Here is a 57,671-nt window from a genome sequence, read left to right on the forward strand (position 1 = left end):
GTTTGGCACAAGCCCCTTTATTCCCTCTTTTTGTTTATGAAATTTATCCCACAACAGGCCGGGCACATCAATGCCGGTTGTATCTCCCAGCGGGGTTTGCTGAGATATCGAAACTGGCGCAGAAAAACCAATGTATCGTTCTGGAACAACTATTGTTTTGCGCGATATTTCCAAAACAATACTGTCAGTAATCAGCGGCACATTTTCGTCAATCATTGTATAGCCAAGCAATAAATCAGGTTTCATAATCTGATTCAGCCGAACAGGATTGTTGCGGTATTCCTCTGGAGTTATTCCAAATGCGCTTTTGAATGTTTTTGTAAAATGCTCATGGCTATGAAAGCCACATTCAAGGGCAATATCCAGTATGCGCCTGCCCTTATCATCGAGCGTTTCACATGCCCTTGCAAGCCTGCGCATTTTAACGTACTCATTTACAGGACGCTTCACAAGGCGGGTAAACAGGCGTTGAAAATAGAACGGCGAAAGAGCGGCAACCCTTGAAAGTTCTTCAGGCGAATAGCTTTGCGCTAAATTGTCTTCAATGTAATCAAGTACTTTTTGGATTGATTCCCATGCGTGCATAATAAAACCTCCATTATATATTATTATTTACTATGCTTTCATTCTATATAATAAATAAGTTGCCCGCTTGTTTGCCAATGCTCTTTTTTGATTTGGTTCATGTAACAAAGTCATAAATTTCACCACTCAATCATACCACATAGCTATAAGTCTTATCGTGATGTTAGTCTTAGGATTCATATTTGAAAAAGGTATAGGAGAAGTTAAGCGGTCAATAGATGGTAGTGGCTATCTCTTTTCGTATGCTATTACTCTAATCAGACATAAAGTTACGCATTCCATATAAACTGCTTATTCATTCTAAGAAAGGAATGTTTATAATTTGAATTATGAAACTATATGATGTATAATTACATGAAATATTTTTATGTATCCAGTTAAGGGGGAATATTTATGTTTGAGTTTAAAGATTTTGATTATTTAACCGATGGAGAAATTGATTTAAAGATTGAAGAAAAAGCTCCATCTAATGAGGAAAAGGGTTATGTACCGGCATATAAATACAAAATTACATTACATAAATCAGACGATGGCATAGGTGCTATTGACATTCGGATCGGGGACAATGAAAACTTATATTACGGGGGGCATATTGGCTATATGATTAAAGAAGGTTATCGAGGAAACAGTTATGCTTCAAAGGCATGTAAAATCATCAAAAATGTAGCGATTGCCCATGGGATGAATAGGCTTATAATAACATGCAATCCAGACAACTTTCCATCACGAAAAACTTGCGAGAAAGCAGGCCTTAAACTTAAAGAAATAGTAAATTTACCACCATATAATGAAATGTACGAAAGTGGAGAGCGACAAAAGTGTATCTATGAATGGATCTTAGGATAACTATTATTTCAATTTATTGTATGTTTTGAATTAAGGGAACTTTTTAATAAGTTCCCTTAATAAATGGCAAATAATTATCACTAACAACAAATTTTAATATAGGAAAGAACCTTTTAAACCAGTCCCTTAAATGGCTTATTTTTATACCAGGGAGGCCGGAAGGAGCATTTAAAATCAACATTAAAAAAATAAGACCCCAGTATATACAATGAAATCTTGCATCTACCAGGGTAATAAATAATGGAGACAACAGGGCTCGAACCTGCGACCCTTTACACGTCAAGCAAATGCTCTCCCAGCTGAGCTATGTCTCCATAGGAGCATTGTAACTGAAAACCTGAAAAAAGGCAAGCGAAATTCTTCCATAAATTTAAAGATTTTACTGCAGCCAATCAAGGTGATCACACCTGCTTTGAAGCTCCATAAAAAACTTTGATATATGGAATCCATCCATGAGGGCATGATTGGCCAGGATTGTTACCGGTACCTTTAAGCTTCCCTCTGATTTGAAATACTTACCCCAGGTAATACGGGGATTGCTGTCAGCTGGAATCGGAACCGGTTGAATGATAGACGTATAGCTCACCCATGGAATGCTGGAAAAGTAGAAGAGCTGATCCTCGTCTTTCCCGTCCGAAAGAGACTGGGACTGTCTGGCCATTTCCTGCCGCTGCTTTCCATCCTTAAGATAAGCGCCAAAGGGCAGTCGGTCGTCTGCGGTGCAGTAACAATAGTTTTCGTCTTCTAAGGCAAGAGTATAGGAAGGGATACAATGGTCATATTCAATTATTCCATCTCCATGAATGCGGCGGCGGAATTCCGGGATAGAGTTGGCTGCCTGAGCGGACGCATAAAGGAAAGTCAAATAAAAGGGCAGTTCTTTTTCTTTAATAGCGCTCATGAAATATGTAATGTCCAAATTTACGGTCATACCTACGTATGGGTAAGCGAAATTGCGGAAAAGGTTAAATTGATCTTTTCGCTGATAATGTTCCATGTCAAGATGTTGATAACTCATAAAATACACCTCCTGATTTTATAAACCAATTGCGGCATAGAGCCTTAGGGAGAGGAGCAGGTAATATGCGCAATCATGATACAAAAAAATACCGGAAACCTTATAATAATAAGGAAAACCGGCATTCTTAAGTATATTGTCAATCGGAGTAACAGGATTTGAACCTGCGACCTCTCGGCCCCCACGAGATTCAAAAAGGCTGATAAAATAAGGGGTTTTGAAGACAATATTCAAAAGGTAATCAAAAAGGTAATCACTTATTATGAAAGGAGAGTTTCGCACATCGTAAAGATTATGTATTAAAATAAGAAGTGTGGGGTTGACATATTTTTTATTTTAGTACATAATCAAACTATTATATTATATTATATTAATAGTGAGGTAATCTTATGCCAAGAGGAGTTCGCAAGTCACCACTTGAAAAATTACAGGAAGAACTAAAAAGTACACAAGATTCGATAGAACAATATAAAGCTGCAATCAAAACACTTCAGGAAAGAGAAAAGCAAATACAAGAAGGAATTAAAGTTGAACAGCTTAAGGATTTGTCCACCGTACTTGAAGAGAATAATATAACGATTTCAGCATTAAAGGATTTAATTGCTAACAGTGATAAAACTAAATAATAATACAAATAGGCTAGTCGAAATGACTGGCTTATTTTTTTGTAATCACTATAAAAAAAGTAGCACAAGTGTTTACTTTCCTAGAACATATGTGCTATAATTGATTATAATCAAAAATGAAAGGGTGAGATGTCGAATGAAAAAACTGTCTGATAAACAAAAATTAGTATACGACTATATCAAGCAATATGTCAAGCAAAATGGATATCCACCTACAGTGAGAGAGGTGGCAGATGAGCTAGGTAAATCAGCTTCTACCGCACAATTTCATATGCAGAAACTGGAAGAACTGGGACATATTGTCCGAGATCCTGCTAAACCTAGAGCATACGAACTTAAAGAGTTAAATAATAAGACTGTTGACATACCCGTACTTGGTACTGTTGCCGCTGGATTACCGTTATATGCAGAACAAAATATAAGAGAATATTTTCCAATCCCTGCCGAAATAGCCAAGGGTAATGACTATTTCATGCTTAAAGTAAAGGGTGACAGCATGATTAAGGTTGCGATTTATAACGGTGATCTTATTTTAGTGAGTAGGCAGTCCTATGTAGATAATGGAGAAATAGCAGTAGTATTGGTAAATAATGAAGCAACAGTAAAACGCTTTTATAAAGAAGATGGGTATTATAGATTACAGCCAGAAAATGATTTGATGCCTCCGATTATCGTGTACAATGCCGAAATATTAGGCAAAGTAGTTGGAGCGTTTAGGACTATGTAAATAAAAAACAAAGGAAGATCGTCGTGGTATACTATATTAACAAGCAAGCTATAGAGATAAAATCGCAATTTGATGGGGTTTTACTGACCTCAACAAATGAATGCTGTTGCGCAATTGGAATTCTGGCAAAAATATACGGCCTTCCTATGCCAACAAAATTTGAAACTCTAGAAGAGATGAAAGAAGATTTACACAAACAAATTGACAGAAAGCCTATACCGTCTGAATATGCATCAAAAGTAATTAACATGCTCGACGGATATATTAAGCCAGACACTATCACAAATGAATTATATGACCTATTGCAATATGCTTATAATGAGCAGCACGGATTTGAACCAGCTTACAAACCGAAGTAAAAACAAGGAAGCACTAAAGGCTTCCTTTCATTTCCACTATCAAACGAACATACATTCGTATACAATATAATCGAGGTGATTAGATGTTAGGAAAGTGTCGACTTGCGCCAGACATTAATAGGTGTCCCCATTACATTAGAGAAAAAGAAGGCTGTGGAGCCGACCATACAAAATGCGGATTTTTCCGGAACCCGGAGACTAAAAAGGAAATAGGCAATCAAAAAGTGCCTAAATGGTTTGAGCAATACTATGATAGGTAGGAAGAGATATGGGCGTATTTGGAATTGGTACTAATGTAAAAAGAATTGATAGCGGAATAATAAGGGGCACCACATACCCCATTGCTTGCATGGCCTGGTATACTCCTGGCTGCCCTCCCAGGCCGTTGCTATTTAAATTTGAGGGCAAAGACGGGATTTTACAGACGATAACTGATCTTAAAATAAGCCATACTGATTTTAAATGTTATGACGGTGAGCAAGTCAATGAGTATAGGTGTGATGCGATAATCGGTGGTATTCTATTTGGATTTAAGCTTATTTTCTACATCGTTAGTTGTCGATGGGTTATGGTCGTTTGAATAAATATTATCGCATATTAGCACACTACCACTATTAAAAAGGCGGTATGTATAATGGATATGTTTGATGAAAAAGGTATCAAACCTATGCTAATATCAGAAAGAGTTGATCCGTATGACGATGTGGATTCTATCTTTGAGCTTAAATTTGACGGAATCAGATGTATTGCATATATAGATGATCAATCTACTGATTTAAGGAATAAACGGAATATGATGTTATTGCCAAGATTCCCGGAATTAGAACTATTACATGAGGGCTGCAAACAGAAATGCATACTTGACGGAGAGTTAATCGTATTAGTCAATGGGAAGCCAGATTTTTACGAAGTCCAAAGAAGGACGGTCTTAACTGATCCCTTTAAGATAGAACTAGCGTATAAAAAACACCCAGCCGGTTTTGTGGCTTATGATATACTTTACTATAAAGACAAACCCGTAACTGATTTGCCGCTGATGGAGCGCAAAAAGTTGTTGGACGAAGTAATATCAGAAAGCGATATTTTGTCAAAATCTCGATACATTGAAACTGATGGAATAGCAATGTACAAATTCGCGGAAGATTTCAACTTGGAGGGTGTCGTTGGAAAAAAGAAATCAAGCCTATATTGGTTTGGGAAAAAGTCAAAAGAATGGAAGAAAATTAAAGTACTCAAAGAAGAAGATTTTATATGCATAGGTTATATGTTCAATAAAAACAGCATGACTACCCTGATACTAGCGAAGTATGATGACAAGAATAAACTAATTATTACGAACCATGTTTCTCTCGGAGTAAGTATCGCTAAGCTTAAACAACATGGCATGAAAATTTCCGATTGCCCCATAGATAGTTTAACCGGATATGCCGATGCAACATGGATTGAGCCAATGGTATGTACTATTGAATATATGCCTTCTGAGAAAGAAGGAATACGCCAACCGACATTCAAAAGTGTGCGAGTCGACAAATTGCCTGAAAAATGTAGATTACACAATACACATTGATTTATAATAAAACTCAGATTTGCTTAAAATATGGGAGCTAAAATGCTTCTATATTTTTTAACAACGAAAAGAACATATGTACGATAAATAGCAATTTAACTAATAAAGCTGATAAAAGCGCTTTGGTTGACAAAAACCAGTTTATGTATGCGTATAATGCCGCTGACTGGAAAGTTTTATTAGGCTTGGAAAATGGCTGGTTATTTGTGCGGATCGTAAATATTAATACAGGTGTCAACGTCTATAATGGTAAAGTACAACTCACATCATTTTAAATGATCATTTAAGCCTGGTAACAAACAGCCAACCTTCGGCATACAGTGTCGTACCATTAAAGTGCCTTGTCTGCAATACAACATTTTTACTGCTTTCAGATATCTTAATTATGCACGAATGTGTAAATGCTTGAAATCCGGCTGCAAGTACTAATGATGCTGATCCGCGACCGTCCAACTCATCTCCAACTTTTAAATATCGGTCAACTCGTGATGTTGTGGTCAAAGTTAATCTAATACTGGAGTTGACAATGTAAGTCCCTGGTGGCAACCAAATATTGGTTACTGACGTTATAGAATCTGTTGGCACGTTTATTGTTCCAGTAGCCATATCATATTCATAACCTAAATTGCTATTTAGTGAATATCAATCAAATGAAATAAAAAATGAAAGGAGGTGTAGCAATGTGCTCATCCATTACATCCAGTGTTATTGATAGTATAATGATAGAACTATCCGAAAATAACATAATAACAGCCGATAAGCTTTCAGATACTAAAATGATTTTAGAAATATGCCTTTTAAAATATAATATTTCAGAAATTGAACAAAAAAATGAGATTTCCACTGACGTAGATAGGACACAATTTTATTTACAACAATTTTTATTAAACATGAAATTACGAGGCTGTACTGCTGGAAGTATTAAGAGTTACAATAATGAATTAAAAAATTTTTTGTTATACATAAATAAACAAATTAATGATATCACTTATCATGATATACAAAATTTTTTGGCTTATGGAAAAATACACAAAAAATGGGCAGATAGAACATACAATATAAAATTAATTATAATCCGCTCTTTCTTTGCGTTTTTGTATGAAGAAGACTATATAAAAACTAATCCTGGGAAAAAACTTCATGAAACCAAGGTTGAACATAAAATTGGAATAATAGTAACCCCATATCAAAGGGAAGAAATAAAATGTGCTTGCAAAAATGAAAGAGAACAGGCAATGTGCGAAATGCTATATAGCACCGGTGCTAGAATAAGCGAGTTGTGTGCCTTGAATATACATGATATAAATTTTCATAACATGTCTGCGATTGTATATGGTAAGGGCAGAAAAGAAAGAGAGATATATTTTAACGCACCAACCAAATTACATCTTGAAAAATATTTGGATTCAAGGTCAGATAATAATCCGGCTTTATTTGTGATATCTAAAAAACCATATACAAGACTGACTCCATCTTCAGTTAGAGCTATGCTAAAAAGAATAAAACAAAGAGATGACAATATTGCGAATATTAAATTAACACCACATGTATTCCGAAGAACGGTAGGTACTGATATGATAAATAAAGGCGCCCCTTTGGAAATTGTTGCAGAAAAATTAGGCCATATAAAACTAGATACCACAAGACAGTGCTACGCTTCAATTAGCAGAAATACCGTACATCAAGCAAACAATAAGTACATTGGATAACAGAGGGAAACAATTAAAAATATCGCCCCCTCTGCTTGTTGTATTTATGGTATTAGAATATTATTCTTTTCATTTTCAGTAATCCATTTCTTAGAAACTGCATTTTCGAGTAACGTTTCAGATAATTTACCAGATTTAAATAACCACAATAACATTTCAAACATATCATTTTCCCTCCAATTCATTTAGTATTAAAGTACCAAGACTTTCTTTCATAGCCGCATTTTCCTTTTCTAAAGCAATAATTCTCTCATTTAAATCGGGTAGTTTAAACTCTCCAATTGCGACATCTGTTTTAATTTCTGTTATTCCATCCTCATCTGTTGCTACAACATATTCTTCAATGCTGTTTAACCTCCCAGCATATATTAAATCAGATCTTATCCAATCCGTTTTTCCAGAAAGTCCAATTTGAGAAATTTCTCCATTTGCTTTTATAATGGTTTTAATTTCATTAAGAGATAATGTCCCCATCTGAAAAGCAATTTTCCCTCCATTGTCGGACAAATCAACTCCTCCTACAACTAAGTCAAATTCAGCATTTCCAAATTTAATTTTTTCAATTTTATTCATAAATTCATTCCTTTCTTTTTTAAAATAAAAATAAGTCCGTATATGGGACTAGTTTGCGAGCAAGCTTAGTTATCTAAATAGCAATTTAGCTAATAGACTTATTTATGTTAGTGGGTTTTCCACTGTACCTGCAGCCAATATTAGGGTTGCGGTTGGTCAGATATCTGTAACTGTACCAGCTAATGCGGAAAACTTCGTGATTAATGCTTCATCATTAACCGCAGGTGGATTGACTAACGGCGAAAATATAATTGGAATTAGCTGGTATTCCACGGATCTTACTAGCATCTTTCCAATCGGATTTAGGTTGTCTTCGTCTAACCAAGTTGCTGTATATTTAAATAAAACGTCGACTGCTGAATTTACTTTAAATCTAAGGTATGTAACCTATTACTTTAAATCTTCTTAGTGTATATTTTAAATGATCATTTTAACTTGCTATATAAAAAACAGTACCCTCAACGTACGCATTCTTAGCGACTCCATCGCCATTTATTAGCTCACAGTGTAATCCCCACTTACCACTCTGTGAATGATATGTTTCTGTAGTAATGGCTGTAGTAGCTGATTTCACAGACACTATATGATTTCCAGTATACGGTAAATCCAGTAAAACATTGCCACTCGCATCTGTAGTGCCTGAATAATTAATTTTTTTAAATAACGAGTTTAAATTGCTATTTAGATCGGTAATGGATTGTTTAAGATTGTACGCTAATGCTGCACTGGCCGCTTTAGTTGTAATGTTTTCAAACTGGTTTGATATCATCGCCTTCAATAAAGCATTTTCATCTAAATCCATGGTTGTTGCAATACTTTTAGAGATTTTTCCTAGTATGATCGACCATGCTTCGTTGGCTATCAAGTTTGCCAGCTTTGTAGCTTGCTGAAAATTAGTATCTACATTCATTTTTCCGTCTGAACCAACTTTTGTCCCATCGCCCGATGTAGTAATACCAAATTCAGTTTGAGTGGCCTTCTTTGCACTAATTGTTCCGATTTCATTAATTTTAATAGATATATTATCAGGTTTTACTACACCAGGACTATCCTCAGTAGCAACGCCACCACCCTGTGCTGACAATTGATAATAATTTGTATTTGTTGGTAATGTTCCAATTGGAGGTAGAGTATGTACAAGATAACTACTCCCATTATAAGATACGACTCTGCCAACCTTATATTGTTTTGTATCAACCCATTCTCCATCTGGTATTATTGCTATTGTTCCATAATTTTTTGTTGCCATTATATCACTTCCTCCCCATAAAGATCTCCATCATCTATCCAAAAATCCATACCTTTGGCTTCGGTTTCGCTCATTAATTCACCAGTTTCGAAATCAATATAAAATAACGGGATAATTAATTTTGATGCAGTGTCTACCTGTTCTTTTAAATTCTTTGTTTGGCGATAGTACCATTCAGCGTTATCTTCAGTATCTTCGGGTATGATTCCGCCTTTAGCAAATCGCTGTGCCATATTTGCGTAATTATTCGCATCGTTAGCTTTCTGGGTAACATGTATTAATGTGTTATCTGCCGTATCTATTAACTGATTTGCCGTAGAAACCGCTGTGTTTGCTTGTGTAAGTGTATTGTTTACTTCGACCGTTAGCTGCTGAATGTAAGTTTCTGTTGACTGTATTAAAGCATCAACATTGGATTGCATTTCAGAAAATTGACTTTGATAAGTCGACATGTCATTTTGTATCTGAATGATAAGTTGATTAATTTCTTCTTGGCTTGCGTCTAAATCCTCAATTAGATCTGGAATGGTGAGAGCTTGCGATATCAAGTTTGACAACACATCAAAATCTTCGCTTGCAATTAATCCATCATAGTTAATCAACGATTTCTGAATTAATAAGTTCTGCTGTCTAGTAGAAATAACAGCAGGACTTCCAGGTTCTTGGATAACAAATTCGTATTTCACTTTACCTACTTTTGAAAGCATCCTGCTTGTCATAATTAAAATAGGATATCCATTTTCCCATGGCTCATCAAGCCAGTCATCAACGTATGGGGTTGACTCACCATCGGCCCACATTCGTATTCTAATAGCTTCGTTTCCTTTCAATGAAACCATGTTGCCCTTATCTGTAATCATTATCCTGTATTTACGAGATAGATTATCGTACTGCTTAACCTTCTCATATACATAACTCATTTCTTGTGATACATCGGCTCTTATAGATTTATAAGAAATCAAGATGAAACCTCCCTTCTATTGTGCTTTTTCAATAAAAAAGCGCTATTTACGCTCTGATTGTTTTTCATTTTATTTTAATTAATTTATCTAAGGCCAAAAGATATCCTGGCTCCAACATAAACGATGGGTTATTATCAACAAACTTGTCATAATCAAGTAGATATGGATCAATTTCAACCTCTAATTCTCCAAGTTTTGAAATCGATTCATCATATCTCTCGTGATCTTCATCACTCTTATAATTTGGAAGCACTTTGCCGTCTTCTAAGATCTTGGCATATTTACCTTCAATATCTTTGTAAAGATATTCTTTCATAAGTTTGTTTTGTTCTGTCTCGTAGTAAGTGCAGTGTTCTTTAATAATTCTTACATTTCTAAATATCCAATAGCTCATTTCTTGTGGCACTTTAATTCCGGATAGGCCACCAATAGCCCTATCCATATTTACGACTTCGTATAAATGTAATTTCATATATTCTCCTTATTTTAGGCAACAAAAAAGAGTAGGAGATTAATCCTACTCTTTTATATAATCATCTTATTTTCAGCTTACTATTTATAATTTTGGCACTTGGACAGTATTTTTCACATATTACATTCAGTATTTCTTTGTCGCCATCATTCATTCTGGGGCCAGTCATAATTTCTATGTCGCTAAAGAATTCAGAACCTATCTTTAAGTCAATATGATTTATTAATGTATCTACTCCAGCAATCATATTTTGAAGTACAGTGTTGTTTTTTGTTCCAAGTTCTTTTACTCCTCCCGCAAAGTAGTTTAATCTATATCTCCACTCGTTTTGAAAACCCCATTCACTTCTTTTATAAGTCCCAACATTATTGGTTGCTATTTTCATATGATAACCGGATCGACTTAATATATTTGGATACAACTTGTCACTATCATCGGTATATTGAACAGGGATTAGAAAATTATCCGTCGGCAATGAAAGTACCATATATTTATTGTTTTCACATAGTTCCTTTGGTAAATAGTGGTGGGAGCCTCCGTCTTTAGTATTACTTTCCGGACTAAATGTCCAATGATATACCTCGAATGGCAAGGACCTAAGTTTGATGCGTACGCCGGTCATATTGTAAGTGTACATGTTCCAAAAAGGAATACTTTCGCGAGCATCTGCAGTCCAAGAACTAATAAAAACGTACTTTGCAAAACTTTTAAAATCAGAAATAATAGATTCATCCATATCATCCATTTTATCTAACGGGTTAAATCTTATTGATCTGTTCTTTAATATTAAACTTAACGAACTTAAATTGGTATAATGATATAAGTGTTCTGGAATGATTGACATATAAATTACTCCCCATATAATTTTCTTTTATCATACACCAAATTTTACCAAAAGAAAACACCCGTCGACCAATATTTCGACAGGCGTTTTAATATTGAATATATATTAACTTATTTAACTTCTACATTATCAGCGGTACTAGTAACATTCTCTATCACTACCTGTCCATCTTTAATCCAAGCTCCATCAGAGCCTACTTTATATCCGTCCGGAGTTGTGGTGTCATGAAGCATTACCATATCTTCACCCAGATAGTAATACTTCCCATCACGAGAATCATGAAGCCATGTATTTTTTAATAAAAACCCATCTTCTCCACAATAGTACCAGTCATATTTATAGTTTTGTACCCATCTGTTTTTTACAATGCCATTTCCTTGTTCATAATATAACCAACCTTCTTGTCCGTTGCTGTCTTTCATTTTAAAAAATGGAACATCTTGTATATCATTTGTCCATGGAATTGGCGGCGCACTTGTCGCAAATACGTTACTCACCATCATTAGTGTCATTGCCGCTGATATCAAAATAATCTTAACCTTTTTCATACTAGCCTCCAAAATAAAAATTTAAATAATATAAGTAAATATTATCATATTAAAAGAAGTTATGCAAATATTATGCTCAGATTATTTTAATCCCAGTCAACATTTCCTCCCATATTTCGTATTGAATATCTAATTGCATCTAATCTGTTATATATTTGTTTAAACATATCCAACGCCCCCATCTTTGCTGTCCATGGATCAGTAAAGTAATAATCGTGTCTACACGTAACTCTAGCAGTAACAATATCTCCGGTTCCGAGAATTTCAACTGCATTATTCATTAAATCGCTTCCAATGGTCATTCTAGCAAGCTCTCCAGATGGCCCACCAGTAACAATATCTGTAATATTAACATACCCATTTGATGATCGTAGCGTTCCAGATCCATCAGCACTTACATAATAGTCTCCGAAATATACGCCACCATAGTTTGCTCTAAATAATCCGTTTCCTATATTAAGCACTCCATTAGTAATATTTACAGAATTGGCGGTTAAGTTTCCAGCATTGTTTACACTAAAGTTGTTTCCTATGGTGAGGCTACCTCCAGTTATCTCTACGTTAGAAGCATGTAGTTTTCCCTGGTTATTAAGCCAATAAGGAGCAGAAGATGGAGTAGCATTTCCCGCCCAATGAGCAATTGCTCCAGGCGTGGCATCAGAACTCATACCAACACCACCAGAATATAGTTTATTGTTGGCTATAGTCCATCCACCAATTAATCCTTCATCAATTTCGGCACGACCCTTAAATACAAGTTTCTTTGTATTAGCATCTACGTATAACAGTTTATTGGCATTCTCTGATATACTGAATATCTGACTTGGATTGTCAGGATTAATCTGCACCTTAAAACCATTGGTTGCCGAAGCAGTAAATCCATTTTCATCAAGAGTGAGTGTGTTATTCTTATTTTTAATCTTAAGAGCTTCTCCAATAAACAAACCACCGTATACAACATCTGCCGATATACCGTAATATGAAGTGGTTACACCATTATTAGTCACGTATACTTTACCGATGGCAAGTTTAGGATTTCTAAGATTAGTCCCCTCTGGCTCCTCAAATAATAATATCTGACGATTAGTAATCCAAAGTTTCTCTGGAGCATATTTGTTTAAGTCGGGTAGCCATTTTTTTAATAAAATGCCGGTATTATCAAGAAGTACTTCTTGATTCTTTCCGTTGCTTTCGATCTGTTGATTACTTAAATCTAGAAATTCCTTTTGAGTGCTATAAAAAGCTTCTTCAGCTTTCTTCGAAGCCTGATTCCAACCAGAGGTATTATACTTTAAAGCTGTACTTGTTTTATCAGCCAACTTCTGCATCGCCACAAAATCAAACCAGCCATCAGTAATACTCGACTTTGAGCTGAAAGTCAGCTTAAACTTACTGAAATCTTCCCAGTCAATTTCCATCTTAAGAAGTCTGGCTTTTAAAAACTCGTCGTCTGAATACTTGATCGCAAGAATATCGCCTAATTGAAGCTGATCTGTCCACTCTTTATATTTGAACAACACAGGAAAATTCACAGAGTTTACTTCCATATCAAACTGTGGATAGCATACCCTATTCAGTTCTTCGGCACCATGATTATACAAATCCTGTTTCATTTCCAGAATTTCAGCTTCGGTCATGGTAGAAGTGGCAATATATGAATTATCACATAAATTGTCTTCTCTCACAAACGGTTGCAATTCGTGATAAAGTTCTTCGCCTAGTATTTCATTAATTTTGACAACATAAGACTGTGCTTCCGTTTGTTTTGCTTTAATCTGACCTTCTTTAGCTGTTATTTGCGATTGTCTGACTGTAATTTCAGTATTTACAGCATTCCACAAAGTATTATAATTGTTATATTGCGTCTGTGCTACTGGATCAGAGTTTCTTTTATCCGTCAATACAGACATTTGTTCCTTGTATGTATTTGACTTTGCTTTTAATCCTACAAGACCATATTGCGACCAGTTAGTGCTTGATTCATCAGTAGGTATTTTATTATTCAGACTGTCTAGTTCATCTTGTAAAGTCTTTAACTGAGAGAGGGCAGTAGAGATTAGTCCCTTACTGCTTTCCATTCGCTGATAATATTCTTCCAGTTTATTCTTCAATGTAACACTCATATCATTGTAGAAGTAGCTAAAATTTGTTATATAATTGTTTCCCCCAGGATTCACAGAGGCAATAGACAAAGCTGTTCCGCTTGCATCATTACCGCCTGTAACATACAAGGCTGTTTTAATATCATCTTCATTCCATGTGATATTAAGTTCTTTGACTAAATTTCTAAATGATAATGCGATAGAAACTTCTTTTCCAATGTTTTCGGCCTTATAAACACTAACACTTCGGTCATTACTATCAAAAACAAATATACATTCAAAGGTTTCGGAAACATCACCAGTAAGGAAGTCATATGATGTAACACTATCATTATCAAAACTACGTCGATTTTTTGAGATTGCCGGGTCGATATGTTTAAATTTCCAACCAGGGTTCTTATCCATGAAGATATGTGCAATACTATGCAATTTATCATTTGCATCATAAATGGCATATCGGTCTAAACCGCCTTGTTCATCATCTTCAGTTCCCATAGAACCAAATGAAGTAAGATATGTTTGTTTCAATTCATAAGACAAATCATAGCAAGTAATTTCTCTATATGGATTGCCCCCATCTGTTTTTTCACTAATATCAGTAATCCGATACCAACCAACATCCTCTAACCATATGTATTTGCCAACTGAAATATCATCGTATCCTTGATTCTCAATCTTCTCATGGTACTTATAAATAGAAAACTTGAACTGTGACACTCCGACAATATATAATACAGAACTTTTGCTTTTTGCATTAAGCTGACAAATTAGTTTCTTATTTGGATAGGATAAAAAAACTCGTGGGACTACGGGTCTATTATAAGCATCAAATTTTACCATTAGAACGCCACCAACTTCCTGTGTTCTCTATATTTAATAACTCCTTCACAAGAAAGATTAAAAGTAAGTACATTGCTGCCGTCATAAAATCTAAGCCACTTTAAATTAGAATCGTTCAATACATCATGTCCAATAATAGAAGAGGAGATTATGCCATCTGGTGTTAATATAATCTTTTCACCAGAACTTACATTGCTGATTTTCGTAACATAATCAGAGTTGGTTTCTTGACTATTACTTATTTCAAGATTCCCAGATTCTAACATAGTGATTTCTATATATGGGAATATATGAATCTCTTCGTCGTTGACTATATATAAGTCATCAATGGTTTTATCATTGGTGAGAGAGAAGTAGTATTCGTGTTCCTCCGAAAAGGCAACTGCTGAAGAAGTAGAAACCGTAAATTGCATACCTACTGTATCATTTACTGCCCATACTTGAGGATTATTAATATTACAATGAAGCCATATATCAGAATAGTATTCGTCTTGTATAAACAGCCAGTTATAAACACCTCTTTTGCATAACCATTTTGATATTGCACGTTGTTGTTCTTGACTCATAGGAGACCCATCAGAATTTATGATTTGAAATGTAAATTCCATTGGCTTATCATAATTCTGCGATATTATTTCCCATTCTAAGGATTGTGAAGATTTATCAGTTATTAATTCTGTAGACTGACCACTGTATAGTCCTTGGTATTTATTATTTTCAAAATATACAGCTATTACACCAAATTCATCACTGCTGTTTTCACCAAATGTAAATAGACTATGCAATTTAATACCTCCTTCCGATTTGTTTTATTATATTGAACCTTTCATGGCTAAAGCCACGAGTGTTCTCGCCATAGCTAATAAAAGAGCCATGTTATTGGCTTCATATATTCAATGTCATGAACCTATGTTCTGATACCACGTTATTCCAATAGGTGATATAATCATTTTATATTTAATATAAAAGGGGGTTAATTTAATGAGTCCAGAACAATGTAAGAGAATAGTATACGACTTGTCACTGGAATATATGAAACAACGAAAATTATTATCAGATGTTGATTCAAATATTCCAGTAATGGTTAATCGTTTCGCCGATGTGTGCGATTCATTTTGTGATGCAGTTATAAAAAATGATAAGTTAAATAGATTATTTTAATGGCGCATCTTCAATATCATTTATAATTTCATGAAATAATGCACGAGTTTGAGACAATGATACTTTTCTATCTTTAAGCATGAGAAGTATCATTTCCTTTATAGTATCTTTATTCTGTTCTGCATATAACACGCTTTCCCTAGCTGTTTCAAACATTTTATTTTCTCCTGTGACAAAGGAGCATCAGTTAAGATGCCCCTCATTTTAGCGCTGTTTAGACATTTCCATCATTTTCTGTGGTATTTCTTTATCAATCAAGACATCAAGTCTTGCGTTTATTTGTGTTAGTACTTTTTCATCTGCATTACCCTCTACCACCATTAGTGGTGAATTCATTTGAATAGTTACCGGTTCAGATCTTCCAACATTCTTAAGTGAGTCAAGGTTATACTTAGGAACATTAATATTAATGGCGCCAATACTTTTCTTGAATGACTCAAACAACTCTGGGTTATGAGCGAACTCCCATAGCCTTTTTGTGGACTCATTATCAAAAATAGTATCTCCACCTACTGAATTGAGAACAGATCCGTTTTTAGCAACAATCAATTCTGGCCCATTTTCATTAACGTATTTTAATCCTGGCCTAGAATTAGTAGTACCACTTTTATATCCAACAGTGATGCTTCTCTTTTTAACATCATCATATGATATAGTTTTTCCGTCCCATACACCACTGTTATCAACATAATAATACCCATTGCCATCTTTCGTTTTGATAGCCATGTCTGTAGCCATAGTACCATCAGATTTCAGATAGTAGTCTTTACCATCTTTAGACTTTCTCCATGCAGATTTAACCATCTGACCATTCTCAGGCTCAAAATATCTCCACTGACCTGAACTTTCATCCCAGCCAGTTTTCATATAACCATCTTCATTGAAGTTATACTGTTTACCTCCAATGGTGTAGATGCCGTCAGAAGCATAATCATCATTAGAAGCGCCATACCACCAGCCTTTAGAGTTCTTTTGCCACGTTCCAGAACCGGTAATATCATCAAATGAAGCTGTATTATTACCATTAGCAGAAAATCCTTGCATAGTACTTACCAATTCTGTGAGCCTTGACAAGTCAATATTTGCGATATCAATATTAATCTGTGAAATAGCATCTGATACAGCGTCTTTAAATGTGGACACGGCGCTATTAGCTGACTCCCACGGAGAAGTTAGTTCGCTAGTCATGGTAACGTTATAATCGGTTCCATACTTAGTCAGGGTATTGTAGACTGTTTTGTAGTTATCTTTTACCTGTCCGAGATATTCTTCAATTACTTTCTTTTGTGCATCAGTGCTTGACTTAAGCTCATCTAATTCTTTTTTCTTTGCGTCCTGATAGTCCTCTGCCTGCTTATCTAGGCTTTCAAGAGTTTTATCATAAGCATAGTCAGCTTGTGTCTTGGATAAATCTTTCTTAGCATCGGATAATTGCTGTTCCAACTGCAATCTCTGTGCAATATCCTTCCTGTCGGTAGATAGTGACAGTTCATCAATTTTTGCCTGTAAATTATTAATGTCAGTCTGTTTCTCGCTAATACTTTCAAGATAATCCTGATAGTCCTTTTCGGTCTGTAATGCTTTCTTCTTGGCAGCAATTAAATTATTCATATCATCTATCTGTGCCTGGATTGCATTATACCTAAACTGCAAGATAGCTTGTTCAGCTTCTTTCGTAGCTTTTACTGCCGATAATTGTGCATTGGTATATTCATTGAGTTTTTCGTTATATTCGGCCTGTGTGAGCGAACCGTTTTCATACATCTCATTAATAGCGTTAATGGCCTCTTCGTAATCGGCGGCTTGCTGTTTTGCATTAGCATACTGTTGTCCTAATAGTGCAATTTTAGTGAGACCCTTAGATGTGAGCATTCCTCCATCTAAAAGTCCATCGTCACCAATTAGATCAGACATGGTGCTAATTCCACTATTAATTCTATCAAGCCCACTAGAAATCCTCTCTAGTTCCTCAAATGGCAAATTGATTAGAGCTTTTCTAAAATCGTTCATTGAAGATACGGCATCATTCATAGAGGAATTTACAGTAATTAACTCTTCATTATATTTTCTCCACTCCTCAGAACCTACTTTAATAGTTCCTTTACTTACTGCTTTTGACAATTCAATGGATAGAGAATTATACTTACTCTGCAATTGCTTATAAATTGCTTCCTGTTGATTTATCAGCTGTTTATAATCCGCTTTAGTAATGGATTCTCCTAATTCCTTTTGTAGATTCAGAAGATTGTTACTATATGAAGCGTACTTATTCATGAGCGAAACAAGACTATCAAAATCATTGATAATATTATCAAGCTTGGTCTGAGCAAGTTCTTTCATAGCCTTTTTTGTTTCATCTATCTTCTTACGAACTTCTTCGGCCTTATCGTACCACTCCTGATAGCCTTTGACATTCTTCGCAATTACCTCATCTGTAATGGTTTCAATTTCAAGAGTACCATTTTTAATCTTATCTATGTAGGTGGGAGAGAGATCGTAAGTTTTCGCTTTATTCTGGTAAGTATCCATCTGCGATTGTAATGCAGTAAGTTTATTTGCCATCTCGTCAATGGCTGTATCTGTGAAAGTATTTTTAGGCTTCCAATTCGATGTGTCAGAAATTTTATCTTGGATATTTTGTACCTTTTCGTCTACTCGCTTAATGGTAGTTTCTACCCAGTCGAATACCTCTGAAAAATCTTTTTTATCCTTTTTAGAGCCAGACGATTTATTTGCTTTTACACCATTATACGATGCGTTAACGCTTGCTCCCTTGCCTTTATATTCGGAAGCAGCCTTTATTGCATCTTCAGCTTCTTTTTCTGCATTTCTTACAAGAGCTTCATAACCTTCTTTTCCGCCTATATTGCCGCCAACACTACCTCCGGCCTTTAAGGTATTTAATGCTTGCAGTGCTGTGTTAGCACTACCAATTACTCCAACAAGAGAGATGATATTCTCAATGTCTCCACTGGTATCTAACGCGTTACCATTGAAAAACTCTTTTTCTAATACCAGTCCAGCCAGTGCAACTTTAGCTATGTCACTTTGAGTTGCTTCATCAATAATTCCTGGTATCTCACTAGCCGTAGCATTGGCAAGATCATTACTTACTTCTGCCGTATAAGCCTTTTGTGCTGCAAGGTGTTCCTGTGCCGCTGAAAGTCGAGACATTACAACTTCTTCAGCGTTAGCGACACCCATATTCTGAAGCATAGCAATAGCAAGATTAGCATTTTCATTTGTAAGTCCGTTTAGCACACCAGTACTATTGATCCATGTAGTAACCAATTCGTCAAATGCACTTTGAGTAGCATTTAAATCCTTGGGGGATGACGAAACCTTTTCGATGAAGTTTGCGTATGATTCGCCTAAATCATCAAAGTTATCCTTGAATTTCTTGTCGTCAAGCAGAGCATAGTCAAATGGATTATCTTTGTCAGATATGCTCTTCATGATTTTATCAAGGGATTCAAAACCTTCTGATAGAGAGTTGATGTTAGTGATTACTTCTTGTTTGGAGAGAGGGGGGAATGCTATTTCGCCAAATTTGCCAACATCACCTTGTACAATTTTCAATCTTTCAAGAACTGCAATGACATCTTCTGCACTTAATCCATATTCATCGGCTGCTTCTCTTAGTTTCTCGAAGTTTTCATTATCCCCGGCATCGCTTATAGCAAGAATATCTTCTTTAGATATACCACTTAATGTTTTTGCAAAATTCATTAATCCATCTTTATTTGACTTTAATGAATCTTCAAAATCGTATAAGTCGGTATCAGCCTGATCAAATACATCTGTAACAACAGACGCATAATCTTTCCAATCTGTACTTGTAAGGTCAATTGAATTTTTAACTTTATTTAAATTATCTCTTGCCGAAAGAATTTTAGTCTCATCACCGGAAGCTAATGCGTCATTATACTTTTGTACTGCACCTTTGACTTCTTCAAAACTCCGCGAGAGTTTATCATTTATAGTTATTTCAGCTTCTAATGCCGAATTGTACTTAACACCAAATTCGTCAATTTTATCTTTTGCATTATTTAACGAGGTACTTGAAAATCCAAGCACCGATCCAATATCATAGTCGTCGTTACCAAAGTCTTCTTGTAATGAAGTCACTTGATTCATGAAGTCTGTTATGGAATCGTATGCTTCTGTAGGGTTTGCTTTGATTCTTACGGTAAAAGTTCCAGTTGATTCATTTGCATCAACATCAAGGCCCATCTGTTTAGCTAAATTAAGAATATTGCTGCCGGATTCAGAATACATGCCAACGTCCATTGCAACCATATATGTCTTCTTAGAAGTCATTTGGGTCTTGGCATCTTCAATTCCTTTTCTATTCTCATTTAAAAACTTCTGTGCCACGGCTTTGTTCATAGCCAGAATAGCTTCTGTCTGATCTTTATATGCATCGGTAACGAGATTTAGCTTGCCATATTCTTCTCCATATTTATCATTTAATTCTTTCTGTAAAGAGAGAAGGTCGCTTTTTATTTCGTGCTGACGCTCTTCTGTAGTGTTTGCATTAGTTAATTCTTTATGTAATTCCTTATATTTATCTGCATATTCTTCAATAGTAGTGGAAGTATCACTGAATACAGATGCGGCTTCAGATGTGGATTTCCTCATTTGATCTACTGAATGTTTGTACATATTCCATGCAGTCAGTCCAGCGGTAATAGCGGCACCCACTAATAATATTGGATTTGCCAACATTGTTGACCAAAGCCCCTTTAGCGCTGTGCCAAATCCTGTGGTGGTTGCTGTGGCAGTGGTTTGTGTGGCAGATAGGGTGGAGGTGGAGTTTTTTATCAGTACAACATCAGATACCTGTGCCTTCATTTCCTTGCTTAAGTTGGAAGATGCAATTTTTGCAACCTTTTGAGTTTCTGATAAATGATCAAATTCATCTGATAGTCTACTAAGTATTTCGGCACTATCTAAACTCTTTAATTTATTTATTTCATCATACAAACCATAAAGATTTCCGAGGTCTTTAAGTTGCATAATTATTGATATTAAAATATTTGTATGATAATATAATAAAAAAGAAGTAGAGATCCAAGGGGGTAAAATATGTTAATTAAGTGTCCAGAGTGTGGAAAAGACATTTCAGATAAATCTCAAAGCTGTATTCATTGTGGTTATCCTTTAAATGAATCTATAGTCCATCAAAATACCTGTATCATTAACGGAACAAGTTATGACTTAACCGAAGAATTAAATGATTTAACTAACGATCTATTAGTTGTTGCTATCAAGAAAATCAGACAAAAAAGTCTTATAAGTTTAGGTGACGCAAATAATCTATGTAAAATTATTCGCGAAACAAAACAAGTACCACCGACATTTAATAGCACAAGTGAGGTAGTCCAACAAAATGTTCCGCGCTGTCCATACTGTAGCTCCACTGACTTAAAGAAAATATCTGGTTTCTCAAAGGCAGGAAGCGTTGCGCTCTTTGGAATCTTTTCTGTTGGCAAAGTAAGCAAACAGTGGCATTGCAATAGTTGTAAAAGTGATTTTTGAGTATTAAAAAGAGTAGGAGATTATTCCTACTCTTTTATTTGAGTCAAAGAACTTATGTTCCGACTACCAATATATGGAAAATAATGGTAATATTATTTTAAGCAAACCTACGCATGACTTGAACGGAAAGGATTTGTTGTTGACAGAGTTTTTCTCTTTCGTGTCTGCCGTTGCCGATGTAATTGCACTATTTTACATTATCATAGACCACCACAATCATATAAAGCAGTAATATAATGAAACATCGTGAGCCTAACGAAAACTGGTATACCCGTAGGATTATCAGTCTTGTTCAGAATAATGTTCTTGTCTGGTATTGATGTGACGAACAGGTTTGCGGTTGCCATTATTATTTGTAGAAGTTGTTGGTGTGAATACTGCATAAGACAGTCGATTTCCAGTCCACACTAGTTTTAACTGATTTGCGATTATTGGGATAGTGAGTTTTATATCACTATCCCGTTTCAATTACTACGACATATCCACGCTCATCTCATAAGCCTGACAGATATTACCGCCATAATCATACTCTGACAATTTATTCTTAACTATATCAACTTCATCGTGCCTATAGTTTTTCTCGAATATTACCTCTGATTTAAATGGATCAAGATGAATCACTATTGCCTTTATGTATTTTCTCATCATGCTACCTCCAACTCTTGAATTTTGGATAGAAGAGTAGTGGCATCGAACTTGTCCAACACATTCTTTTTCTGCATCAGATTATATATGTAATTTAAGCCCTTTGGACTTACCATGGTTACGCTTGAAACATGTCCATTTTCTGACTTTGAAGTAATAACCTTGAACATTCCATTATTTATAAACTTACCATATGGAATGTTAAAATTACTCTGCTTAGTTAGTACCTTGCATCTACGTAGGAATTCAAACAGTTTATTACGTCCAATTTCTACCATTGCCGCTACATCAATGAATTGCAAGTACCCTTGTGCAGTCATTAAATCAACATAAGCCTTTGCCTGTGGCTCTAACTGTTCAATCTGTTCCTTGTACTTCTGATTCTGATTAAGTAAATCTTTTACCATCGACAGTTTAGTGTCTTCGTTGAATGATGGAAAATATCTGTCAATAAATTCTGACTCTCTTCCAGTCTCTACAGCCCCACCAGTAGTACGGATTTGTTTGAGATACTTCTTGATTGCTTTCTTCAACGGTTTGGCGATTTCCTTTTTTGAATACATACAAGCATCGTATAACCCATCTTCATTTAAAACAATGGATTTCTGATTCCCACCAGGGGTACACACTAACTGTGTATCCTTGTATTCTTCGTCAACCTTTCTTGCAACCGTATACCCATCACGTTCTCCAAGCCATTCAGCCACGTCACCTGCTACAAACCATGGCGATTCGATGCTACCGTACATCTTAATTTTCTTACTAAGAATCTCAGTCTCTTGGATAACTGTTAATACCTGCTCATTACTCATAATGAACCTCCTTCTGAAAAATATGTTGATTGATTCAAAAGAAGTGTGTTATAATACCTTACGTATAGTTGGTGTATAACACACCTCTCAATAACCGCCTTAGACCGTCCAAAGTTGAGGTGGTTATTTTTATTGATACATTGACTTTTGTACTATAATGATATATATTATTCATAGAGCAAAATTTGTATCATGAGTGTATTATAATCTATAGTTCTAAGCGTGTCAATACAAAATTTGCATTATAAGTAAAAAAAGGAGGTAAGTGCAAAATGAATAATGAGGTCATGGTAAACTCAATAAAGTTACTGTGTAAAAATAACAATATATCTGCTAGTCAGTTAGAAAAAGATGTAGGTCTGAGCCAAGGATTAATTAGTAAATGGCAGAAAACTATGCCATCTCTAGATAAAATCATTGACATCGCCAACTATTTTAATGTCTCAATTGATGATGTTGTTGGTAGAAATAAAAAACAGGAAGAGTTAATACAAACTTTATTACAACTTACAATTGATAAAGTTGTTAACTGGAAAGATGATGATATAGAAAGATCTCCATTGGATAATATTGAAGATTTATTTTCAATATGTTATGAAGAAAATGAAATCTACTATGCTAAATATGAAGATGGATATTTCTATCTCTTTACACAATACGAAACCGATTTTGGAATTATGGAAAACAAAGAACTACAATTATATATACAGCCAGATATAAATAGTAATCCTGTGTTACAAACGGATAGTTATGATGAGCTAAAGGATCTCTGGCTAATTGTAAGAGAAAGTACGCGTGGGTTGCCAGATGAATATAAAGCTGAGAAGCTAAAAAATAGTTTTTTGAGTAAATACAAAAATAAACTAAAAAAATAAATAAACGATTATTAAAAAAGAGCCGACTATCTAACATAGTTGGCTCTAAACTTTGTTATATTAATATAATAAAACCCATTCAATTAAAGAATAGGTTCTCAAATACTGATGAAAAAAGGTAAGTTATTTAGCCGGGTGGCACTCCGGTCATCTCTTTAAGACCCATAGGGCGTGATAGCTGCCTGTTCTATCCTTAAATAACCACCTATCTTAATATAGAAAAAGCATAATTATTTTGGATGGGCGGTGTATCCATCATCTCAGGTACTCTTGCGAGTGCGTCGGGAACCATTTCCGACCTCAAAATAATTATGCCTGCTACTATTGTATTAATGTTACACATATAATATACTACGAATTTTCATCATTGTCAATAGAAACGTTTCTAATTCTACCGCTATGCAAACGTCTTTCAATCTTTGATTCCTGTATATCATGGACAGTTGAAACGTATAAATAATTCCCCTCAATATCTAATTTTATCCCAATCATAATATTGTCTTTATAGCGTTTAATAATCTCTATTGATGTTTGGCTTTCATTTGGATTCACTCCAACATAATCCGGGTTTTCTATTATATCAGGAATAAAATCAATATATTTTAAAGACTTATAATGCTTACGCTTTACCATGTGAGCAGGTAAGCCCTTAGATCTGTATATATTCAATGATTCAAGTTGTATATTTAAAAGATCATTGTATTTAGAATTATATTCTCCCACTTTTAGTAATTCTTCTTTTTCATTTTCTCCCACACCCATTACCCCTGTCAATTATTATGGATTAATTATATAACATAATTTTCCATATTTCTACAAGAACGTAGGTTCTTACAAAGGGGTGTTTTACATCTTGAACGCATAAATATTTCCTTTTTTTAGTATATCTATTTGATACATACTTGTTAATATCCAACGTCTTTGAAACGCTGATATTATATATACTTTAGAACATGCATTAACAGCACACAAAATCAGGCTTTTGCATACTGTGAGGAATGGTGCTCGTTGAACATTCCCTATCCTTTATGACTTTATCCCGACATTGCTTTCGCAATTGCTACCATCGGATTATATGCCACGACATAGCGTAGATAGGGTTAGCTGCTTCGTTGGTGATTGTACTTCTGTCGGGAATTATTTTTTATCCCTAGAAATCTCACTCCGGTGTATAAACCGTTTGACTTATTTGCCTTATTTTTCGGCTTCTTCTAAAATAGAAGAGTAGTGAGCGTTACACTTTCAAGCAATTAATCCTCTTTTTATTTTAAAACTTTCGTCTCTAGGAATTGTATATACCGCCATTATGGTATTTTCTTCCCCTAGATAGCCCAACTAAATCCCTCGGAAAGATTTAAGTGTAACTCTTATTTCAGAGTCAAGCGAAGTTTTTTACGAATGATGCAATACCTGCACCAGACACAAGTGTTGGCAAAATGCCAAAGTTTCGAATTAATTCAGTAAATACATTGTTTAATGTTGTTCCAGATTCTATAAGTACTTTTAAGAAGTTGGAATTTACAACAGTATTAGATAATGTCTGGAATGAAGCATTTAGTTGCTGTAATTTCGCATCTAAACTCTCAGCCCATCGATCTTGCTCTTGTTGAGCAGATCCATCTGCATTCATTGCTGCACTTAAAGCTTTTTGAATTTGTCCAGATTGGAAAGCCGTAAGAATGGCAGCACCTTGATTTGCCCTCTGTTTCCCAAACATGAGTTCTAAGAGCGTAGATTTATCTAAATCGTTTACATCTTTCCATGCTTTTGAAACTTCCTCTAAAATTTGGTAAGTACTTTTTAGTTTACCATTCTGTTCATCAAGAATATTTACTTGGCCTTTGGTGAGGTTGTAAATTTGAGTCTGGTTTTTACTTACACTATTAATATCCTCATAGGCTTCACCAATTTCTTCAAGTTTACCTTTCATGGAAGCCAATCGAAGAGAAGCGACCTTGAGCATATTTCCTAGCTCCCCAACTTCTTGAGTGATCTCCCCGCCACCAGTAAGCATAGCCACCGTCTGTTCAAGGGTATTCCCCTGTAAAGCTAACGCAGAAGCTGAGTTTTTAACACCTTCTCCGATACCTTTTGAGGTTACAGCGAACTCATTACCTAATTTATTGTAAATGTCTATCAGTTTAATACTATCTGAGGTTTGAAGATTAAAACCCTTAAGCGCGGTGACCATGTCAGAGACAGCAGTGTCATCATCGACCTCTCCAACGTTGGAGTAAATAGACGAGATTTTGGCTAAGTTAGCGCTTTGGTCAATTGAATATCCTAATTTGGCCCAGTTTGCCGTTTGTTCAACTAAACTAGATACAGATCTTCCCAATGTTTGCGCATCTTTATTCGCATTAGTAAGAAAACTTCTATATTTTGATTCTGTTTCATCTGTAACCTTATAAAGGTTTGTCATAGCAGTATTAATTTCTATGACATTCTTTGGCATTTGCCTCAGAAGTTGTACAACGGTAGCAATACTTCCCGTAACCAACGCCCACTCTCCAAATTTCTGGCCGGCGGCAGCGAATGTGTCACCTATACTTTTACCAGTCACTCCTAAAGCGTCTGCTTCGGCTTTTACACCTCTGAACCGTTTTTGTAGATTACCGAAATCTGATTTATTATCGATTTCTTTCAGTTTGATAAGTAATTCATCAAGCGTACCACCAAATTCTTTTTCGGCGGCTGAGTTAACTCTACGCCACGCTTGTATCTGATTAGTAAAAGTAATTTTGTCAATTTCTTTTAAACCATCTCTAGCCTTAAATATTTGGTTGGCATATTTTTTAGCGGTTTTGTCATCAAGTTCCACGTCGAATTTAAGTTTATATTGTTCTTTTACCTGTGCAATTAATTTTGGTAATTGCTCATTCTTCAATTTCGATGAGTCAATCATAGTTTGAAGAATGAGAGAAATATTGTCGGCCATGTAACACCCCTTTCATATTTTTTGACATAAAAATAACTGCCACACAAAAGGAGAGGCAGTAGTAATAGTAATGTTTTTATATTTTTGATTTACAAGCAAAGTGGGATTTTATTAGATATTATATTTATCTTTTGCTTCCCTTAATTTCTTTTTATCTTGACGAAGATAAAATTTCTTAGTTACATCAAGCCCCGAATGGTTCAATAGTTCACTTATTTGTTCTATTGGGCAGCCCGCAAGTTTGAGGAGCTGACTACCTGAATGCCTAAAATCATGCGGATGCAATGTTGGTACATTTATCATTAATCCGATTTTCTTTGCCCACTCAGTCAGCGTAGTTGTGTTTATTGGCTGAAGTTTCCCTCCATAATTTGAGTAAAATATCCAACCTCCATCTATGATATCATTGGCTTCACGATATTCTTTTAACTCAGATAGGAGAGTGGCAACCTCTTCGTTAAAGTACAATGTTACAATTTTACCTTCTTTTTCAAGAACGTCATTACATGTTCTTTCCTCAAAATCTACTTGATCCCAACGAATACTAGATACAGCGGTGACTCTAGCCATAGTAGACAGAGAAAACAGTGCATACAATTGAAGTTCTCTGCAATTCAACTTCTCTGTATCCTTATATTCCTGTAATTTATCTCTCATTAAGGAAACTTGATCTTGTGTTAAGAAAGTTTGTACGGCTATATCGGTGTCCTTTTGTGGTCTATCAATAAAATCCATCGGATTTTCTGAGATAACTTTTTTCTTTCTAAGAAATTTATAGAAAGCTGAGATAGAAGACATACGCCTTTTCATTCTACGAGAATTATTTCCTTCGGTCTTACAATAATAAAAGAACTCTGTAAGATCATCTTCATCTAATTCAGTAATGCATTGGTTTCCTTGATTATCGTATATGTAAATAAACCAATGACTTAAATCATTATCGTATCCTTTCATGGTCTTTTCCGATAATTCTCGTAGCTCCATATCCATCTTATACTTTTTATATAATTTCTTTGTTTCGGTGTTGACATTTTTTAACTTTTCCTCATTAAAAAAATGTATACGTTTACTGCGCTCTGCCATACAAATCACTTCCTTTCATTTTTCATACAAAAAGCGCCCATACCTGTTACAGCATGAGCGCCTAAAATCTAAAACAAATCAGTATTTAATTAGAAAATACAGCTTTAAAAAATCTTGGGTAAACTTCCCATTTGGCCTCTGGATACTTTTCGATATTCTTATCTACAAGATCATGAACTTCTTGAATCGTGCCCTTATTCTCATCAACATGAATAATTTTGCCGCCAGTAACTCCAATCTCCTCACAAATCACATTATAATACATCTTCTCAGACATATTACTCCCCCTTTTCTTTTTCACAATATTCCGTATATTCTACTAAGTCATCTAATGTCACATTTAAAGCATATGCCAATTTACACAACGTTAATACGCTAGGAATGGCTTGCTCATTCTCAATCCTACTGATTGTCGACCTATCAACCCCCGATTTCTGCTCAAGTTCTCTTATTGATATACCTTTTTCTATTCTTACGTCACGTAATTTTATAAACATGCAAACACCTCTACAATTTAGTAGTATCCATAGTATTTGCACAAGCAATAAATTTATTAATGACATAATATCACATAATTTCCCAAAAGTCGGTTGTTAGAAAGCAACCATTAATTACATTATCTAATATGTGTTTTTCAAACATTAGTGTAAATTATCAATATTACAATATTTACATAGCCCAGTCACTTCATCTTCTGATCGAGCAATATCCTCTCCACATATATTGCAATAATGCCTTTCGACTCTATAACATGGGCAGGAGTCATATAAACAAGGAAGACCACAATCGTAGCACTCAGATTCGTATTTTACCAAAACATTATCTCCTTATTTAATTGTCAGGCCAGCAGTACTACTCAAATACTTCTTGAAATCTACAAATAAATCATAAATACCACCATGGTTCACAGAGTCTACAAAAGACTGCCAAAAGTCTCCGTCTGTTACAGCGATAGACTCCTGTCCATGTATACCGCTTCTCATCAAGTCCCAAACGTCTTCTACGGTATCACCGGGAATAGATGAAACTGTTCCTGTAATGGGATTTTTCCACTTTGCCGGGTCATATGATACTTTACTTGGATCGAGATAGATTTCCATAGATATGGTTTTACCTGACATTTTTATATTACTGACCATAATAGCATTAATAATTCTGTACTGTCTTTCGTACATTTCTGGCTCAAATTTATCATAAAATTCACTGTAAATAAATTGCTCCAAATATCTTGGAAGATCTTCCTGCAACTGTTTATATTTAGCAACAATCATTTTAATAATATAATTATCAATTTCACTTGGACTGATAGTTTTGCCCATATTATTTTACAGCCTTTAATTCAGCCATCTTTTCTGCATGAGCATTTTCACTTATGGTCTTGTAATAGTCAGAGGTTAACTCTGGATTATTAGCCACCTTTGAGATGTTGTCCATGAATTTCTTCATGTCATCTGGGTTGAAGTTTCCGGTGAATCCAGACATTGATTTAATTATCTCTTGCTGTTCAAGCGTTACCTGTTTCTGTAGCTCCATGAGGTCACTATACTGATTTAACAGCAGAATAGTAAGCGCCTTCTTTGCCTGGTTGTATTCTTTTCTTGCAATAAAATATTCTTTAATTTTCTTAAACATATTTATTCTCCCTTAATCTTTTTATATTTTTTACATGCACCATCAATAATTTCTTCTTGTACGCGCCCTTCTTTTGCCTGTTTCAAAATACTGCAATTTCGTTTATATCTGGTACAACCGATGCAATTAGATTCAAAATTTTCTAATTGTGAAATATCATTAAATATTCCTATGTAGTCAACAGGACAAATCGTAATTTCTATTCTAGGATTTTTACCATCGTAATAAATTCCTTGTACGCGTTCGCATAATTGAGTGTCATCTATCCATACACAACCAGTATCAGTGATTGCATCTGCCAGACACTTAAAAACATTGTTTGCATCCATATCTGTTCTTGGAAAGTAAAAAACACAGTCCATGTAGTAATGACTGTATTTATTATCTGAAATTATCCAATTTTGTTTTATAACTTGCTCTTTCACGTATTTTGCAAATTCCTTTTGATATTTTGATGCTTCTGGCTTTTTATAGCTTACAGCCATAGGTTTTCCATTTTTCAAAATCCCGCGCCAACCAAGATAATGGTTTACTGAAGGAGGAATGGGAGATATTAATTCTAATTTATTAATTTTGTCACCTCATATTATCCATTAAAATAGGACAGAAGAGTAATGATTACTCGACTGTCCATCAACTACTTACCATTTAAAATTTGGTAGGATTTGATACAGAATTGTTACAATGATCCCACCTATGAATACCCACCATGCTTTTTCTTTGATATTATCCATGAACCTTTTTGTTTCTTTCGCTGGACGATTTTCAATTTCTGTTACTTTGGTGGTAAGTGCATCTTGCCCGGATTTTACTTCACTTATATCTTCTCGTAACTGAGTGCGTAATTGCATCATTGAATTCGTTAGGTTCTCTACTGAATTGACTAATTTATAGATGACTTTTTGTTCACCTTTAAGATCTTTTATATCGTCTTCGCAAGTTTTTATGCGTCTATCTTGTTCTCCGATTTTTACACTTGCATTTTCAACCTTCACAGCAAGTTCAGGATACTTTTCATCCATATGCCACCCCCCTAGAAAACTTTGAAATGGCTAGTATTTGGATTGATTTCCTCCTTGCCTTCCCAAATTCCATCTTTATTTATAAAATAATATACATCATTCTTACTCTTCGATTTCACATATGCATTAGTTACCATTTCTCCGGAATTACAAAAGTAATACCACTTGCCTTCGTATTCAAACCACTGGTTTGCAAGCATGGCGCAATTGCTATCAAAGTAGTACCAGCTCTCATTATGCTTGTACCAGTCGCCTTGAACAGCGAATCCGTTATCCCCAAGGAAGAAACTCCAATAATCATTACCGTCAGTTTTAGAAGTCCATCTATACCAATTATTCTTTACACAGTTGCCAGTATCACCAAGATAGAATCTCCAATGTTCATCTTCAAGCAGCCACCCAGATTTCTTTATTGGTTCTGCTACAAGCGCAGACTTAAAGGCGCTCCAAGTATGTTTTGTGTGATTGTATACATAAGGATTTGGGCAAATCTTCCCAGTAACGTCGTGATGTCGGATCACATGATTTGCAGGAACATTGTGCTTAACCATCAGTTCCCTTGTCAGTGCAATGGTTGCCTGAACTGTAGCGTCCTCGAAGTACCAATCACGACTTATATCGGCCTGGCTGCCCTTATTGCGGACGCACATTTCTATTCCTATGCTATTAGTGTTACGACATTCTGAGTGCACGTATGATTTTGCTCCACAATGCCATGCAATATTTTTGTTCTCTACCGATTGCCAGATAGAACCATCAAAATCAACGTAATAATGAGCTGAAGCACTTCGATTACCACCTGCATAATATTTACAGTTGGCCAACGCCCCTCCTGTTGCTCCAACATAATGAATAACTATGTACTTAATTCTATCTGTTGTGCTGACAGTGTGATTATAAGGAGTAAGATACTTGTTAATAATCATATCGTATATCTCCAATCTTTTATTTCTTCTCAATCCATTGCTTGAATAACTGATGCATACCTACGCTAGATAGTCCTGATACAAGTCCACCTAATACGACCTGTGGAGTAATCAGCCAATTACTAATCCATGCAGATAAACCAATGCCTAAAACAGCACAAATTGTTGGAATGTACTTATTATCAACATCCTTAATCCAGTTCTTAATAACATACCCAAAGCATAAACAGATTCCTAAAACTACAGGCAACATATATTCATTTAAAAATTCCATAACACATACCCCTTTCATTTTGAAGCAAAGTTGAATTTTATAGTAATTCATGATTAAGCCATTTTTGATAGGCTCTTTTACTTTCATTTTTATTAAATACAAATACCAAATTATCTTTAGACCAGAAGATATCAATAAGCGGAACATTATTTTTAATATAAAGTCCTGCCTGTTTTGTATTTACAATTCTTACGGTATCCTCAACTTCGTATTCGCGATTAAACTGTTCACTGTATTCTCTAATTATATTCACCGCTTTCATATATTTATTGGCGTAAAAAATAGGGATAATCAAAATTCTGATGAATAATGGTTATCCCCAAATCTTATAATCACTATTCATCATTTTCATTGACGGTTTCACTTTCTTTAAGTTTGCTTTTTCTCTTACCTTTAGCAACAGTCTCTGATTTTAAAATTTCGTTAATTGTGTTTTTAATATTATCTTCATAAGTATCAAGTTCTTTTAAATCGCAACCATTTAATAAATCTCTAGTAGACTCTTTATCTACATACCCATTGGTATAATCTCTAAGTATAAGAAATATTTTGTAACAGTTGGTTGTATCAGTTATCTTTCTCCATGGAGTGAAAGATATTGTGTTTGAGCAAGTATGACATACATGATATTTTTTACCACATATACTGCACTTCGCATTAAGTTCTCCCATTAATACCTCTCAATAAAAGAGGCGGAACTCCGCCTCAGTTAATTAATCTTCGGAAATGATGATGTCAAATAGTCTGGCTTTTTCATCGCAGTATGGCTTCTGAAGCTTATAACTAGCAGCATGTTTTCCATCAGCAGTTAAATTGATTTCAACAGAAGAGGGATCAATCTGTGCTCTAGCAACAGAAATAACACCAGCATAAACAAGATTTGTATTGCATGGATCATGGAAGATTCCATGAATAAGCAAAGACTTAACGGCAGGTACTCCATCCGTATTCTTTGACACTTTTACAGCATTTTCAGTTTCTTTATCATAACGAACAAATGCTCTACCTGTGACTCCAGATGGAAGAGTGATTGTTTTTGTGGCTACGTCCAATGTGAATTTTCCATCACCAGCAGTTGCAGAAACTTCGTATGTCTTACCAAAAGTATTATTTTCGTTAATTACTTTTACATACTTTACTTCTGCTCCAGCAGTTCCAACTGGCGCATATTTTAAAACAACTGTTCCGTCAGATGCAATGGGAATAGTTTCTGACACTGGCATTATTATTTTGTTTGTAGCACTTGCAACTTCTTTTTGGGTTCCAAACTGTGAAGCAGCCAAATCAAGAGAAAATAGACTGTTTGTAAAATCAAATGTGCCAGTCTGTGCATTATAAAACGTTGTAATCTCTGACCCCATAGCATCCGTTACCGGAGTGCCATCAGCAGATGTTTTCAAACTCGGACTCTCAATCTGAGTATAACGTCCAGTCAGCTCATTTGTTGCTGGATCATATTCCTCAACTGCCCTAATCTTTTCAAGAACTAGTTCATTAGGATTAAACATGTATTATTACCTCCAATATTTTTATATTAATTAAAAAAAGAACCTGACTAATCAAGTTCTCCTAACCAATCAAGTTTCTTATTTGATATCTTTGTAAGATCCAATCCATATCCAGAGTAACCACTCTGTAGCAATAAATCTGCGTCTTTAATTCTCTGTATTCTTTTAACAGAATCTAAAAATGCGTTAATTTTCATATCCCAAACATTGTCATGATTACATTTGAAACCCTCTCGATTAATCATTGATGAAATAACATTTTTTAATTGAGAAGAATATTGCTTATTCTTACTCATTTCGTATGCCTCACGATCATCATCGATTAGAATTTGTTTTGTTGATTCGTTAGCTGGCAACTGTGAATTACGTTTTATCATATGAATTTTTCTAAGTGCATCTACAAACACCAAATATGTATATTCGTCAAATAAAATATCATCTGTTGAATTGTACATTACGATATCATCGTTGTCTCTCTTTTGAAATAACTGGAATTTTGAAAAATCCAAGTTACCAAATAATATCGATGTTCTTTCCACAGGGAATCCCTTACATAATAAGTTTGAGAATAAAGTGTAGTCATCAATCTTGGTATAGTCAACTCCGAGGTCGTAAAGTTGAAACTTCATGTCTGCACCAACGGAAGTCAAAGTATGAATCATAAACCAATATTCCTTTTCTCCGTAATCACAGATTTCACCTAGAGTCGGCTGCCTAATTGATATTTTGTCTGTTATATGAATATTTTTTCCGCGATAAATCTTTAATTCATCTATTATTTGATTCTCCAATTTATCACCTCGAATCGTAGCAGAGGGAATTGTTTATATCTTTTGTTTCAAACAACATTCTTCTATAAACAAAATCGGCATTGAAGACACCTTCTCTATTAGACGTAAGTTTTAGTTCCCCAATTAGGTTGAGCTTCGTCATGTCATCGTCAGTACCCAAACTTGTTCTTCCATTAAATTTTCCATCTAATAATTTTGATAGATAGTCATTCCGATTCTCAGCAACCCCAGGAAATTCTTTGGGATTTAATATCATATGTCTATTATGACTATAAATCCATAACTCAAGAGTTGGTTTAATCCATTTGTCCCTATAAGCTTCTGTGTGTACCTGTAATGTTACAAATGTTATTTCTTCTTTAATGGTTTCAGGATTTTGGTTCCAATTAAATATGTATTTATCTCCAACATTTTCCCCAGACCAATCGGGATCAGAATTATCGTAATTAGGACTACCAAAAGCCTTAACAATCTCTGGATCATTAACAATTTCACTCTTTACTTTTCTTTTAATGAGAGAGATTATTGAACTGTTAGCCATTATAAGTTACCTCCAATCTCTATAAGTTCTGAAGTAACCTCTTTACCGTTGATGACAACCGAAATCTTTACATAGTTGCCCAAAATTAAATCATCATATCCAAGCTTAACCTTACAACGCTTATCCGATAGTGTTTCTATATTTAAGAGCGAAGAGAATTCATCTGTAATTGAAACCTTCCATTCAAAATCTGGGTCCGTAACCGAATTGCCATCTGAATCTGTAAATGTTGCTGTAAATGTCTTTGCGGTTCCACCGGCGTTAATGACCTTGTCACCTTTCCACTTAATAACAATTTGCAAGAAAATTGGACTTTGATTGCCATTATCATTACCTGGATCAGTGGGAGATGATGGAGTAGTAGGTTCTTTGTAGTCACATATCCATACTTTATCGCCAGCGCCATTATCAACAAGTTTATCGTTAGTTGGGCTGGCTTGAACTTGAGTGAAAATTAGATTAATCAGCCCCTTATCTGTGAAATCATAGGATATGTCATCAATCCTTGTAATCTCATATGGCTTACACTTCCGAATATTTTTTGACATATGTATTCTCTTATTATCGTCCAACAACATGGTTTCATTGTCATATGGTAGATAAACCATAAACTGATTAGATTGAAGGGTAAGAGTTTTATTTTCCTTTTCTCCATTATTATAGGCCGATGCATTTAAGATGTGGGCATATCGAGATACTATTTCACCTGATTCGTTTTGCCAATGAAGTTTGTAGTTACATATACTGGCGGCTGATTTATCGTAGATACCATTATTATCAACCTTACCTTTTAACAGCCAGATTGCACCTGATTTATCCTTGACATAATGAAACAAGTTTAATGTTCCTATATTAGCCAAAACTTGTCGCTTAATTGAATTAGTGTCGGAATCTGCCATTTTGTTTTGAATGATGGCTCTTGACGCAAATTCAGTTGATATATCATTATTGTAAAATACAACATCTTCTCCAACTTCTGAAGATATCATTTCTGCAAATGAATCTGATTTGTAATCATTGAATACATTGTTTTCCAACCCGCTGGAGAGAGAGGGAGAACCTATTAAGTACCATTCTTTCATAGTACGCCGCCTTAAACAAAAGCGGTTGACTTTTGATTTTCAACCATTTCAGATGATTTGCTTCCAATATATTCAAGATGTGCCTTTTCAGCCGTTTTTGCTCCATTAGACCCGTCCCAACTTAAATCCTTTGTGACAATGCTAACCCTCTTATTTACGAGGGAAACTTGCCGTTCTTGATATAATTGATACATAAATTGTGCAAGTGTATCTATTATGTATTGATCTAGTTTTTCATCAAATTCCATCATTTTTTCATCGAAATGAAGTTCATCTAATTCAACAGAGTATCTTCCTATTGCCTTCTTTAACCATATTAACTCAAGAGAATCTGGCAACACGGTTTTTTCAGCAAAGGAAGATTCAAAAGAGTCTATTACATCTTTTGCTAATGTATTGGCCATAACTCCTCCAATCCTACAGTTTGTTTCCAGTATAACTAAGGCAAAACTGTATCTTTTGATAATCGTTAATGTTTAGCGTTTTAATCATTTCAATAAGAAATACTTTTTCAGCACGTGTGACAATTGTCTTTTTGATATTATCTTCAAAGGCTTTCATTGTTTTCAACTCAAAAATCTTCTTAATAATATCATTATCTACTATCTGCTGTTTTCTTCCTTCTGCATCAAAGTCTAACTGATTTCTTACATATTCATCTTCAATGATCCATGTTGCATGAGAACCGTATCCGTCAGTTCCGGTCAATAATTTATTACCACTCTGTCCCTGAGCAATAACTTCTTCTCTGGTTAGATAGACAATACCATTAGCGGGGACATTGATATCTCCGGTACTTGTTTTTCTAGCAGCACCGGTGAGCCACGGAGCTATGCTTCTAACTTTTATTTTTTCATCAAGTCTAATTTCTTTGGGTTCCATTATAATCTCCTTAACAATTAGTTTAAAATTTTCAATTATTTTTGATTGAACTCCACAGTTGAATGAGAGTATTGAGCCTATCTGATTTTGCAAATGTCCAATATCTCATACCGCTGTTTATATTAACTTTTGTAGAAATATATCTCTGGTCAAAACTTCTTAAAAAATATGCCATTTTCTTAGAATAACAATAGAATATATCACTCATATAATCACCAAGAGAGAGCATTACGCCCTCTCAAAATCCCTTTTGTTAATCTGCTAGATCATCAAGATTTGTATCATGGATCGTACCAACTTTGTACTCCTGTCCTGGAGCCACAATTGCACCAACTTCAAGATCAAATCGTGAGATTAGCTGTCCAGTTGTTACCTCGTTGCCACTGAAAGAAGTTAAGCCACCTCTTGTTACAGTATAAATAGGTGAAGCAGAACCAGCAGGTAATACAAAACCAAGTCCCGCAGGAAGCATAGTATTAAAGTTGTCACCTGTAGAGTTGATGCTTGTTAAATCATACGGATTTGGAATTTCTGACAAGATAGTACCGTTATACATTCCCATCAATCCGCTATCATGGATTTCTTTCATAATAGCTTCGGAAATTCCGTTTACTGTAGGAGTTGTACCAACATAACCAGCCCAAGGATTAAACTGTGTAAGTAATGCATAGTCACCTGAAACAGTAGTCTTTCCGAAACGTCTAATCTTAGTGATTACATCGTCAACTCCTGTTTTTGTAAGACCCGCCCCCTCAAAGAAGTACTTGATTCCAGTAGCAGCCTTGATAGCGTCGTAAACAGTCTGAATAACGTATTTTGTGGCTTTATTTCTGATCTGTACTCTTACCTGATTCTGTAACTCGTTTTCATCAGACATGTCACCGAGAGTAGCCTTACGATAATCTACAGCATAACCGCCAGAAATAACAGTAGTTGCAATTGGAACTCTTTTCTTACGAATAACAGGGAAACCAACGTCCTGTCCAGCAGCTTGTTCTTTTGCTGGCAAATTAGCGTACTCTGTAATTTCTACTTCACAAGACTCATTGTATCCAAGCGGCTTATAGTTACCGTAAATACCAAGCAATTTAATTTCCTGAAGCAAAACAGGTTCGATAGCAAGTCTACGAATTGTATTCAGCTCAGAAATTGCAGTCGAATCACCATTAGTTGCCTTTGAATTTAATTCTTTAATATATTTCGCCGCAGCATCGGCCTTTTTACCATAAGAAGATAACTCTTTACCATTTACCATTGCGGAGAAAATTTCTACAACAGCAGACTTGCCATTTACCTTTCCGCTTGCGTACTCAGAATCTCTTCTTTCATTGTTTAATTCGATTGTATACATTATCTTTATTCCTCCTTAAAAGTCGATTACTCACCATCTGCCGGTACAACTACAGATGCGATAATTCCAAGTTTATTCCCAATGATTTCATCAACAACAAGATATAATCCAGTCGGAGATGCGGTAACAACAAGTTTTCCAGTTACATCAGAAGCCAATTTATTGCCCTTTGCATATGTAGAAGGAAGAGGAGAGCCATAAACCTCAATTTTCTTTCCTGTTGCCGCAACTTTCTTTAAATCAATTACTCTAACATGAGTGTTTTTTGCAATAGGATAAACATCCAAGTCGGCATTGTCACCCACCTCTACTTGCATAACTGCTTTGGTTGCATTTGCGGCAACAGCGAAAGATTCGTTAGCAACAGAACCAAAGTCGCCATTTGCAATTGCTGCGGATGTCACTGCATCTTCAAAAAAGTATTCCTTCTCAATCTGAGAGATTTTATTAAATTTAATCATGATTTTCCTCCTTGTTTTTCATTAAAAAATGTTAACATCTTCGTCTTCGTCGCCATCGGAATATGTACACACTTCTGAGAAAATATCTTCCGTAGTAGTTTCCTTCTTTGAGTTGATTTCAGATGTTTTAGACTGTTCCTTCTGGGCTGCTACAATGCCTACGCAAATCTTTGCTTTAATTACATCAATGTTGCCCTTATTCGGATCTTCATTAAAAGAATTAATTTCTGATTCTGCAAATTTCTTTTCCTCGTCGGTGTAAACAGAAATAGCCTCATTTAATTCAGCAATTCTTTTTTCTGCTTTTAACGTAGCCAGTTCTTTTTCAAGAATATCTCTCTCTGCCCAATATGTTTCGTGCTCTTTATTTAACGTGTCAAGTGCCGCCTGAACCTGCTCTACTGTGGCATTCAGTTCAACAATAGTATTTTCTTTTGAAATAACCAGTTCATTAAGTTCACTAATCTTTATTTCATATTCAGCAGTTTTGTTGTTTGTCTCAGAAATAGTATCTCTGATAACATTTTTAACTTCGTTCATATCAAATTCCATTAATTCTTGTTCCTCCTTATTTTTCTTTTCAGCCACTTCCAAAACAATTGCATCATCATCAGCTGGTGATACAGATAAAATTGCAGTACCAGATAATAAAAACTCCTTTGGTGTTCTGAATTTGTCAGTTGGTTTATCTTCTTCGTAGACGATCTTATTTTGATTAGTTTCTAACCCCATAACCTCAACCGACGAATCTACTTTGTCAATGGCGTAATTCTGTCTAACCCATTTCACGAAATTAGGATATCTTGAATGGAAAAGAAATCCTTCTCCTGCCAAGACTTTAATTGTTCCTTCCCCGTCTGAAATTTCTTCAATAGAATACTTTTCAATTGATCCGACAACTTCGCTATTCTCAAAAACTGGTTCTTTTGACCCATCTTCATTAACCAAGTCATTGGTATAACCATGCCCAAGAGGAGCAGTTTTTGTATCATCGCAAAACTCACTACAAATTGGTATAGAACCAGAGTTATTGGCCGCATTTAGTACATATTCTTCATTCCAATGAATTCCATTTTTGTTTGTATCAGTGGCGTTCTCGTGAATTTTTAGAAGTGCAATTTTGATAGGTACTTTTCCGCCCCTAACGGCACGTTTTGAAAGTTCGAGGATATTATTTTGATACATAGTCAATCCTCCTTAAATTTTTGTATAATAAAAAGACGGTCAATGACCGCCTTAAAATTATTTGTTGTCGCTAGGACTTGGCATCGCATTACCATTATTCGATTTACTTATTAGTGTACTTTGATTGGTAGGGTTTTCAGATTCTGGTCTACCTGCCGTATTCGTCTTTTCGTTAGCCGTAAAAGATGTCATGTGTACCGGATATTTATGCTCAATATCTTCATCAAGTTCAGTATCCATAAGCTCAAAATATGCCTCTGAATTAATACCAGTACTTGCAATCCATGCGGTTAAAGACCCTTTCCCTTGCAAATACAAGTCTTTCATTTGTTGAGTGAATTCTTTTCTCGTGATGATACTACATGGTAGGTAATACAAACTGACAATATTACTTGAATCTTTTATAATATTCTGATTTATCACCTTCACAAATTCTTCTGTAATTGGCTCCATCCACATAAAGATTTCAGATAGTAGTAGCTGAAGATTATTCTGTTGAGAAGCAAAGTTTCCAGATCCGGTTCCAGATACCAAATTTGCCATGAATCCCAAATCCACGCCAATCTGGTCATTAATATACGAACTGTTCTTTTCGTCAAGCAACGATACATCTGCTTTGATTTGATCTATCTTAGTACCTGCAGATACCGTGAAGAAACTTGTTGAATTGCGATTGTTTTTTGTTAATACTGCTTGTTTTACCTTGTCGTGCTGATCTGTTTGCTGAGCCTTTGTTAACGCGCAAGAGCCTGGATCTTTACCTTGTGGTAATGTCTGATAAATAATTCTGTTATTAATTTCATCAAGCGTTCCACGGGCGGTATCCTGAAAATAAGATGAGTAAAGAATATTTTTTATTGCAGCGAGGCATAGTGGTCTACCCCATGCTTCTTCTAATTTACTTCGTATTTTAGATACAATGGTTTTTGAATTATCAAGAATAATCCAGTTGTTCATGGTGGATTCAGGTTTATTAAAGTTTGTCCAACCCTCGCGTATTTCCTGTGGATAAAGCCGCAATTTTCTTTCCAGTTCATTTCCATCAAGACCTTCAAAGTACCTCAAATTAAAAGCAAGTACATAAGATGAATTTTTTCTACCCACAATCTTTGTGTAATTAGTTGGTAATGGGATAACAGACATATTTATACCTAACTCATTTATTTCAAGTATATTTTCTACATCATAGTCGCTCATAGTCTTCTTATTATCATTTGTACTATTAGTAAAAGCACAATAATAAAAAGACACCCCATCAATCATTGATTTATACAGGGCATCTCTCATAATTTCCTTATGATGAAAACTTCTTAATGCTGACTCCATCAGTCTTTTATTGGTTTGTCTTTTTGATTTGCTTTTACCCCTTGGTATAACTACACTATCTAGTGTTGGGAGAGCTGTGCAATAGTCGATACACTGAGTAAGCAGTCCGTTAGATGAATAGAGTTGATTAGACAGTTTCCTTAACTGCTCGTTATGTATCATTGGACTTTTTATCATTGCGGATATTTCTTTTGGCTCATATATTTCAAAAATATCAAGACCAAATATATATTCGGATACTCCACGTGATGAAAAACTATTAAATTCGTGATTATTGTTGGTGACAGGAGAGGAGATTTCCCCATTGTCTATAGGCTGTGTTTTTCGTGGACGACCCCTACCACGCTTGATTTCTTCTGCCATTTTTCACCTCCATTCTCTAATTGATTAGTGTGGCGTATTCATAATCTGAATTATCAGATAATAAATCTTGCTCCAACAGCCCAATAAAGTAACTATTATAAGCTAAACTTACATATCTATCCTTTGTATTACTACCAGTTTCGTATAGTGAAATTACACCAGTCTGTTCATTTCTTGTGTATTCCAAGGATATCATTTCATTCAATAACGCCTGTGTTTCCAAAAATGGCCTTTCATAAAATAGCATGATATCTGGATCGGTTGCGAGAGAATATTCTTGGATATTATTTTGCAAAATATCCTGCGCAGAATCTAAATTAACTAATAAATCTATCATCTTAGAATCTAAAACCCCGCGTAATGCAATAGCAATATCATTATTCAGCTTTTGACTTGCGTTTATAGCAAATACATTTTCATCAGCTCCAGCAACATTTACTCTATTGGCAATAACTTCATCATTCATACATCTCCAAGCAGGATATTCACAATCTCTATCTTCGTCGTAAAGTACCTTTGCCAATCTATCATATGTTAATATTCCACCATTTCTAGTATCAAGAACAATATAGTCAGCTTCAAAATCGTAGAATAATTGCTTTATTCTTATAGCCTGTTTATCAACATCACTACCAGGATTTGCTTCAATATATGAGAGAATGCGTCTATACCCATTTTTTACTTCAATCTTCTTCCCATCTACATTACTAGATTCATACGTCACACTTTCAGGTAGAGCACGTATGCAAGTAAAACATGAATTATCATTTTTATTTGAACGTTCTATAAAAGCCATATCGCAAGCAAGCACTCTGACTTCGCCGATCTGTTTAGGAATAGCATAGGGATTTTTATGTTTATTTCTTACATCATCTAACTTTCTTGGATAGAATGCCTTTTTATTAACCTGATTTTGAGTCAGCAACCCGTATGTAAAATAAGCATTAGCATTTTCTCTTAACATTTCATTCTCGTATTCTTCTCTCCAAGTTATCGGATCTGTGGTTCTCTTTGCGTCTACGAGGTTAGACATGGTTTTTATCTCGTGTTTTAAGGCAATGGAATAATCGGTGGCTAAAATACACGATGTTCCATCTCCGTATTTACTTTTAACCGTATCTTTAAGCAATTTTCCCATCCAATGGCTAGTTGGTGCGGCTGAGCTTATGTATATATTTACTGCCTCTTCTGAAAACTCTTTATTTTCGCGATATTTTACACCATACTGTTCACATTCTTCGTTGGTACGATATTGCGCTGGACGGGTCATCTGGAATGGTTTAAGAACTTTATCTACAATATATTTTTTGATTCTTTTAAATTCTTCAAAGATTAGAATAGTGGATCTATATCCAAGAGCATCTTCACTTGCGACCACTACTACAATAGAACTACCATTATGAAAAGTAACTTCAATATCGTTTGCGTTTGTAGTAATTTTCTTAATCTCGCGTCGTAAATTCTCTGATTTGGGCATTAGTTCTTTTTGTATTTTTTCCTTTACGATCAAAGCAGCCTGTTTCTTTGTTCCACTGGCTACGACAACCTTGGTGTTTGGATAAAGAATACATTTGGCGCATGAAAAAATAGCAATCACAAATGATTTTGCGGAGGCTCGTCCAGCAATAATGACCACGCTAATATAGGCATTTAATATGTAGAGCCATATAATTTGATACCAATGAAGGGTAATGCCTAAATAGTGTTCAACAAATACGGGGATATTTCTGCGGTAAAAAGTGATCCAATCCAATATCCTTACATAATTTTCTTTATTGGATAGCCAAGAAGATTGAGAGAATTTTTTGTAGACAATTTTCTGATAGGCATCAAGCACATCATTCACCGTCCTTTATTTCTGTATCTTCATCATTTATCCAATAATCCGCATCTTTTTCCTTTGTACCAAATATCAAATTCTTTAAAGGTCTAAACATAAATCGCTCTATGTATTCTATAATTCCAAAGAAATCATGGTACTTCTTCTTATCTTGGTAATATTCAGCAGGAGAATACTTTTCGATATCCATTATCCATTTTCCAAAACTATCATTAGTTACATCCGCATCATCCGCTTTTAGACCAGCTGCTTCAAATAATGATTTGTATGAATTTGATAATGTTCCTATATCTTTTCCATTTTGAATATTTATTTGCATCTGATATTCCAACAGGCAAAGGTTTTTCATCATTTTTTGCTTTTTGACATCTGGTTTTCCCTCACATAACTTAAGCAATTCATCATAATATCCCTGTAGAGCTTGTAATGCCTGTGCTTCATAGCCAGCTCCCCAGAATTTGATCATTTTTGGAGTGATTTTGTAATCCGCAATGTCATCAATGTCTTCAGATGTATTTACAGTCCTATTTTGACGATTATCAAAATTGAATTTCAAAGAGTCTATAAAAGTTTTTCTTCCAGCGACATTAAGATTTTTCTTTGCTGCATAGTGTGAAATTCTACTTCGATCAGATGAAATTTCACGCGCCTGCTTTAAAACCTCTATGTCGTATACCCAGTCAACTTGACATGTAAAATGTTCAATAGCATGTTCTTCATTCCCACTATACAAAGCGGTTAATAGTGTTACATACTTATCTGTACATTCTTTACACCATGGCAAATATCCATCGTTCGCCTGGAATAGTGGGCTGTTTGATTTTTGAAAATTATTTTTCTGTGCAATATACCCCCGCCCACAGCATGAACATTTGTATTTATGTTTTTCTGAATCATATTGTTGTGGAGATCTTGGAATCTTAAATTCAACACTTGTATCAATTACTTTTGGTGAGTTCATTGACTCACGGACAATATCTTCTTTGGTTCTTCCTACAGTAGCCAAAGTCTCACCTCCATTCTTTGCAAATAAAAAGAGCCATCATTGGCTCAAAATTCAAATAAAATCGCTATTCAATAGCAAATAGAAGAGTAGATTGTAACATCTACACTTCCTAAATTACTGCTGTGCTTTTCTCTTAGCACACTCTTCTTTGAAAGATGTTCCAGGGAAGGTATTCCAACCACGAGCTGCACAATATGGGCAATCATCGGGATGAGACTTGCCAGTTGCCGGGCCATATTCAGCCATATGAGCCTTATATTCGGCCTCCTCTGCTGGACTTACAAATTCAATTACTTCTTTTTCATAATTTGGAATCATGTGTTTAATTTCCTTTCGTGTTTTTATTTATACATAAAATTATGTATATTTCTAATTAATCCAACTTCTCCAAAAGTCCTTCTATAGTTACCGTTTCACCAATAGATACACATGTATCTTGACGAGTTTCAAGAACTTCTTTCAGAATGGAGATTTCGTCATCAGTAAGGTTGATTGTCTTCGTTATAATATCAAACATTCATATCACCCCTTACTTTACGGCATCTTTTAATGCTTTGCCGGCTTTAAATTTAGGCACTTTTGATGCTTCGATGTGAAGTTTTTCGCCAGTCTTTGGATTTCGTCCTTCTCTGGCAGCTCTTTCGGTTACTTCAAATGTGCCAAATCCAACCAACTGAACCTTTTCACCCTTTACTAATTTCTCAGTTACAACCTCTGTAAGTGCTTTTAAAAATGCTTCTGTATCTTTTACCTGTAAACCTGTTTTGTTTACGATAGAAGTAATTAATTCTGGTTTATTCATATATAAAAATCTCCTTATATTTAAAATAATAAAAGAGGGCAGTAAACACCCTCGGTTTGACCGCACAGCAGTCATTCGCCATTTATTATGTTGGCAACACTTAATATGACTTTTCTGCTACTGCTAGAATGGCATTTGCAATTCTAATTGCTTCACAATCTCCTAAATCATGAAGAATAGACTCTGAAACTTTCAATGGAAAATATTTTATATATTCGCGATCATCTTCCGACACAATATTTCCGCTGGCAATCTCCTGAAATTTTGTTAAAGTATCGATTGTTTTAAAGTCGTTCATAAATACACCTCTTCTCAGTTAAAGCAATAAAAAAGAACCGCCACAAGCGATTCACCATCAAATGTATGTTTAGTTTAAAATGATATTGTAGGTTGCTTCACGACCATCTTCCTGATTAAACAACATTAATGTCTGACCAGCAGAAGAGTAGAGTCTTTTTTCATTTGCATAAGATTCAGAACCACACAGAGAACGTACTATCACACTTTCAATGCCTAATCGTTCAAATTCCTCTAGATGATGCTTGTCCCCCATGACGGTTAAATCAATCGTTTCTCCAAATTTCTTTGTGAATATAGTATTCATAGTGACACCAAAATCCTTGAAGTTCTCTAAGTCTCCATGAGTACAAACAATATTTACGCCACATACGTTTAACTTTATAAATTCATACCAATCAGCGGGAACTATGGTAACGTCATTACGCTCTCTCAGCCTTTCTTTTAACCACCAGGGTACAAGACGTTCCATATTGTCAGAATGCTTACTATCTTTTTTATTCTGGATAGTTCTCATGTGATTGCCATATGTGGAGTATACAGAAGTTTCAGTAACGCAATCAGCTAATGCAGATATAATTTCTGCCATTCGTTCAGTTACGTGCATTAGCTGCATACATGTCTCTTCTTCCGAATCTACTCTACACCCAGTGTGAATGCTCCCATGGCAAAGGTCCCCTAGGATTACCAAATGTAACTTATAGACACCATTCTCTATTAAATGTTGTTTTGTTTTATCAATAAGTTTCTCTAATCTGTTTTCGCAAATATCAATGTTGTATGTATTCCAGATATTATCCGTTACTAGTCCGTAATGTAAATCAGAAATATAAATAACGGCTTCTCTGCCAGAAGAGAAACAGATTTCTTTATTAACTTTTAGCGGTTTCAATTTGTTTAGATCTTTAGCAACCTCTAGCATTTCGGTACACAAGTGATCAAATCTGCTTTCAAGTGTTAAATCCCGATTTTTTAATCGTCTCTGATCAGACACCTGCTTCTTAATCTTATACAATTCATCAAGCTGAACTTGCACTTCTTTACTGTATTGCTCATCTATCATTTTTGAAAATACTTCATCATAAAAAGCTTTTGCCATCTGGAATTTCTTACGATATGCTGATTCTGTCCACGTTTCAGTTTCATCTCTTAACTCTTTATTGAACAATTCTGTCAAATTGGGCCATGTGATGTCAAGCGTACCGGAATCTTTGGCAGAGCCTAAACGCCATATGTATTGTAATTCAGTCTCATCAACAGCTTTCTTTAAATCAACGATATTATTCACCGCCTTACCAATTATTCTGCATCGAACATTGTAGAAGAGAGTGGCAATGCTCCTCCGAGTTTGCAATCAACTAACTGATCCTTATATTCCATAAACATATCTTTTACGCTAATAGGCTCCCCAAATTCCTCGTGGCTCAAATACAGTTCACCATCAATTTCTTCAACCTTTGCGCCTACAATATTGTAGATACTTTGTTTTGTATTATCTAATTTTGCCATATTATATTTCCCTCCAAATTAATAAGACTTCTTGTGCGGATTGAAATATCTCTGGTGAGATTTTCTTTTCCTGACTTCAAGAAGTTGTTCTACTTTTACTTTATATTTTTCATTTACGGTTAATTTTGCAATGCATGACAAGTAGTAATTACCCACTCTACGAGGTATTTTTTCATCTACCACATTGTCAATTAATCTTTTGGCAGCGTAATAGTTTTTGAAATGTATGTGAGATTCATTATCATCGCTTCTACACACTCTAAAGCCTGTTTCTGTGCGTTGTATTATGAAACCACGGTATTCTTCACCCATACCATTTAGTCGCCACGAATGGCTTTTAACGCTTCCAAGATAGCTACTTTAGGAGCAGCATAATAGCTTCTGTGACGCTTGTTTGCAGAATGACATAAGTCTGCTTCGTAATAGTTTTTGTGGTCAGAATATCTGAAACCTTGAGATTCTAACAACTTAGCTTCCTTCTTACTTATTGGTAAAATTATATTTCACTCGCTTTCGTTTTAAATTTCTCCGGAGAGGAGAGTAGCACTAGAATGAGGTGTCGATCCCCATGCTGATAAACACACACTGCTTTCAAGGCTGGTTTCGGAGCCGTCCGAATTATTCTAGCAAAGTTTCCTTATAAACGCCAAGCGTCGATAGTTGGTGGTACCCACCGCTATTTTAGCACGCTCATAATCTTCCAGGATTATAATTCAAGTACTTGGTTTCGCTGTGCAAACTCACAAGGTTTCGTACCACTTGAATCAAAAGATTTTGTATGGAATCATGCACACTAAATTATATCCATACCATATTGACGATTGAAATATCCATTGGTCGGATGAATATTTGGTTTGATGTTCCTCACTTTGTATGTCCGCGGAGACACACTGTGTTTGTCACATGTTTGAGTTTTGCACTGTTTCTATAGTGAAGTATACTAAACTCCACTACTCCTGTCTTCATGTATAGAAGACAATCGGAATTGTAAGATTCGAACCCACGACTAACCGGATATAAGCCGGGTACTCTAACCTGACTGAGTTAAATTCCGTAATTTTTAATCAATGCCTCCATGAAATGTTCTATTCTGGTAGACTACAGCTCGTAAAACTGCAATTTTTAATGACACTTATTGCGGTCAATCGTTACAACTTTTGTTATTCATACTAAATTCCACGCCAAGCACTACTTTAAAGTATGAAAAGTGGGTTTTGTTGAACCACTATAATAAATAACCCAAGCAAACGGGTATTTTCTAAGTATTGGTTTAGGATTTTCCTTTCCGCTGGCACAGGTTTAAAGTCTCTGTACCGACTTATTTCGAGGAGGTGTCGTTAACCAACTTGCCGAATGTAAGTCAATCAACGACTTTATGAGAATAAGTTGAATTATGAGCTATTCTTATTTATTTTTTGATTTTCTTTTCTCTCTTACCTAGGGTTCCCTTATAATTTTTCTTTGAAATTAATGGAAGTTTCCCATACCTCTTACGGAAGAGTTCCGCGAAAAAATGATAGGTTAAAATTGAAAAAAGTAACTTTTCATCTCAACAATGCCTTATCTACAAGCCTTTTGATACTTGCATCCATTTTTAATTCTATTTTTAATTCCGGTTGCAATTTTAAAAGTAGGATAAATACATTTTTCTAAATTTAATTCTGGATTTCCAAATAAGTTTTTGCCCTGCATAGGTTTTCGTTCAACCAAAGTAAATCTTCCAAGCTTGGGAATTTCAACTTCTTCTCCGCAGATGAGTTTCTCTGCTGTCAAACTAGAAGAAGTATTAAAAACTTCTTCTACAGCATAATCAGATAACATGCACCTCTTTGCAACTTCTTTCACAAATTCGCTTTTATTCAAATAATTTACCTCCGTATCTTTTAAATTTTATATTAAAGATATCAATATCTCCCTCGTTTGATTCTTCTATGTATGTATTTGATGGTGTTAGTTCATACATTATTTCTGTCAAGACATCGTTCTCATAGTTAAATAGTGCATAAAATAATAACTTCGAAATATGTGAATACTTTTTCATGTCTACATATTCTATCAAGGATAGCATCGTATGTTTGTTAATTTTCAATTTACTGATATCGTATACTAATGATTCCCTATATCGATCAGTTAATAGAAACTTTTCAGATGGAGCATAGTATTCTTTCGACCATATAGCATTAATTGAAGAATTAGTAGACTCGCACATTTTCACAATTTTATTGAGCTGTTTTTTGTTTACTGAATTTTGACTGAAATCACCAAACCTAAAACACGATGATAATGGAGTAAAATCGCTTCCTTTTGTTTTATCTGAACGATATCTATTAACTTCTTTCAATAAATAATCCATTGCTGTTTGGTGATAGTTATATTTCTTTTTATCAGGATTCCGATATCCCTTGGTCTGAGCTATAAACCCTATAAAAGCTGGTTTTATTGCTTTGTTATTAAATGTACGTCTATCCCACTTGTCTTTTATCGTCTTAAGTTCTCTTACAGAAGAAATATCAAATTCCTTTTTCGCTTTATCAATTTCAATACATGACAATACATTTAGAATACAGATATCGTGATATATCTCTTCAATGTCTTTATAGCATTCGGCTAAAGATTTTCTGGATCTATTTATGTAATCCCACATCAAAGTATTTAATTCCTGGGATAAATTGACTATCTCACCGATTTTGTTTTCGCTTGTTTTGTAATCCAAGTCCGCCTTATCTGCATTTGTGTAGTGTCTTTGAGATTTCTTGGCGGTGACACGATTGGCTGGAACCTTGAAAAAATCGTAATTCTTTAAGGCAGCATCAATTAATATCTCATTGTCGGTTATTATCATCTGATCGGAATCGAAGTCAGCTCCGCTTAATCGTTCTAAGATATTTTCTCCGATAGAGTTAATACAAACAATTTCATCTGTTAAATTAAAGTATTTATCAATTAGATCATGCTGCATGTTGGTTGATACCAAAATATTCGATGTTGATATATGTGGGCTACGGCAACCTAAGACTTTTTTACCATACTTATATCGAGTGGTATGGATATGTCCAGATGGGAGAGATGTAGTTCCGTCAAATTTCCCGATACTATGGAGCAACATTTCAAATGGATTTCCAAATAATACAGAATAATTACCATCAATTAAAATATGGCCTTTTTTAATATTTTTTAAGTAAGCTTTGCATGTTTCCTTTTTAAAATCATAATAATATTTAGTGTCATAAAATGTATCTGAAAGATTCATCATAGTGTAAATAATATCATTCTTATCTTTAAATACATTGCTCAATTCTTCTCCATCGTCTACCGCACACTTAACATGATATTTTAAAACATCACTATCTGTATTTAACAGATTTACATATTCCAGAGACGGCTTTAGCAGCGTATGCACCTCATCTGATGATAGCTGTAGTGTATTTAATAACTGGTAATGAGTTTGAACCATCCTGCCATCAAAGAAGTGTGTCTTTTTTTCATGCTTTACTATGCTAAATGTAGAGTCTATATTATTAAGCCATTGCTCGATAGGAGCAAATTTTATGTATTTTATGCTATTTGGAGTTGTAATAAGTTTTATGTCGCGAATATCTCTTGCAAGTGTAATACTATCTTTATGTAGTTGCGAAATATTGGTAATGTTATTATCTTCAAACCATTTTTGTATATTTGTATTAAAACAGCATGATTTAAAAAATCTATTTCTCAAAAGAACCATTCCATATTTTGAATAGTCACCAAGAAGACTGATATCTATCAAAGACTGTCCATCGAATATTGAGTTGGATATCTCAACACTACCTTCTTGCACCGATATCTTCTTTTCATCGTCCATTTCTACGATAATAGAATCTTCAGAAAATACGCTATCGTAATCTGGGATTATTAATATATTTTTATGATCTATCGTGAGTAAGTCTATAGCACTGCTTGTTGGCAATGATATATAAGACTCGAAGGCGGCTAAATCAATCAAATCTCCTTCATTAATATCAAGTCCACATAGATCCCATTCGTGAATGTCTGCGTATAGTCTTTCGTCTACAAATAGACACTTTCCGACTCTCGATGATCCAGATGTCCTTTTTAAACGAATATAATGTGTGCCATTACAATTAAATCCATTTTCATATAGGTAATCTCTTAGTTCTTTTTTTGTATATGAGACTTGCACTGTTTTGACGGTATATACTTGATTTCCATACCTATCTTCTTCAAAATTAAAACCATCTGGTAGCTCGAAACGGGTGATTTCTCTGGTGGGAGTGAGAGCTACAACTCCTACTATAACGCCATCATCTAAGGCTATATTGTCTGTAAAATGAAGATCGTCTAGTAAATATCCATCCATAACATATGTATTGGCTTTGACCTTATTAAAATCTTTGCTACTATACTTAAAAGTTACATTTATAATTTTATCAGTAAATTCTTTCCCATTGTGTGTAAAAGTGAATGTATCGCTTTTATCGTAAATGCGACTTACAATCTCTCTTATTTTTTCACTATCAAGGCTAAAATCCAGTGAGTTAATAAACCGATTGAAATTCACATCACCCTTCTTTGTCAATAATCTATAGCCTATTTTATTTTTCTTTTCGTCTAAAAAATTGTTTGCAAGGAACAAATCCTTCGCATCAACGCTTGGTATATAAATACAATTTCTTTTTGACTGCAATATTATTCCTCCATTAATCTAATGTCTCCATTTATGCCATATGCTAATTCGTTCATCGACTTAAGTAAAATGTCTTTAAAATATTTTTCATCAGCGTCAACTGGCACTCCATTTGGAGCAAAGTTTATTAAATATGTATTGTCTAATAAAAACAAACGCTTACAAAATAATGTATCACCTTCAATTTTCCAGCATTTATTTTTACATGAGTTAACCATATCGCATAAATAGCTAACGATTTTTTCAATACGATATATATATTTTATTTTGTTACAAAATCTTTCAGAGATTATTTCATCCAGTTTGTTGAAATCATGATTAGCATCGTAATCATATGTTTCCATTTCTAAATAATCATATAATAGCCAAATTTTTCTAAAATCAGACGATACTCTTATTTTTATACTGTCGTTATTCGTGCACATTGCTTCCAACTTGCTTATAGCTTTTCGATATCCAGAATTGTTCATCAGTGCTGTTTTTATCTGCTCATTTTTAAAATTCAGAAATGCGGCACTTTTGTATTCTTCATAATATCTTTCTATCACGGCTGAATTTATATGACATAACTGCAACTCAACTCGTCCAATTTCTTCTTTTATGTAAGGGCTGTGTATGTAGTCATGAAAAGTAATATTAAAGATCAATTCACTAAAAGGATAATTACTTACAGACCAATGGCTTCGTGGTGCTATTAACTTAATATATTCAAAGTTACTAATAGTTTCCAATGCTCTTATCTTTTTTGATGAAGCTTCGGTCTTGCATTTTAGTAAATCAATAGCATTTTGAAAGTCCTTTTTAATAAGTAACCCCTGTTCCACTTTAATTCTATAAAAAACTCTTTCAAAACAAGTATAGTCTAGATATTTTATAGCACTTTTGAAATTCACCTCATATATTAAAGGCGATACATGGGAGCAAGACACTTCGATACCGGGAATGTCGTCGTTATCATTTTGTAAGAGCGTTAAAATGTCAAAAAATTGCTTATTTATAATTTCCTTAAACTGATCTTTAAAAGATGTGCATGTCTTGTTTTTTAGATTTTTATAGCACCATACCTGGTCAGCATAGTCCATTGAATTAAAAGCAGACACTACATCGTTTTCAGAGACATTATCGCTTTTATATTGACACAATACATTCCAGAACCAATCCAATTTTTCCCATTGCATCTTATAATTTAGTTTATCTTGTCGCTTCCATTCTAGCTTTCGCCTTGCAATGGTACTGTCATAATCATTTTTCGTGTATGACTTTATAAAACACTCCCCATCTGAATAAATCACTTTAAATTCAGGGATATCATTGTTGTGCTTTTGATTTATAAATTCTCTTGCGTTGATTTCAATCACATCGTTACCCAGTTCATCCCAAACAGGAATGTAGTGAGCTGACTTTTTGTTGGAATATGCTATTTCAACAAAAAATGTTTTCCCATCTTTAGTTTCCACAATGATGTCTGGTCGGTAATCTCCAAATGAAGTATGTAATGTTTTTTCAGTTTCAATACCTGATACTGTAAAGGTGTCACCATCAACTATAAAAACGCTACTATTTTCAAATAGCCATGTTTTACAAATATAGTGAACAAAGCTTTCTTCTGAACACCCTCCAGATTCATGATAGAAATGCGGCTGAACAAGATATTCGTTTTCTTTTTTGTACGCCCTTGGTTTTACAACGCCTTTGCAACAGGGGCAGTAGTAAATTCTGTCGTCTCTAACATCATTAATATGTACATAGTTTGCAGTATCATCTTTGTTATCTAAAGCAACGATAAGCTGTGGCAGATCGTTATAGTTGTTTTTCAAATAATCCCTCCCTTTGTAACTCTACGCAATTTCTTTCATCCACTCTATAGTCAGAGCAATACCATTATCTAGTTCCTTTATGTATCTATCTAAAAATCTTGTTTCAATCATTCTATTGACAAGCCTATCTACATCGTAGCTAATTGTGACATCACGGCTTGCAATTTCCTGAGTAGAAACCGGCCATCTAAATTCCTGATGCGCTTGGTATGGAGTGTCAGCATATTCCCGAAGTTCTACTTCAATTCTATATTTGCTTTTATCAGTATCAGATGATCTATAGATTACAATAATGTCACACAATATATTCCCATTAGAATCCCGATACTTGTATGTATTTAAGTATGATTTTATTACGTCACTCATTTTATGATTCTCCTCGCAATTATCATTATTTGTTATTTTGCTGACAAGTACCAAATGCCGTCTTGTCTATCTAAAACAATATTAAATCCGTAAATCCTTATTAGTTCATGAAGCTGTTCCTCCGTAAACAAATATCCTATTGACCCATTATGTAAATTCCATAAGCATTCATTAACAACATCATTAGCGTAGAGATTCAATTTTGTACACTTTGATCCATTTGAATTTAAGACAATAAACGTCTTTAAATATTCAAGATAGTCTACACATGGTTTTCTTGCCTCCTTCATAGAAATTACATATCTATTTATTCCCTTACCGGTAGTACGATGACTCACCGGATTTCTAAAAAACTCATCTAATCCTTTTCTGCTGTTAATCTCCAATACCTAATTCTCCTTTTACTTTCTATTATTTTTACGATAGTATTCATAGTCATTCCTTCCTTTCCAAAAAGTCATAATTATCAAATACTGATAAGTCCTTGATCTTGTTTAAATAATCTTCATAACCTTCTTTATCGTATAGTGCTTCATATTTTTTATTATTCTGTTTAACATAATTGTAAATCTTGACGATTTCTTCGTCAGGGTATTTAGTTCCTTTACAGAGCCAATAGTACTTTTGGGCTAGTTTACGGTTATCATTAGCTTCTAATTTCTTTTCTTTAACCTGCCTATGACCGTTTTTATAAAGCATATAATCTTTGGAATATTTTTTAATGTAGTCTTTATCCATATACCTGCCGTAAACATTTGGCAACTGCGATATTTCTCCTTTATCATTTATCACGAAATCATCAGCGCGACTTACGTAAATTACGCATAAGTCTTCCAAAATAGTGTTATATCTCATAATTGTTCTGGTTGATAATCCGCTAATAGTAGATAGATAATCCTGAGTCTGATGACCAACCACGTTACACTTAGATTCCCCACTTTCTAGGAATATGGTTATTTTGCTATTTATTGAATCCATTAAATATATGTAATATCTGAATACCTGCAATTTATTTTTGTACTGTGATTCCATGATCTTACGCATTTCACTAATTTTCAAAACTGTATATTTTTCATTGGTTGTATTTACGTTTAGAGAGTCGCAGTTAAGAATATATGAATCTTTAGATATTTTTTCTCCAATCACATACTTATTTTCTAACAGCGAATTTGCAGCCATATATATCTTTTTTCGAATTTTCAGTCCTACTTGGTTATCATGATATATTGCAAATAGGAGAGAATCGATGCTGATATAGTAATGCTCCATTTCAGCTATTGGCATTAATATCTTCAGATAACAATAAACAAGTATTTCATAATCAGTTACAGTTGGAGAACGAGATAATTTCTCCGGTAAAAATATCTTAATAAGCAGCTCCTTTCTTTCACCATAGTGACAGCTAGGTACCTCACGACTATACCATCGTGTAGAGTGTAGGGTATGGTTTCAGGTACCCAGTTGTCAGTCAATAACAATATATAATAATAACAATATATAACTATTTAACATTCACTCTATTGCATAGAGTTGAATCGAGGATTCTTTTTCTCTGGTACTACATTTCTGGTAAGTACCATCTCTACTGTAATAATTCTGCATATGTAAATTTATCCCTTATATAAATTTCACTTCTACAGTTTTGTATCCCATCATCTTGGCAATCAGATATGTAATGTAGCCATCTGTTAGAGTATTCTTCTTGTCAACAACGATAGGAGATAAGAAGTCACCGGTACGAATGTAATATGTATACTTTGCTGCTAGGTTATCTACTCTAGGTGGGTGAGATAACATTTCTGGTGGAATAGTGATCTTGGATAGAGGTATTGCTTTTTTCTGTAAGGTCTGTAATTTCAAATTACTTCTGATATGTAACAGGTTAGTGAATCTAATAATCTTCATTTAAATCCTCCTTGTAGTGTGATTATGGTTTTCTTTATTTGCTTGTATGAATCATAACACTTACGGATTATGATGTCAATAGTTTTCTTTATTTATTTGTAATTATATTTTCAAACAATTGGTTAGGTAAAATTATAAGATGTGAAAATGGTGAGTTCGGCAGATAGGATTATTTTTTGCATTATATAGGAAACAAATGCTTATCCTGTAATGGTTTGTTGGGTGTGGGAGTAGTAAGAGAGTAGTGATCGGAGATATGGGTTTTGTGAAAATAGGGGTGAGTTCGTAAAGATGCTTATTTTATAAGGGTTTGCTTGACTTCAGAGAGGGGAAAGTGCTGATTTTGAATTGTCTGTAAATTCAATTTGGCCTTATTTTATATGTATTCCTTCGAACTCACTAACGAACTCATTTTGTGTGATTTTGGAAATTGTATAGACAATTAGATAGTGTACAGGGTGGTAATGTAGTTGAGACATGAAATTATGATGATTTTATTGTATCTGATAATTTGATTAATTGTAGTTGTAATATGTGGGGATTTTATGATAAAAGAGGTTGAAATTTCAACTTGATGTGTGAGTAGAACTGATATGCGGTATTCCGACACGTAAAAACAGTCTCAAAATGTAAATATACCCCGGTCATGGGTAATGAAATAATATACAACAAATAGGCATGTTAACCTATGCGTAATAGGGCATAATTACATGTTCAATGTATACCACTATATATGTCTGCGTTAAACTCTTGTTTAGTGCAATGATAGTAAAAATAGTGCATAGTTTGCAATGGTTAAATATATGCATATTGTACAAGCGAATGATATGATTATAGAATTGTAGCTAATTGTATGAATGAAATTGATATTGACAGATAATTATGATGGCGCAATGATGGATAAATGAATTACTGTAGCAGGTAAAGGGGCGGTGGTTACGATGCCTTTATGCGACCAGGTATCGTCAAGTCTGATATAGCTAGTAAGTTTGGCAAGGTTCGTTGTAATTAAATACTACAAGTGTAATATTAACAATAATATAAAAAGATACTAACTATAATTTATATACTAACTTACTATAATATACTTAGTATCATATCAACCCTAACATCTTTGTTTCATGGTATATAAACAATACTAACTGCATAAAAGATAGTAAGTGTAAAAAAGATAATAACTATATAAAATATACTTAGTATAAAAAAGATACCATTGTGTCATATCAAGGTTTCTTAGAATTTACATGATTATACCTTATTCATTTTACCACTCGGCCATCATATTATCATACACTCCACAACACATTTAAACGCTTAATTTCTCATCGTAATCGCATACCCTTACACTTTATCATTCATGCCATTACAAGCTGTATATGAGCCAAATAACAACACGTACAATCAATGCAACACCATCATATCCCATCAATAATTAATCTATATCAATCAGTCATATTCCGACACATTCCATCATACCATATCAATATCAGCGACATGATATCCAATAGTAACCAAAAAATATACAGTTTATTCCATATTTCTTACTTGACAAAGTCGAACATACATACTATTATTGAACTCACAGACAAAGAACATACGTACTAGTGTTATGGCTTTTACATAATTACGTCATCGTCATCAAGATTAAGAAAGTCTTTTACTATGCCATCAATATCTTTGTTGCTGTTATCATGTGGTACATCAATCATATGATCCGTGTCTTTGTTTCGCTCTCTAATAACAAGGTCACATTTATAGTTGATTGCAGCACAAAGCAATTGTACATCGGTTACAGTAAGTTCTTTCTTCTTAAATACATTTTGTAGTTGTTGGGGGCTTATTCCCATCATTCTAGCTACATGAGCGTTACTAATGCCATTTGTTAATAGGTACATGCGATAATCAATTATGAATTGTCCACTACTTATAAATTGCAACATACTTTTACCTCCGTTATAGCGGTATATTATTATATCAAATTTATTTATATTTATCATTATATATGTTTACCTAAAATAA

Annotated in this window: 64 protein-coding genes and 2 tRNA genes (1 of these 66 only partly in view); 10 read left to right on the forward strand and 56 right to left on the reverse strand. The window is 34.6% G+C overall.

The window, feature by feature from the left end:
- Positions 1 to 585, reverse strand: the 5' portion of a protein-coding gene (locus BMW45_RS14655; protein ID WP_092244973.1) for an AraC family transcriptional regulator. 345 nt of this gene lie to the left of the window's left edge; the window shows 585 of its 930 coding nt (coding positions 1-585); its start codon is at positions 583 to 585; its stop codon lies beyond the left edge, outside the window.
- Between the two features lie 393 nt (positions 586 to 978).
- Between BMW45_RS14655 and BMW45_RS14660 the strand changes: the two genes are divergently transcribed.
- Complete coding sequence (locus BMW45_RS14660; protein WP_092244976.1) at positions 979 to 1,431, forward strand: GNAT family N-acetyltransferase; 453 nt, start codon at positions 979 to 981, stop codon at positions 1,429 to 1,431.
- 241 nt (positions 1,432 to 1,672) lie between these two features.
- Here the strand turns inward: BMW45_RS14660 and BMW45_RS14665 are convergent.
- Positions 1,673 to 1,745, reverse strand: a tRNA-Val gene (locus BMW45_RS14665).
- A gap of 65 nt (positions 1,746 to 1,810) precedes the next feature.
- A complete protein-coding gene (locus tag BMW45_RS14670) occupies positions 1,811 to 2,449 on the reverse strand; it encodes a CatA-like O-acetyltransferase (protein WP_092244979.1) in 639 nt (212 codons plus the stop codon).
- Between the two features lie 389 nt (positions 2,450 to 2,838).
- On the opposite strand from BMW45_RS14670, the gene BMW45_RS14675 reads away from it, so the two are divergent.
- The 6 genes from BMW45_RS14675 to BMW45_RS14700 all read left to right on the forward strand — a co-directional run bounded on the left by BMW45_RS14675 (position 2,839) and on the right by BMW45_RS14700 (position 7,437).
- Positions 2,839 to 3,075 carry a hypothetical protein gene (locus BMW45_RS14675; protein WP_092244981.1) on the forward strand — a complete coding sequence of 79 codons (237 nt, stop codon included), beginning with the start codon at positions 2,839 to 2,841 and terminating at the stop codon, positions 3,073 to 3,075.
- A gap of 136 nt (positions 3,076 to 3,211) precedes the next feature.
- Positions 3,212 to 3,802, forward strand: a complete 591-nt coding sequence (gene lexA / locus BMW45_RS14680; protein ID WP_092244984.1) for a transcriptional repressor LexA — start codon at positions 3,212 to 3,214, stop codon at positions 3,800 to 3,802.
- A 23-nt stretch (positions 3,803 to 3,825) separates the two neighbouring features.
- Complete coding sequence (locus tag BMW45_RS14685) at positions 3,826 to 4,161, forward strand: DUF3837 family protein (RefSeq protein ID WP_092244987.1); 336 nt, start codon at positions 3,826 to 3,828, stop codon at positions 4,159 to 4,161.
- A 268-nt stretch (positions 4,162 to 4,429) separates the two neighbouring features.
- Positions 4,430 to 4,741 (forward strand): hypothetical protein, encoded by a 312-nt coding sequence (locus BMW45_RS14690; RefSeq protein ID WP_092244990.1) that lies wholly within the window; start codon positions 4,430 to 4,432, stop codon positions 4,739 to 4,741.
- A 54-nt stretch (positions 4,742 to 4,795) separates the two neighbouring features.
- Entirely contained in the window at positions 4,796 to 5,728 is a 933-nt protein-coding gene (locus BMW45_RS14695) for an ATP-dependent DNA ligase (RefSeq protein ID WP_092244994.1), read from the forward strand.
- A 680-nt stretch (positions 5,729 to 6,408) separates the two neighbouring features.
- Positions 6,409 to 7,437 carry a tyrosine-type recombinase/integrase gene (locus BMW45_RS14700; RefSeq protein ID WP_166433360.1) on the forward strand — a complete coding sequence of 343 codons (1,029 nt, stop codon included), beginning with the start codon at positions 6,409 to 6,411 and terminating at the stop codon, positions 7,435 to 7,437.
- Between the two features lie 44 nt (positions 7,438 to 7,481).
- On the opposite strand, the gene BMW45_RS28985 is transcribed toward BMW45_RS14700, so the two are convergent.
- The 9 genes from BMW45_RS28985 to BMW45_RS14745 form a co-directional block, all read right to left on the reverse strand.
- Complete coding sequence (locus tag BMW45_RS28985) at positions 7,482 to 7,601, reverse strand: XkdX family protein (protein ID WP_092245000.1); 120 nt, start codon at positions 7,599 to 7,601, stop codon at positions 7,482 to 7,484.
- Position 7,602: 1 nt separating this feature from the next.
- Positions 7,603 to 8,010: a hypothetical protein gene (locus BMW45_RS14710; RefSeq protein ID WP_092245003.1), complete on the reverse strand. Its 408-nt coding sequence runs from the start codon at positions 8,008 to 8,010 to the stop codon at positions 7,603 to 7,605.
- A gap of 430 nt (positions 8,011 to 8,440) precedes the next feature.
- A complete protein-coding gene (locus BMW45_RS14715; protein WP_092245005.1) occupies positions 8,441 to 9,259 on the reverse strand; it encodes a hypothetical protein in 819 nt (272 codons plus the stop codon).
- Positions 9,259 to 10,221: a hypothetical protein gene (locus BMW45_RS14720; protein ID WP_092245008.1), complete on the reverse strand. Its 963-nt coding sequence runs from the start codon at positions 10,219 to 10,221 to the stop codon at positions 9,259 to 9,261. Before BMW45_RS14720 ends, BMW45_RS14715 begins: the two co-directional genes overlap by 1 nt.
- Positions 10,222 to 10,285: 64 nt before the next feature.
- On the reverse strand, positions 10,286 to 10,693 hold the full coding sequence (locus BMW45_RS14725) for a hypothetical protein (protein WP_092245011.1): 408 nt from the start codon (positions 10,691 to 10,693) through the stop codon (positions 10,286 to 10,288).
- Between the two features lie 61 nt (positions 10,694 to 10,754).
- Positions 10,755 to 11,537, reverse strand: a complete 783-nt coding sequence (locus tag BMW45_RS14730; protein WP_092245014.1) for a hypothetical protein — start codon at positions 11,535 to 11,537, stop codon at positions 10,755 to 10,757.
- Between the two features lie 110 nt (positions 11,538 to 11,647).
- Positions 11,648 to 12,085 (reverse strand): hypothetical protein, encoded by a 438-nt coding sequence (locus BMW45_RS14735; RefSeq protein WP_092245017.1) that lies wholly within the window; start codon positions 12,083 to 12,085, stop codon positions 11,648 to 11,650.
- An 86-nt stretch (positions 12,086 to 12,171) separates the two neighbouring features.
- Positions 12,172 to 15,027, reverse strand: a complete 2,856-nt coding sequence (locus tag BMW45_RS14740; protein ID WP_092245020.1) for a phage tail protein — start codon at positions 15,025 to 15,027, stop codon at positions 12,172 to 12,174.
- On the reverse strand, positions 15,027 to 15,812 hold the full coding sequence (locus BMW45_RS14745; RefSeq protein ID WP_092245023.1) for a phage tail domain-containing protein: 786 nt from the start codon (positions 15,810 to 15,812) through the stop codon (positions 15,027 to 15,029). The genes BMW45_RS14740 and BMW45_RS14745 overlap by 1 nt, the downstream gene beginning before the upstream one ends.
- Before the next feature lie 196 nt (positions 15,813 to 16,008).
- On the opposite strand from BMW45_RS14745, the gene BMW45_RS14750 reads away from it, so the two are divergent.
- Positions 16,009 to 16,188, forward strand: a complete 180-nt coding sequence (locus BMW45_RS14750; RefSeq protein ID WP_092245026.1) for a hypothetical protein — start codon at positions 16,009 to 16,011, stop codon at positions 16,186 to 16,188.
- On the opposite strand, the gene BMW45_RS27855 is transcribed toward BMW45_RS14750, so the two are convergent.
- Positions 16,180 to 16,344, reverse strand: coding sequence for a hypothetical protein (locus tag BMW45_RS27855; RefSeq protein ID WP_166433361.1), 165 nt, complete (start codon positions 16,342 to 16,344; stop codon positions 16,180 to 16,182). The genes BMW45_RS14750 and BMW45_RS27855 overlap by 9 nt on opposite strands.
- A 48-nt stretch (positions 16,345 to 16,392) precedes the next feature.
- The gene (locus BMW45_RS14755; RefSeq protein WP_092245030.1) at positions 16,393 to 21,174 is read right to left on the reverse strand and encodes a hypothetical protein; all 4,782 of its coding nucleotides are present in this window, start codon (positions 21,172 to 21,174) and stop codon (positions 16,393 to 16,395) included.
- A 102-nt stretch (positions 21,175 to 21,276) separates the two neighbouring features.
- Between BMW45_RS14755 and BMW45_RS27505 the strand changes: the two genes are divergently transcribed.
- Positions 21,277 to 21,729, forward strand: coding sequence for a zinc-ribbon domain-containing protein (locus BMW45_RS27505; RefSeq protein WP_143057042.1), 453 nt, complete (start codon positions 21,277 to 21,279; stop codon positions 21,727 to 21,729).
- A gap of 471 nt (positions 21,730 to 22,200) precedes the next feature.
- Here the strand turns inward: BMW45_RS27505 and BMW45_RS27860 are convergent, their stop codons facing one another.
- Together BMW45_RS27860 and BMW45_RS14765 are read right to left on the reverse strand one after the other, a co-directional pair.
- Complete coding sequence (locus BMW45_RS27860; RefSeq protein WP_166433362.1) at positions 22,201 to 22,377, reverse strand: hypothetical protein; 177 nt, start codon at positions 22,375 to 22,377, stop codon at positions 22,201 to 22,203.
- Positions 22,374 to 23,186, reverse strand: coding sequence for a phage antirepressor (locus BMW45_RS14765; protein ID WP_092245033.1), 813 nt, complete (start codon positions 23,184 to 23,186; stop codon positions 22,374 to 22,376). Before BMW45_RS14765 ends, BMW45_RS27860 begins: the two co-directional genes overlap by 4 nt.
- A gap of 272 nt (positions 23,187 to 23,458) precedes the next feature.
- Between BMW45_RS14765 and BMW45_RS14770 the strand changes: the two genes are divergently transcribed.
- Positions 23,459 to 24,061, forward strand: a complete 603-nt coding sequence (locus BMW45_RS14770) for a helix-turn-helix domain-containing protein (RefSeq protein WP_092245036.1) — start codon at positions 23,459 to 23,461, stop codon at positions 24,059 to 24,061.
- A 351-nt stretch (positions 24,062 to 24,412) separates the two neighbouring features.
- On the opposite strand, the gene BMW45_RS14775 is transcribed toward BMW45_RS14770, so the two are convergent.
- From BMW45_RS14775 to BMW45_RS14975, 40 genes are all read right to left on the reverse strand, one after another.
- On the reverse strand, positions 24,413 to 24,817 hold the full coding sequence (locus BMW45_RS14775; RefSeq protein WP_242883037.1) for a PBECR3 domain-containing polyvalent protein: 405 nt from the start codon (positions 24,815 to 24,817) through the stop codon (positions 24,413 to 24,415).
- Positions 24,818 to 25,439: 622 nt separating this feature from the next.
- Positions 25,440 to 26,999 carry a phage tail tape measure protein gene (locus BMW45_RS14780; RefSeq protein WP_092245042.1) on the reverse strand — a complete coding sequence of 520 codons (1,560 nt, stop codon included), beginning with the start codon at positions 26,997 to 26,999 and terminating at the stop codon, positions 25,440 to 25,442.
- Positions 27,000 to 27,110: 111 nt separating this feature from the next.
- Complete coding sequence (locus tag BMW45_RS14785; RefSeq protein WP_092245045.1) at positions 27,111 to 28,082, reverse strand: tyrosine-type recombinase/integrase; 972 nt, start codon at positions 28,080 to 28,082, stop codon at positions 27,111 to 27,113.
- Between the two features lie 85 nt (positions 28,083 to 28,167).
- Entirely contained in the window at positions 28,168 to 28,359 is a 192-nt protein-coding gene (locus BMW45_RS14790; protein ID WP_092245048.1) for a hypothetical protein, read from the reverse strand.
- A 1-nt stretch (position 28,360) separates the two neighbouring features.
- Positions 28,361 to 28,579, reverse strand: a complete 219-nt coding sequence (locus BMW45_RS14795) for a helix-turn-helix domain-containing protein (protein WP_025234150.1) — start codon at positions 28,577 to 28,579, stop codon at positions 28,361 to 28,363.
- Positions 28,580 to 28,909: 330 nt separating this feature from the next.
- Positions 28,910 to 29,401 (reverse strand): hypothetical protein, encoded by a 492-nt coding sequence (locus BMW45_RS14800; protein WP_092245054.1) that lies wholly within the window; start codon positions 29,399 to 29,401, stop codon positions 28,910 to 28,912.
- 1 nt (position 29,402) lies between these two features.
- Positions 29,403 to 29,714, reverse strand: a complete 312-nt coding sequence (locus BMW45_RS14805; RefSeq protein WP_092245057.1) for a hypothetical protein — start codon at positions 29,712 to 29,714, stop codon at positions 29,403 to 29,405.
- Positions 29,715 to 29,716: 2 nt separating this feature from the next.
- On the reverse strand, positions 29,717 to 30,217 hold the full coding sequence (locus BMW45_RS14810; RefSeq protein WP_242883039.1) for a RusA family crossover junction endodeoxyribonuclease: 501 nt from the start codon (positions 30,215 to 30,217) through the stop codon (positions 29,717 to 29,719).
- A gap of 138 nt (positions 30,218 to 30,355) precedes the next feature.
- On the reverse strand, positions 30,356 to 30,736 hold the full coding sequence (locus tag BMW45_RS14815; protein ID WP_092245063.1) for a hypothetical protein: 381 nt from the start codon (positions 30,734 to 30,736) through the stop codon (positions 30,356 to 30,358).
- Between the two features lie 11 nt (positions 30,737 to 30,747).
- On the reverse strand, positions 30,748 to 31,662 hold the full coding sequence (locus tag BMW45_RS14820; protein WP_092245066.1) for a peptidoglycan recognition protein family protein: 915 nt from the start codon (positions 31,660 to 31,662) through the stop codon (positions 30,748 to 30,750).
- A gap of 19 nt (positions 31,663 to 31,681) precedes the next feature.
- The gene (locus BMW45_RS14825; protein ID WP_092245069.1) at positions 31,682 to 31,936 is read right to left on the reverse strand and encodes a phage holin family protein; all 255 of its coding nucleotides are present in this window, start codon (positions 31,934 to 31,936) and stop codon (positions 31,682 to 31,684) included.
- A 335-nt stretch (positions 31,937 to 32,271) separates the two neighbouring features.
- On the reverse strand, positions 32,272 to 32,607 hold the full coding sequence (locus tag BMW45_RS14835) for a hypothetical protein (protein ID WP_092245075.1): 336 nt from the start codon (positions 32,605 to 32,607) through the stop codon (positions 32,272 to 32,274).
- A 42-nt stretch (positions 32,608 to 32,649) separates the two neighbouring features.
- On the reverse strand, positions 32,650 to 33,444 hold the full coding sequence (locus BMW45_RS14840; protein ID WP_092245078.1) for a hypothetical protein: 795 nt from the start codon (positions 33,442 to 33,444) through the stop codon (positions 32,650 to 32,652).
- Positions 33,445 to 33,491: 47 nt separating this feature from the next.
- Positions 33,492 to 34,235, reverse strand: coding sequence for a hypothetical protein (locus BMW45_RS14845; protein WP_092245081.1), 744 nt, complete (start codon positions 34,233 to 34,235; stop codon positions 33,492 to 33,494).
- A 4-nt stretch (positions 34,236 to 34,239) separates the two neighbouring features.
- Positions 34,240 to 34,776, reverse strand: coding sequence for a hypothetical protein (locus BMW45_RS14850; protein ID WP_092245084.1), 537 nt, complete (start codon positions 34,774 to 34,776; stop codon positions 34,240 to 34,242).
- Positions 34,776 to 35,858: a hypothetical protein gene (locus BMW45_RS14855; protein ID WP_092245087.1), complete on the reverse strand. Its 1,083-nt coding sequence runs from the start codon at positions 35,856 to 35,858 to the stop codon at positions 34,776 to 34,778. Before BMW45_RS14855 ends, BMW45_RS14850 begins: the two co-directional genes overlap by 1 nt.
- Positions 35,859 to 35,869: 11 nt before the next feature.
- The gene (locus tag BMW45_RS14860; RefSeq protein WP_092245090.1) at positions 35,870 to 36,262 is read right to left on the reverse strand and encodes a hypothetical protein; all 393 of its coding nucleotides are present in this window, start codon (positions 36,260 to 36,262) and stop codon (positions 35,870 to 35,872) included.
- Between the two features lie 13 nt (positions 36,263 to 36,275).
- On the reverse strand, positions 36,276 to 36,833 hold the full coding sequence (locus BMW45_RS14865; RefSeq protein WP_166433363.1) for a hypothetical protein: 558 nt from the start codon (positions 36,831 to 36,833) through the stop codon (positions 36,276 to 36,278).
- Between the two features lie 160 nt (positions 36,834 to 36,993).
- Positions 36,994 to 38,091 (reverse strand): hypothetical protein, encoded by a 1,098-nt coding sequence (locus BMW45_RS14875; protein ID WP_242883041.1) that lies wholly within the window; start codon positions 38,089 to 38,091, stop codon positions 36,994 to 36,996.
- Between the two features lie 26 nt (positions 38,092 to 38,117).
- Positions 38,118 to 38,552 (reverse strand): hypothetical protein, encoded by a 435-nt coding sequence (locus BMW45_RS14880; protein ID WP_092245102.1) that lies wholly within the window; start codon positions 38,550 to 38,552, stop codon positions 38,118 to 38,120.
- Positions 38,553 to 38,573: 21 nt separating this feature from the next.
- A complete protein-coding gene (locus BMW45_RS14885) occupies positions 38,574 to 39,737 on the reverse strand; it encodes a hypothetical protein (RefSeq protein WP_092245105.1) in 1,164 nt (387 codons plus the stop codon).
- A 57-nt stretch (positions 39,738 to 39,794) separates the two neighbouring features.
- Positions 39,795 to 41,426, reverse strand: a complete 1,632-nt coding sequence (locus BMW45_RS14890) for a hypothetical protein (protein WP_092245109.1) — start codon at positions 41,424 to 41,426, stop codon at positions 39,795 to 39,797.
- A 16-nt stretch (positions 41,427 to 41,442) separates the two neighbouring features.
- Complete coding sequence (locus BMW45_RS14895; protein WP_092245112.1) at positions 41,443 to 43,263, reverse strand: terminase large subunit domain-containing protein; 1,821 nt, start codon at positions 43,261 to 43,263, stop codon at positions 41,443 to 41,445.
- A gap of 1 nt (position 43,264) precedes the next feature.
- The gene (locus BMW45_RS14900; protein WP_242883043.1) at positions 43,265 to 44,272 is read right to left on the reverse strand and encodes a hypothetical protein; all 1,008 of its coding nucleotides are present in this window, start codon (positions 44,270 to 44,272) and stop codon (positions 43,265 to 43,267) included.
- 114 nt (positions 44,273 to 44,386) lie between these two features.
- On the reverse strand, positions 44,387 to 44,590 hold the full coding sequence (locus BMW45_RS14905; protein WP_092245115.1) for a hypothetical protein: 204 nt from the start codon (positions 44,588 to 44,590) through the stop codon (positions 44,387 to 44,389).
- A 55-nt stretch (positions 44,591 to 44,645) separates the two neighbouring features.
- Positions 44,646 to 44,789 (reverse strand): hypothetical protein, encoded by a 144-nt coding sequence (locus tag BMW45_RS27865; RefSeq protein WP_166433364.1) that lies wholly within the window; start codon positions 44,787 to 44,789, stop codon positions 44,646 to 44,648.
- A 12-nt stretch (positions 44,790 to 44,801) separates the two neighbouring features.
- Entirely contained in the window at positions 44,802 to 45,074 is a 273-nt protein-coding gene (locus tag BMW45_RS14910) for an HU family DNA-binding protein (protein ID WP_092245118.1), read from the reverse strand.
- 100 nt (positions 45,075 to 45,174) lie between these two features.
- Positions 45,175 to 45,372, reverse strand: a complete 198-nt coding sequence (locus BMW45_RS14915; protein WP_092245121.1) for a hypothetical protein — start codon at positions 45,370 to 45,372, stop codon at positions 45,175 to 45,177.
- A 69-nt stretch (positions 45,373 to 45,441) separates the two neighbouring features.
- On the reverse strand, positions 45,442 to 46,659 hold the full coding sequence (locus BMW45_RS14920; RefSeq protein ID WP_092245124.1) for a metallophosphoesterase: 1,218 nt from the start codon (positions 46,657 to 46,659) through the stop codon (positions 45,442 to 45,444).
- Positions 46,660 to 46,670: 11 nt separating this feature from the next.
- Positions 46,671 to 46,880 carry a hypothetical protein gene (locus BMW45_RS14925; RefSeq protein ID WP_092245127.1) on the reverse strand — a complete coding sequence of 70 codons (210 nt, stop codon included), beginning with the start codon at positions 46,878 to 46,880 and terminating at the stop codon, positions 46,671 to 46,673.
- Positions 46,881 to 46,898: 18 nt separating this feature from the next.
- Positions 46,899 to 47,192, reverse strand: coding sequence for a hypothetical protein (locus tag BMW45_RS14930; protein ID WP_092245130.1), 294 nt, complete (start codon positions 47,190 to 47,192; stop codon positions 46,899 to 46,901).
- A 667-nt stretch (positions 47,193 to 47,859) separates the two neighbouring features.
- Positions 47,860 to 47,934 (reverse strand) — tRNA-Ile (locus tag BMW45_RS14935).
- Between the two features lie 506 nt (positions 47,935 to 48,440).
- Positions 48,441 to 48,743, reverse strand: coding sequence for an HU family DNA-binding protein (locus BMW45_RS14940; RefSeq protein WP_092245133.1), 303 nt, complete (start codon positions 48,741 to 48,743; stop codon positions 48,441 to 48,443).
- A complete protein-coding gene (locus tag BMW45_RS14945; RefSeq protein WP_092245136.1) occupies positions 48,736 to 51,564 on the reverse strand; it encodes a hypothetical protein in 2,829 nt (942 codons plus the stop codon). The genes BMW45_RS14940 and BMW45_RS14945 overlap by 8 nt, the downstream gene beginning before the upstream one ends.
- A gap of 2 nt (positions 51,565 to 51,566) precedes the next feature.
- Positions 51,567 to 53,381: a competence protein CoiA family protein gene (locus tag BMW45_RS14950; RefSeq protein WP_092245139.1), complete on the reverse strand. Its 1,815-nt coding sequence runs from the start codon at positions 53,379 to 53,381 to the stop codon at positions 51,567 to 51,569.
- Positions 53,382 to 53,402: 21 nt separating this feature from the next.
- The gene (locus BMW45_RS14955) at positions 53,403 to 53,747 is read right to left on the reverse strand and encodes a hypothetical protein (RefSeq protein WP_092245142.1); all 345 of its coding nucleotides are present in this window, start codon (positions 53,745 to 53,747) and stop codon (positions 53,403 to 53,405) included.
- Positions 53,748 to 53,779: 32 nt separating this feature from the next.
- The gene (locus BMW45_RS14960; protein ID WP_092245145.1) at positions 53,780 to 54,133 is read right to left on the reverse strand and encodes a hypothetical protein; all 354 of its coding nucleotides are present in this window, start codon (positions 54,131 to 54,133) and stop codon (positions 53,780 to 53,782) included.
- 49 nt (positions 54,134 to 54,182) lie between these two features.
- A complete protein-coding gene (locus tag BMW45_RS14965; RefSeq protein ID WP_092245148.1) occupies positions 54,183 to 55,031 on the reverse strand; it encodes a hypothetical protein in 849 nt (282 codons plus the stop codon).
- 333 nt (positions 55,032 to 55,364) lie between these two features.
- A complete protein-coding gene (locus BMW45_RS14970; protein WP_092245151.1) occupies positions 55,365 to 55,652 on the reverse strand; it encodes a ParB N-terminal domain-containing protein in 288 nt (95 codons plus the stop codon).
- Between the two features lie 1,616 nt (positions 55,653 to 57,268).
- Positions 57,269 to 57,592, reverse strand: coding sequence for a helix-turn-helix domain-containing protein (locus BMW45_RS14975; RefSeq protein ID WP_092245154.1), 324 nt, complete (start codon positions 57,590 to 57,592; stop codon positions 57,269 to 57,271).
- Between the last annotated feature and the right edge of the window lie 79 nt (positions 57,593 to 57,671).

This window comes from Lacrimispora sphenoides (assembly GCF_900105215.1).
Taxonomy (GTDB): domain Bacteria; phylum Bacillota; class Clostridia; order Lachnospirales; family Lachnospiraceae; genus Lacrimispora; species Lacrimispora sphenoides_A.

What these genes read in the sequence shown, in the direction of transcription:
- BMW45_RS14660 (WP_092244976.1), top strand. Translation starts at nt 979, where the DNA reads ATGTTTGAGTTTAAAGATTTTGATTATTTAACCGATGGAGAAATTGAT.
- BMW45_RS14670 (WP_092244979.1), bottom strand. Translation starts at nt 2,449, where the DNA reads ATGAGTTATCAACATCTTGACATGGAACATTATCAGCGAAAAGATCAA.
- BMW45_RS14675 (WP_092244981.1), top strand. Translation starts at nt 2,839, where the DNA reads ATGCCAAGAGGAGTTCGCAAGTCACCACTTGAAAAATTACAGGAAGAA.
- lexA (WP_092244984.1), top strand. Translation starts at nt 3,212, where the DNA reads ATGAAAAAACTGTCTGATAAACAAAAATTAGTATACGACTATATCAAG.
- BMW45_RS14690 (WP_092244990.1), top strand. Translation starts at nt 4,430, where the DNA reads ATGGGCGTATTTGGAATTGGTACTAATGTAAAAAGAATTGATAGCGGA.
- BMW45_RS14695 (WP_092244994.1), top strand. Translation starts at nt 4,796, where the DNA reads ATGGATATGTTTGATGAAAAAGGTATCAAACCTATGCTAATATCAGAA.
- BMW45_RS14700 (WP_166433360.1), top strand. Translation starts at nt 6,409, where the DNA reads ATGTGCTCATCCATTACATCCAGTGTTATTGATAGTATAATGATAGAA.
- BMW45_RS28985 (WP_092245000.1), bottom strand. Translation starts at nt 7,601, where the DNA reads ATGTTTGAAATGTTATTGTGGTTATTTAAATCTGGTAAATTATCTGAA.
- BMW45_RS14710 (WP_092245003.1), bottom strand. Translation starts at nt 8,010, where the DNA reads ATGAATAAAATTGAAAAAATTAAATTTGGAAATGCTGAATTTGACTTA.
- BMW45_RS14715 (WP_092245005.1), bottom strand. Translation starts at nt 9,259, where the DNA reads ATGGCAACAAAAAATTATGGAACAATAGCAATAATACCAGATGGAGAA.
- BMW45_RS14725 (WP_092245011.1), bottom strand. Translation starts at nt 10,693, where the DNA reads ATGAAATTACATTTATACGAAGTCGTAAATATGGATAGGGCTATTGGT.
- BMW45_RS14730 (WP_092245014.1), bottom strand. Translation starts at nt 11,537, where the DNA reads ATGTCAATCATTCCAGAACACTTATATCATTATACCAATTTAAGTTCG.
- BMW45_RS14735 (WP_092245017.1), bottom strand. Translation starts at nt 12,085, where the DNA reads ATGAAAAAGGTTAAGATTATTTTGATATCAGCGGCAATGACACTAATG.
- BMW45_RS14740 (WP_092245020.1), bottom strand. Translation starts at nt 15,027, where the DNA reads ATGGTAAAATTTGATGCTTATAATAGACCCGTAGTCCCACGAGTTTTT.
- BMW45_RS14750 (WP_092245026.1), top strand. Translation starts at nt 16,009, where the DNA reads ATGAGTCCAGAACAATGTAAGAGAATAGTATACGACTTGTCACTGGAA.
- BMW45_RS27855 (WP_166433361.1), bottom strand. Translation starts at nt 16,344, where the DNA reads ATGTTTGAAACAGCTAGGGAAAGCGTGTTATATGCAGAACAGAATAAA.
- BMW45_RS27505 (WP_143057042.1), top strand. Translation starts at nt 21,277, where the DNA reads ATGTTAATTAAGTGTCCAGAGTGTGGAAAAGACATTTCAGATAAATCT.
- BMW45_RS27860 (WP_166433362.1), bottom strand. Translation starts at nt 22,377, where the DNA reads ATGATGAGAAAATACATAAAGGCAATAGTGATTCATCTTGATCCATTT.
- BMW45_RS14765 (WP_092245033.1), bottom strand. Translation starts at nt 23,186, where the DNA reads ATGAGTAATGAGCAGGTATTAACAGTTATCCAAGAGACTGAGATTCTT.
- BMW45_RS14770 (WP_092245036.1), top strand. Translation starts at nt 23,459, where the DNA reads ATGAATAATGAGGTCATGGTAAACTCAATAAAGTTACTGTGTAAAAAT.
- BMW45_RS14780 (WP_092245042.1), bottom strand. Translation starts at nt 26,999, where the DNA reads ATGGCCGACAATATTTCTCTCATTCTTCAAACTATGATTGACTCATCG.
- BMW45_RS14785 (WP_092245045.1), bottom strand. Translation starts at nt 28,082, where the DNA reads ATGGCAGAGCGCAGTAAACGTATACATTTTTTTAATGAGGAAAAGTTA.
- BMW45_RS14790 (WP_092245048.1), bottom strand. Translation starts at nt 28,359, where the DNA reads ATGTCTGAGAAGATGTATTATAATGTGATTTGTGAGGAGATTGGAGTT.
- BMW45_RS14795 (WP_025234150.1), bottom strand. Translation starts at nt 28,579, where the DNA reads ATGTTTATAAAATTACGTGACGTAAGAATAGAAAAAGGTATATCAATA.
- BMW45_RS14800 (WP_092245054.1), bottom strand. Translation starts at nt 29,401, where the DNA reads ATGGGCAAAACTATCAGTCCAAGTGAAATTGATAATTATATTATTAAA.
- BMW45_RS14805 (WP_092245057.1), bottom strand. Translation starts at nt 29,714, where the DNA reads ATGTTTAAGAAAATTAAAGAATATTTTATTGCAAGAAAAGAATACAAC.
- BMW45_RS14815 (WP_092245063.1), bottom strand. Translation starts at nt 30,736, where the DNA reads ATGGATGAAAAGTATCCTGAACTTGCTGTGAAGGTTGAAAATGCAAGT.
- BMW45_RS14820 (WP_092245066.1), bottom strand. Translation starts at nt 31,662, where the DNA reads ATGATTATTAACAAGTATCTTACTCCTTATAATCACACTGTCAGCACA.
- BMW45_RS14825 (WP_092245069.1), bottom strand. Translation starts at nt 31,936, where the DNA reads ATGGAATTTTTAAATGAATATATGTTGCCTGTAGTTTTAGGAATCTGT.
- BMW45_RS14835 (WP_092245075.1), bottom strand. Translation starts at nt 32,607, where the DNA reads ATGGGAGAACTTAATGCGAAGTGCAGTATATGTGGTAAAAAATATCAT.
- BMW45_RS14840 (WP_092245078.1), bottom strand. Translation starts at nt 33,444, where the DNA reads ATGTTTAATCCTAATGAACTAGTTCTTGAAAAGATTAGGGCAGTTGAG.
- BMW45_RS14850 (WP_092245084.1), bottom strand. Translation starts at nt 34,776, where the DNA reads ATGGCTAACAGTTCAATAATCTCTCTCATTAAAAGAAAAGTAAAGAGT.
- BMW45_RS14855 (WP_092245087.1), bottom strand. Translation starts at nt 35,858, where the DNA reads ATGAAAGAATGGTACTTAATAGGTTCTCCCTCTCTCTCCAGCGGGTTG.
- BMW45_RS14860 (WP_092245090.1), bottom strand. Translation starts at nt 36,262, where the DNA reads ATGGCCAATACATTAGCAAAAGATGTAATAGACTCTTTTGAATCTTCC.
- BMW45_RS14875 (WP_242883041.1), bottom strand. Translation starts at nt 38,091, where the DNA reads ATGTATACAATCGAATTAAACAATGAAAGAAGAGATTCTGAGTACGCA.
- BMW45_RS14880 (WP_092245102.1), bottom strand. Translation starts at nt 38,552, where the DNA reads ATGATTAAATTTAATAAAATCTCTCAGATTGAGAAGGAATACTTTTTT.
- BMW45_RS14885 (WP_092245105.1), bottom strand. Translation starts at nt 39,737, where the DNA reads ATGTATCAAAATAATATCCTCGAACTTTCAAAACGTGCCGTTAGGGGC.
- BMW45_RS14890 (WP_092245109.1), bottom strand. Translation starts at nt 41,426, where the DNA reads ATGGCAGAAGAAATCAAGCGTGGTAGGGGTCGTCCACGAAAAACACAG.
- BMW45_RS14905 (WP_092245115.1), bottom strand. Translation starts at nt 44,590, where the DNA reads ATGATTCCAAATTATGAAAAAGAAGTAATTGAATTTGTAAGTCCAGCA.
- BMW45_RS27865 (WP_166433364.1), bottom strand. Translation starts at nt 44,789, where the DNA reads ATGTTTGATATTATAACGAAGACAATCAACCTTACTGATGACGAAATC.
- BMW45_RS14910 (WP_092245118.1), bottom strand. Translation starts at nt 45,074, where the DNA reads ATGAATAAACCAGAATTAATTACTTCTATCGTAAACAAAACAGGTTTA.
- BMW45_RS14915 (WP_092245121.1), bottom strand. Translation starts at nt 45,372, where the DNA reads ATGAACGACTTTAAAACAATCGATACTTTAACAAAATTTCAGGAGATT.
- BMW45_RS14925 (WP_092245127.1), bottom strand. Translation starts at nt 46,880, where the DNA reads ATGGCAAAATTAGATAATACAAAACAAAGTATCTACAATATTGTAGGC.
- BMW45_RS14930 (WP_092245130.1), bottom strand. Translation starts at nt 47,192, where the DNA reads ATGGGTGAAGAATACCGTGGTTTCATAATACAACGCACAGAAACAGGC.
- BMW45_RS14955 (WP_092245142.1), bottom strand. Translation starts at nt 53,747, where the DNA reads ATGAGTGACGTAATAAAATCATACTTAAATACATACAAGTATCGGGAT.
- BMW45_RS14965 (WP_092245148.1), bottom strand. Translation starts at nt 55,031, where the DNA reads ATGCCAATAGCTGAAATGGAGCATTACTATATCAGCATCGATTCTCTC.
- BMW45_RS14970 (WP_092245151.1), bottom strand. Translation starts at nt 55,652, where the DNA reads ATGAAGATTATTAGATTCACTAACCTGTTACATATCAGAAGTAATTTG.
- BMW45_RS14975 (WP_092245154.1), bottom strand. Translation starts at nt 57,592, where the DNA reads ATGTTGCAATTTATAAGTAGTGGACAATTCATAATTGATTATCGCATG.